Consider the following 57,671-nt stretch of genomic DNA (forward strand, 5'->3'; position numbering starts at 1 on the left):
TACCTTTGAAGAGATGCAGCAGCGGGCAAAAGACAAGGGCTACAATTTTCTCTACCTCTACGACGGCGAAACCCAGGCCATGTCGGCCGCTTATGGGCCTGTTGCCACGCCACATGCTTTTGTGTTCGACCAGGACCGTAAGCTGCAGTATGCGGGTCGCCTCGATGCTTCGGAAAAACCAGGTTCTGCAAATGCCGAAGATCTGCGCCGGGCGCTGGATGCCGTGCTTGCCGGCAGGGCAGTGCCAGAAGCCACCACCAAAACCTTTGGCTGCTCGGTTAAATGGTCGGGCAAGCGCGGGGATAATGTAAAAACAGAAGAAAAGTGGGCTGCCGAAGCAGCAGGCCTGGAGCTGATAGACAAAGATGCCATCCGCAGGCTGGTGACAAGCAAGAGCGAAAACCTGCGCCTGATCAATGTTTGGGCAACCTGGTGCGGGCCCTGCGTTAGTGAATTTCCTGATTTTGTGGACATGAGCCGTATGTATGGTGGCCGGGAATTTGAGCTGATTACCATCAGTGCCGATAAACCAGAGAAAAAAGACAAGGTGCTGAAGTTTTTGAACGATAAAAATGCGGCAGCCTCTACCAACTACCTTTTTTCTGAAGAGGATAAGTATGCACTCATAGAAGCGATTGATCCCGACTGGCAGGGAGCACTTCCCTATACTATTTTACTAAAACCCAATGGTGAAAAAGTTTATGCCAAACAAGGCACCATTGATCCTCATGAAATGAAAAAGGCTATTGTAGAGCAGTTAGGCAGGTATTATTGATCAGCAGATGTGATGGCCTGCTCATCACATAGGGTGGAAAATAAACAGAAAATGGCCGGTAGTGTAACAAAAAGGTTACATTAGCCGGCCGGTTTCTTTTTTAACTGGTTAATCAGAATAAAACAGAAGTGCTATGTCAATATCTACAGATGCAGAACTGCAGGGAATCAGGAGGATTAGTGAAATTGTAGGCACCACCCTTAAGAAAATGCGTGAACATGCAGCTCCTGGCATGAGTACTAAGGAGCTGGATGAGTGGGGTGGTAAATTACTCCGGGAGCTGGGGGCTAAGTCTGCTCCAAAACTTACCTACGGCTTTCCCGGCTGGACCTGTATCAGTGTAAATCATGAAATTGCACATGGCATACCCTCTGCCAAAACCATTCTGAAAGAGGGAGACCTGCTGAACATAGATGTTTCTGCAGAACTGGATGGCTACTGGGCAGATAATGGAGGCTCTTTTGTACTGGGACAGGACCTGCACAGGCATGAGCCCCTGGTGGCGGCATCGAAGCAAATCCTGTTTAAGGCAGTACAGGAAATAAAAGGAGGGGTGAAGATTGCAGACATTGGCGGGCTTATAGAATCAGAAGCTAAAAAAGCCGGCTATAATGTGATTAGGAACCTGGTGGGGCATGGCGTTGGCAGAAGTCTGCACGAATCGCCCAGGGAGATACCCTGCTTCTACGACAAGGCTAACCGCAACAGGTTCAAGACAAACTCTGTGGTGGCTGTTGAAACATTTATTTCTACTGCTGCCAGTTATGCCCATGAGCAGGAAGATGGCTGGACCCTCATCGCCAAAGATGGCAGCTATGTGGCTCAGCACGAGCACACCATTCTCATTACCGATGGGGAGCCTGTTATCCTCACTCAGGCAAACGGTATCTGGAGCAGCCCTGTATAACACAAAGGGCTGTGCCTGTTGTATCCGGATTAAAGCTTGTTAGACATAAGGTATATTGCTATAAAGCCTGCGCTTGCCTGTACAGTGGCTTTCCGCTGCGCCACCCGGGGCTATTTCAGCAAAATAGCTTATCTTAACAAAAAGCTATCCGGATGAAACGCAGGCACTGTACACCCCTCCTGATCTGCTGCATTTTTTGCAGCCTTACCAATGCACAAATCAAAGTAAGCGATAATAACCGCTACCTGACTACCCATGACAAAAAGCCGTTCTTCTGGCTGGGCGATACTGCCTGGGAGTTGTTTCACAGGCTTACACGCGAGGAGGCAGAAGCTTACCTGCGGGTAAGAAAGCAACAGGGTTATAATGTGATACAGGCAGTATCATTGGCCGAAATAAACGGATTGAGGGAGCCCAACCGCTATGGCGATTTGCCCCTGATAGAAGAAGTCCCGGGCAGGCTTGCCGTTACCCCGGGTGCCGACCCGGCAGATGCGGTGCAGTATGATTACTGGGACCACGTGAGCTGGGTAATCAACAAAGCTGCAGAGCTGGGCATGTATGTTGGGCTGCTGCCCACCTGGGGCGATAAAGTGGCCCATTTATGGGGCGAAGGCCCGATTGTATTTACCCCTGATAATGCGGAAATATTTGGTGCTGCACTTGCAAAACGCTATGGCAGCCACTGGAATGTACTTTGGATTGTAGGCGGCGATCGCCCGGTCATGTACAAGTCCGGTAGGCAGGGCGTAGAGAAAGAATATAACGATCTTGCGGTGTGGCGGGCAATGGCCAGGGGAATTGAAGGAGTTGTGGGTAGAGAAGCTTTTATTAGTTACCATCCTTCGGGTGGGCCAAACTCCAGCTCACAGCACATACACACAGAAGAATGGCTTGATATGAATGCTTTCCAGTCTGGCCACGGCGCCCGCGAAACACCTGCCTGGGAGTGGGTAAAGCGGGATCTGGCCCTGCAGCCTCAAAAGCCTACCCTGGATATGGAGCCCTGTTACGAAGATCACCCGGTAAATTTCTGGGATGGCAAATGGACAAAGGAAGAGAGAGGCTATTTTACAGCATACGATGTGCGGGCAAGGGTGTACAGGGGCGTTTTTGCCGGCGCCTGCGGCTTTACCTACGGGCATCACCACGTCTGGCAGTTTGCAGACGAGGAGCGGTACCCCATGATCAGCAAGGCAGATAAAAAGATTCACTGGCGTGATGCCCTGCATGCGCCCGCCGCTGAACAAATGCAGCACCTGAAAAACCTGCTGCTTTCCCGGCCCTACTTCTCAAGGGTAGCCGATAATGGGATTGTGGTTTCGGATAAAGGTAGTAGCTATGTAGACCTGCTCCTGGCCACCCGTGATAAAAAAGGAACCTATGCCATGGTTTACCTGCCACAGAACAAAGCAGTTAGCGTTGATATGGGCAGAATAAGCGGAGGTACAAAAAACATATGGTGGTTTAACCCCAGAACAGGAGAGGCCATCAAACATAAATCAGTATGGAGTAAAAGCATACAGACATTTCTGCCTCCCAAAGAAGGTGAGGACTGGGTTTTGGTTATTGATGATGCCTCACGGCACTATAAAACGCCTGGTAATCCGGGCCTGTCAAACTGAAGCTTTAAGAGTTATGAATAGTATGGTCTGAAGCGGTTTCTTCACCAGGATGATCGGCGGAAATATTTTTTAAATATTTTTCAGCAGCAGGGTAGGGTAGGCCGTGGGGTATGTGTTTTATCTATACAAACGAGAAATACACCCACATTCTTAATCAACCATGAAAACGACAAAAACTGCCCTTGCAATTTTTAGCCTGCTTAGCTTATCTGTGTTTACTGCCTGCGACGATGATTTTATAGGCATCAGGGGTTCGGGACCAACAGTGGAGGAAAGCCGCTCCGTGCAGGATTATAACGAAGTTTCTCTCTCTATTCCCGCACGTGTGTACCTGCAGCAGGGGCCAAAAGAAGAAGTCCGTATCATTGCCCAGGAAAACGTACTGGAGAACATAGAAACCTATGTGCGTAGCGGCAACCTTAAGATCAAATTCGACCGTAACGTTCGCAGGCATGATCCCATTACTATCTATCTCACTACCCCTGAAATTACCAGCCTTTCTGTTAGTGGTTCCGGCGATATTATCGGGGAAAACACTATAGAAACAGAAGCGCTCTCAGTGCATATATCTGGTTCCGGAGAAGCAGAACTTGAGGTGATAACAGATGAACTAAGAACCAGTATTTCGGGATCTGGCAAGGTTTACTATACCGGTGAAGCCGGCTGGCAAAACATTCATATCTCCGGCAGTGGCGATGTGCATGCCTTTGATCTGCTAAGCAACAGTGCAGAAGTGCACGTATCCGGCTCAGGTAACAGCATGCTTTGGGTAACAGATCGCCTGGATGTGCATGTGAGCGGCTCCGGCGATGTAGAGTACAAAGGCAATCCCCAAATTACTTCCAGGATCAGCGGTTCTGGCAAGGTAAGGCCTAAAAACTAAAGAAACTTCTCCGTTTACATATAGATAGTTCAGCATGAGCAGCCCTGGCATAGCCAGGGCTGCTTTTTTATTTAATAGTGCAAGGGTAGCGGCTATCAGTTGGAGTGTGTGAAACTGGTTAAGCAGTCCATGACCTGCATATCAATCATCGCAGCAAAAAATCGCCGGGCATAACTTAAAGCCATGTAATCAGGACCTCTGGTGGCCAGGGGTGTAGGAAGTGTTACAGCTTTTTGTTTATTTAATGACACAAACAAACTGCAATTGTAGCGTATTCTCATCTGCTTCAGTTTTTTTCTGCTGATGACCCTGCCTGTAAAGGCGCAGCAGGCACAGACCTATCGTTCCAATAGCCTTAATTTCTCTGTGCAGGCAAGATGCCTGCTGGTTTCATTGGGGGCAGGAGTAGAGTTTCCTTTCCGGCTGCATTCTTTTGGCTTGCAGGCTGGGTTTAATGCTGTTCCTATCGAGGGAAACATTTACAATGAATTCAACATAGAAAAGATAGCTGCACTTGAATACAAACGTTACTACCCCTGGAAGGGGAGGAGGGACAAGCATTTTTACTATGGCAGTTACCTGATCCTGAAAAATACAGAACATGGTGCTCCGCATGGTGCTGATTGGGAAGGGCAGTGGTATAAAAGCCATTCTGTTAACATAGGCCCAATGTGGGGAGTAAAAAGCTACAGGGGCAGCAGGTTTTACTTCGACTATTTTATGGGCCTGCATGCTGGCTGGCAGTGGGGTAGCCTGCGGTGGGATAACCGGGATCCTGATACCTACCTGCGAGATCCCAGCTATGCAGATGATGCAAAAGTTAGCTGGGGCGGGCCTCCGGGTTGGCCTTTCCTTAGGCTTTCATCCTCTTAAAAAGAAGCTGCCGCCGGAGTGAAAGATGTTGTGCATTATGTGAGGCAGTTCTTTTAGTTATCTTCACTTATAAAACTGAGCTATGATCCTTAAAGAGGGCCTGCTACTGCAGAAACATATTTTTTATGCCGGTGGCGATCATGTCAATGCCAATGGCACCCACAAAGAACCCATTGATCCGCAGCAGGATCTCCATGTTTTTATCGAAGGCTACCCGCAGTTTATGGATCTTAATTCTGCTGCGCATTTCCTTGAGCCCTATTACAATCAGAAAATTTATGGTCATGATGATGATAAGGGCCAGTACCCCGTAAGGCATTGGGAGCTGCTCGCCCAGTAAAATAGAAAGCGATATCGTGCCGGCTCCTACCATAAAAGGAAGTGCAATTTCCGAAGCCATGTCGTGCAAATCACCTTTGGTCTGAATAAATGCTTTCTTACCCCTCACAATAAACATATAGGCCAGCGAGAACAGAATAATGCCCCCGAATATCCTGAAAGACTCAAAAGATATCCGGAATATGCTGGCAAAGATAAAATTACCAAAGAGTACAAAAGCCAGGTAAATGAAAAAAGATATCAGGCTGGCCCTGAACAAAACCGCCAGAAACTCCCTGTCTGTCAGGTCTTTCATGAGTGGTTTCAGGTACAGAAACAGGGCGAATGGGTTTAGCATCACCAAAAAGGCAAGTATTGCAGCAGACATATTCATAGCTATGCAACCAGCCTGTAGCAGCATTGTTGGCAATTTTTATTGCCTTTGATATGCCTTCTCTGGATTTTTTCACCATCAGAAAGAAACCTCTGCCTATGCTGTGGTACCTGTTTTTTTTGTGCCCTTTCCAGGGTACTGGCTGCCAGTTTGGGCCTGCTTTTACCAGCGTATGGCCACCAGATCACAGCTTGGGCATAGACTTTCCAGTACTACAAAGTCCGGCATTGAACCACTGGCTTCTACCCTTAAGGTGAATTTTACCACGCCTTTAGCCGACTGGTTGGCTCCTTTTTCATACAGGGCCTGTGCCGGGTAGTTTTGCTACTGTTCAATGCATGGGGAATGCTGGGTTCAGACAACTTGCTGATTTACAAAACAGAAAGCAGGTATGCAAAAAGTGCGAAGGGTGGGTATTGTTGCTTAATCTTACATATCCTCAATTTCAAATCTGTTAAAGACTATTTTGCCCCTGTAAATAGTTCACATACTTAACCAGCTTATTATGTTTAAGAACCCTTTCTCCTTTGATGGCCGTATTCGCAGAACTGAATATTGCATCAGTTTTATCTTGATGCTGATCTTCCGCTTGCTGATGGAGGTGTTTGCAGAAGCAAACGAGCCGGCAATACTGGTGGTGCTTTTGGTATTGCTGATACCAATGATGTGGTTTACCCTTGCGCAGGGCGCAAAAAGATGTCACGATCTGGGTAAATCTGGCTGGTGGGTAATTGTGCCGTTTTATGGTTTTTGGCTGCTGTTTGCTGATGGTGAGCAAGGTTTAAATGAGTATGGCGCCAGTCCTAAACATGCATCTGATGGCATGAGCGCCAGCTAATCCCTTTTCGTATAGATAGATCAGGATCCGCCGAAGCGGCTTTTCTACTCCGGGAAACAGCAGCTTCGGCGGTATTTTTTAATTGCTCAACTGCTAAATACATCTATAAACTTGCGGCAGAGGGGGAGGCAGATACAGATTTGCCTGAAATTTCTCTTTATCAAGTAAAAAATTGAGCTTACCTTTGACAGTCGCCTTTCAACCTTTAACCAGAGGAAGACTGTTTGATCATTCCAATCCACTTTTCTAACTCATGACTAAAGCCATCATCAGGAGCTTCGAGGAATTCGCTCAATACGAAGGAACAGAGCTTGGTGTAACAGATTACCACGTGATTACACAGGAGCAGATAAACCTCTTTGCCGATGCTACAATAGACCATCAATGGATACACCTGGATGCTGAGCGAGCCAAATCAGAATCGCCTTTTGGTAATACCATTGCGCATGGATATTTAACTGTATCACTCCTGCCTTATTTCTGGAGCCAGGTTGTTTCTGTAGAGAATATCAAAATGCAGGTGAACTACGAAATTGAAAACCTGCGTTTTAACCAGGCCGTGGTGGTGAACAGCGAGGTGAGGCTGCGTGTAAAAGTGTTGTCGGTAAAAAACCTAAGAGGTATCACCAAGGCGCAGCTGGGGGTTACTATGGAAATCAAAGATGTAAAGAAGCCTGCCTATACAGGTGTCATTTCTTTCCTGTACCACTTTAACGATTAAATTCCGATACAATAACTATTGGTTTTTCCCAGGGCACAATCTGCAGTAAGTGATGTGTACGGGAATTTATTTATATGTTATTCTAGCAGGTGTGCTGAATCATATTCGGCGCACTTTTTTATTGGGGCAGCTGGCAGCTGAAAAAGTATCAGGATTATTAAACAAATCAGCTGAGCTTTCAACTGTACCATTTATATACCTTAAACAGATGGTGCAAATAATGGCTTTTCTATACAGGGTATTCTGCCGAACTGGTATTTCTTCGTAGCTTCTTTTTGTTCCAGGTGCTTGTCGATTCGTTTAAATCCTGTCTCTGCTATTTTTCAGTATCCTGAATTTACAGGGTTAAAATATGAGCATTTATATTATAACAATAGATTTATTAATAAAATTAGCATAAATTTTTACCTGTATTCTCACTATTTCAAACGTGTTCTGTGGTTTCAGGTTAAAATAACAGCTGCTGCCCTGTTGCTAATTAAAATATTAAGTCGTTATTTTATATCAACAAACAGATAATCAACAGGCGGTTGATGGTTCCGGAAGAAGATTTGACTTCATGAATTAGTTTTAAAATTGACTGTATTCATTGCGATTATGCTCCTGAAATTATTGGAGGCCTTCAGGGATTTATTTTGGACTTATTGATAAGATATATATGAAGAGGATCCCACCAGTCCTATTTTTTACTGGTGGTTTTTAAAAGAATTTATAAGAGTTTAAGTTGAGAGTTGGTTGGTTTAAAAAGGCCCGATGTTTTGCATCGGGCCTTTTTGGTTTCAGGGGGGAGGAGTGAAGTGCCCACGATCTGATGTTCTGGCAGTTGCTGTATCTGCATAAGTGAACACAGCCCAAAGTGATATCTCTGCACTTGTTACATAACCTTTTTGATGATAGTTGTTTATATAAGCTGAATACCCATTTTATTCATGCAAGGCTGATCATCCATGAAAAAAGATCCATCCTCTCTTCCCTCCAACAGGAGAAGTTTCATCAGAAATGTTTCCCTGCTGCTTGGTACGGCTGGCTTAGGCATTTCTCCGCTTTCTTTATTTTCCTGCCAGTCGGGGAGTGGGGAAGCGGGTGTGCAGGCAAAGCCGGGCAACAGGCAGCAAGGGGCGCCGCAGCGAAAGCTCGGTATTGCCCTGGTAGGTTTAGGCGGTTACAGCAGGGGCCAGCTGGCACCTGCCTTGCAGGAAACAGAAAAATGTTACCTGGCGGGTATTGTAACCGGTACTCCTTCTAAAATAGGTGAGTGGAAAAGTAAATATAAGATACCCGACAAGAATGTATACAACTACGATACCTTCGATCAGATAGCAGATAATAAGGATATCGATATCATATACATTGTGCTGCCCAATGGCCTGCATGCAGAATATACCATCAGGGCGGCACAGGCTGGCAAGCATGTGATCTGTGAAAAACCAATGGCTACCTCAGTAGCGGATTGCCAGCGCATGATAGATGCCTGTAACCAGAATGGGGTAAAGCTCTCGATTGGCTACCGCCTCCATTTTGAGCCCCATAACCAGCGTGTAATGGAACTGGGGCAGCAGGAGGTGTTTGGTCCGGTTAAGCGAATAGAATCTTCCAACAGCTTTGTGATAAGCGGGAGCCCGGATGTGTGGCGGCTCGATAAAGAGCTGGGTGGTGGTGGGCCGCTCATGGATATGGGGGTATATTGCGTACAGGGTGCCTGCTATACCATGGGCAAAGATCCTGTTGCTGTTACGGCAAAGTTTGGAGAAGTTACCAGGCCTAAGTACTTCAGCGAGGTGGAGCAATCCATCAGCTGGCAGATGGAGTTTCCAGGGGGTGCTACTGCCGATTGCAGCAGCAGCTATAACGACAGGGCCAGCAGGCTGTATACAGAAGCCGAAAAAGGTTGGTGGAAGCTGGAGCCCGCCTATGGTTATTCGGGCATATCTGGTGTAACCAGCGAAGGCCCTATGGATTATCCGCAGGTAAACCAGCAGGCCCGCCAGATGGATGGATTTGCAGAATGTATTCTGGAAAATAAGCAAACCCGGGTGCCGGGCGAAATGGGGATGCGCGATGTGAAAATACTGATGGCTATTTACGAGGCTGCCCGTACGGGAGGAAGGGTCAGTATTTAAATGTCAAATCGTGCAGATATACCTGTGCTTTTTAAACGCCATGCCTGCTGGGGTGCCAACTTTTTTTGCAGAAACAGGTTCAGTGGCTGGAACTATCTTTTACCAACAGCAGGATCATTATAATAATCAAACATGAAACCATTACTGTATAGCGGTGCCAGCCTGGCACTGTTGCTGGGCTTTAGTGCCTGCACCTCCCTGATGAACGAACGTGTAGAGAGGGCCTCTGTCGAGGATTCACTGGCTACTTATGGCTTGCAGGTAACGGCAGATACCCTGCCACAGCCATATAAAACAGAATCACACACAAAACGAAGTGAAACAATAGGCTGGCCGGAGGGCAAAACACCCCAGGCACCTGCAGGTTTTACTGTAGCAAAGTTTGCAGAGGGGCTGGAGCATCCGCGAAACATTTATGTAGCACCCAATGGTGATATTTTTGTTGCAGAGTCGGACGACGAGAAAAAGAGCGCCAATCGTATTGCCATTATCCGCGATGCCAACAACGATGGCAGGCCAGAGATGCAAACTACTTTTATGTCTGGCCTGAACCAGCCTTATGGTATGCTGGTACTTGATAACTATTTTTATGTAGCCAATACCGATGGTGTGGTAAGGTACCCATACCAGGAGGGGCAAACGAGCATCAGTGGCAGTGGCGAAAAAATTCTGGATCTGCCGGCAGGCGGCTACAACCACCACTGGACCCGTAACCTGCTTGCCAGTCCGGATGGCTCTAAAATATACATATCCATTGGCTCTGCCAGTAACAATGGTGAGTATGGAATGGAAGAAGAAGTAAGAAGAGCCAACGTACTGGAAATAAACCCTGATGGTAGCGGCGAGCGCGTGTATGCGGCAGGCCTGCGTAACCCGGTGGGTATAGACTGGAAACCAGGCACCCAGGAACTTTGGGCAGCTGTAAATGAACGGGATGAGCTGGGCGACAACCTGGTGCCTGACTATATAACCAGTGTACAGGAGGGAGGCTTCTATGGCTGGCCCTATGCATACTTCGGCCCGCAACCAGATCCCCGCATGAAAGGGCAGGAGCCGGAGCTTGTTAAAAAGACCATTGTTCCGGATGTGGCGCTGGGTGCCCATACCTCCTCCCTGGGTCTGGCTTTTTATGATCAGCAGGCATTCCCTCAAAAATATCACAATGGTGTTTTTGTTGGGCAGCACGGATCCTGGAATCGCTCAGAGCTGAACGGTTACCGGGTGCTTTTTATCCCTTTTGAAAATGGTAAACCTGCTGGCCCGCCAGAGGACTTCCTGACAGGTTTTATTGCCGACCTGGAGAGTGGCGAGGTTTACGGCAGGCCGGTTGACATCGAAATTCTGGCTGACGGAAGCATGCTCTTGTCAGATGATTCCAGCAATACCATCTGGCGTGTAAGCAGTAACAGGTAGCTTTTTAGTCTGAAAAAGTAGTACTGGCAAAACTGCCAGTTTTAGTAAGAATCCTGCATCCTTCTGATGGGTGCAGGATTTTTTTATTTTGATCGCTGCAGGATGTAAATCTTATGATTTTAGTAGCACTTAGTGCTGTAATTGATCTGTTTCTTAGCTGTATCCGGTTTGTACATTATCACTAAAAGCAGTCAATCTCTGTTAGTAGCAGTACATATTCCTCCTGCTTTAGCTGCGCTAATTGCGATGTTTCGTTGCGGGTACTAAAAATGGCCTGTAGGCTACATTATGGTAAACAACTAAAAACATACTGAAATGTTTGGTATAATTTAAGATAAAATACTAAATGTCAGATAGATACAACCTAATGAGAGGCTCTCCGTAAGTATATATAGACGCACATAAATTTTAGTTCAATATTAGTCAATATAAATACATAAGAACATGATTAAATCTACACAAAAAAAATGGATGAGATATTTTGCCAGCACTCTTGCAATATCAGGTATGATGTTATTAGGTGCATGTGGTAGCGATTCAGACACAGCAGACGACACGATGGTATCTGAAACAGCAGTGGTGAATACGAATATAGAGCCGGCTGAAGACAGAACCACAGACCTTGCTACTACGGAGGAAACAATGCAGGAAGATCAGACCCAACGTGAAAATGTATCTGCAACCAGCTCGAACTGGAATAATGGTTCTATGGCCGGATCTTCAGTTAATATCAACAGGCTGCTGAATGAGTACCCTGAAGTGAACCAGGCAATCCGGACTACTCTTTCTGACATGACTACAGAAGAGGACATGGAGTATTCAATGCAGGAAAATATGGTTAACTAAGCATTAGCTAGGTAAATTGCTTTAGTAAAGGCTTCCCTGTGTTTGTTTAAGTAGCAGCCCGGAGAATAAACCATGTAGCAGGGAGGTTAATAAAAGAGAAAGCAACTGCTCCAGGAGTGAATGATATTAAATTCACTCCTGGAGCAGTTGCTTTTTTTGTGCTGCTGAAGGTTTAAGTTACCATGGGAACCAGCTAATGTGTTGAATGTTGTGGTATTTTCGGCCAATGCCCTTTTCCTTTTAACCCTATTCTTTTATGATCTGCTTTATAAAGTATACTTTTTGCATAAGAGGTGAATGTTTGTATTAAGCCTGCTTATACTTTATTCTGACTATATACAAAACAGGTGTTGAAATGTACAGGAATTAGCTGCTGCATCTTACGAATGCGAAGGAAAGCTTTAACTTTGATAAAGAAATTTTCATTCCTGGGAACTGTGTAACAGGGCTGCATTTTAGCTGGTTCTTGTGGAAAACTTCTACAAATGGCATAAAAATTTGATGCTTCCCTACAAATTTTTGAGTAATGGTATAACCTTACCTATCAACATTCGTAAATGGGCTAGTATTGAATCAAAAATTATTTTTTAAACACATAGATTTTTAATATTATGAACAAGCCTGTAATCAGAAATTGGATGAAATACTGGGCAAGCACTTTAGCGTTGTCTGGTATGTTAGTGATGGGTGCTTGTGATAGTGAGCAAAAACAGGGAGATGAAGTAGCTACTAATACAACAGAAACCTCAGGTGTTGAGCCATTGGATCGTGAAGATGTGAACCGTCCGCTAGCCGAAGGTGAATACGATGATGAGGCGTCTGCAACTGTAAATGAGGCTGATGCTGATGCAACTACAGCCACAGCTACTACATCAGATGATGCCACTGTAGGTGCGCAGGATAATGCCACTGTAGGCGCCCAGGATAATGCCAGTCAGGCAGAAACTACTGCTTCTACAACAGCAGGTAGCCAGTGGAGCGGCAATCGTTCAGGCTCATCAATATCTAACATTGATGCACATATTGACAAGTTCTCTGAAGTAAATAATGCTATTGAAGAGTCGCTTGCCAGCTTAACAGCAGAAGAGGGTGGTATGCAGGCCGGTCAGAATGGTTCTGAAGGCATGTATAATACAGGTGCCATGGGCTCAAATCAAGACATGGGTACTTCAGAAACGATGCCTGAAACTGAGCGCGTGTCTAATACTGAAGGATTGAGTTCTTATGATAATATGGAACCAAGCGGAAACGCGGCCACTACTGATGAATCTGCAGATAATATGGCAGATGCGGATATGAGTACTGCCCCGGAATCGGCTATAGTGGTATATGAGGTGTATTCAGTGCCTGCAGATCAGTTAAGCGAAGAAGAAAGATTGCTTATGCAGGATGCCAGAACAAGCCTGGAAGCTACCGGCAATGCTAAATATATTGCTGCCAGCCCTGATGTAAATTACAGCGAGCTGGTAGAGGAAATTGAAGAGGAGATGACGCTTCCACAAGAACTGGAAGATGCTAAAGTGGAAGGTACTGTACTTGTACAGATGGAAGTAAACCAGCAAGGTGAAATAGAAAGTGCAGAGGTAATAGATGGTATTCTGCGTCAGAAGAAAGATGACGGTACCGTTATGACCCTAATGAGACTTACTGACAGAGCCCAAAATGAGGTACAGGAAGAAATAGCAAAAGAAGACCTGATTGAATTTAAGGGTGAAGATAAAGAAAGGCTTGTAGAAGCCCTGAAGCAGGAAAGTCTTCGTGCAGTTAACACTACCTCTGGTAAATGGCAATCATCTGGCCAGGAGGGTGAACAACCATCTACTGTAACGATGATCATGCCTATCCGCTTTGATATAGATGACTAATATTGAATTACTTGTATGGCTAAGCCCAAATGGCTGAAGCCAAAACAAAAAAGCTGCTAGAAATAGCAGCTTTTTTGTTTTTGAAGAATACAGTAATCTATGCATTGCCCTGTAGCCTTTAGGCATTAACCTTTGCCTGATGCAGGTGAATATCACGCTGTGGAAACGGAATGGTAATGCCCTGTGCATCAAAAGCTTTTTTCACCCATTCATTTACATCAAAAAAGAACTGCCAGTAATTTTCCTGCAGTACCTCTGCTCTTACCCTTATGTTCACAGAGCTGTCGGCCAGGGCAAGCACATTAACATAAGGGTTTTCGGTGTTAATAACCCGAGGATCACTAAAGACTACCTCCCTGATGATGCTTTTGGCCAGGTCAATGTTATCGGCATAACTTATACCAAACACCCACTCCACAATACGGGTCTTCTCCCTCGAGTAGTTAATGATCTTATCGTTAGCCAGGTTGCCGTTTGGCAGAATGATTACCTTGAAGTCAAAGGTTCTGAGGTAGGTATGGAAAATCTGAATTTCGGTTACACTGGCAGTAACGCCCTGCGCCTCTATTACATCACCCACCCGGAAAGGCTTAAGAAAGAGGATGAGTACACCACCTGCAAAATTAGACAAGCTTCCCTGCAGGGCTAAACCAATGGCAAGGCCTGCGGCACCTAAAACAGCTACAAATGAGGTGGTTTCTATGCCCACCATGCTGGCAACACTTATGATCACCATAATAACCAGCGCAATTTTAATGATACTGGTTAAAAAGGGAGTGAGAGAAGGATCTACATTACGGGCTGTTAATGCGCGACGAATAAGTTGGGTGAGCTGCCGTACCAGCCACAGACCAATCACCAGCGTAAGTAGAGCCAGTACAAATTTAGGAATATAGAGCCTTGCCAGCTCCCAGAGGTTATCGGCAATAAGAGTTACATTGAAGTTATCCATAAACGATCTTGAGTACGCAGCGCCAAAAATACATAACAGCTTCCAGTTTAAAACTCATCAGCTCCGGTTTAGTACTATGTTAGCTGAATGATGTATAAATATACTGGAAAAATAAAATCCCTGGTAATGTCTTTACCAGGGATCTGTAGTGAATGGCGGCTTAGGCTGTTGCAGGGTGTAAACGCACAAGTCAGAAAGGATAGCCTATGCCTAAAATTAATCTAATAGAATCCTAATTCCATACTCATTCAACCATACCATTACATCAGGTATTCAATTACTATAATGGTACTATTGTATTTAAATGCTGTTTTTGCCTCACATTGTACAGTATTAGTGGTAGCAATAGGATTTTAAAAAAAGAACCCCAAAAAATCCTTCGACAGCTTATATCAGGGTTCTTTGTTTACTTCTTTTGAATCAAACTAGAATTATCAGCAACAAATGGTTTTCAGGTGCGCCTAAGGTTAATGCGTAATAGCATTATTGATGGTTCTAAATGAATTGCAATGTAGGTACTTACTTTTACCCGTACAATGAATCGCATTAAGGTAGTTACCCTTGTACAAACAATGTCTCATTGTATCACGCAAATTTTTATTGACATTCTAATATTGCCCAATTATCACCAACACCTTGACTTGTAGCTTCACCATAAAAGCTACTAAACGGAATAGGATCAAAAATAAAATTCATTACTGGCGAACCAACAGGGTAGTCATAGTAGCTGGTAAAGTCTGGCGGATAAAAATACAGTAGTTTTCTTACAGGAAATCCATTCTCAACCTCAAATGCCATGATAGAATAAGCAATATTTCTAGCTTGGGTTGGGGTGTTATAGGAAACCCAAGTACACCAAGTTCCTAAACGTTTAGTCGGTAGCACTTGAATTTTAACCCGAGGCTGATACCAATTGCCATAAGCACTAGTTGATACCGCTACATATGACTTAGCACTTAAATCAACCTTTCTATCATCACCACAACCGCTTCTATTATAGTAGTAACCTGCTACCATTTCAGTAGAACACGCCACTAATACTCGTTCATTAGCTTGTATTTTAGGCGTTACACTCGCACCAGCATATCTTGATATTATAAGACCCTCTTTTTCTAATCTTTTTGTATTATTATTAATGTCTATCGATTTGATGCTTTTTAAGGTTTGATATTCACTTTTTTTAGCAGATACTATAAAATCTCCTACCACTTTATTCAAATATCCATTCGTTTCATATATACCCTCTCTATTAACAATTGCCTGATATAATGGTATACTGATTAATGGTGTTAAAGCATCGTCTTGTAACGTTAAAACGTCTTGATATTTTTTCAAAAAACTAGTTTTACTTTCTTCAGTGTCTATTGCTTCTAGCTCTATATAAGCTTTATCTAGAATGCTTCGATAAGAAAGGAAAGACATTGATTGTTCCCACTCATCCAACTCTTCCTTGCTCATTGAAGGGATCTTGTTAGTTATTGCTTCAAAATTTTCATGTGAACTGAAACTAGCAACATCTGAAACTGAACTGGTAACATCAATACTTTCGGTATCATCATTGCATGAACCAAGAATAATGAATGCCATAATTAGCAAAATAGGATATTTTTTCATGAGGTTTGAATTATATTTTAATAAGAGTCACAGATTATTGGCAATCCAACACAGCCCAATTATCACCTACCCCTCGACTGGTAGCTTCGCCATGAAAGCTTGTAAAGGGGTAAGCGGAAATATTTCTTTCTCTTGGAACAGTTGCTCCCATCGCCTGATCCCAAATTAGATGCTCTCGTTCATCAGTTGGTGCATAATCAGGTATGTTTCTTGTAATGAGGGTGGGGTTAACACTGTTTGGGTCACTCAATGCCATAACAGTAAAGGCAACATTTTTGTACTTTAGGGGATTCAAATATTTGCTCCAGTTGCACCAAGTTCCACTTCTTATTTCAGGCCATACTTTAATTTCAACCCTCGGCTGTGCTCCTTGTTTGTAAGGATAGGTTGAAATTGTATTTAATAACACATATGATTTTGCGGATATAATAACTTTTCTATCATCCCTACAGTTAGATTGGTTATAGAAATATTCAGCTTGAATATTTGTTGAACATAGCGTATTTGAACGTGTATTTACTTCGCTATCTGGATCTATTCCTATATACTTAATTACTTGTACCCCCTGTGGTAAATTTTCTTTATTGTTGTCATCAATAAATCTTATTTTATTCAACTTCCCATAGTCTTCTTTTTTTACTGAAACAATAAAATCTCCCATTACTTTATTTAAGTGTCCATATGTCTCATATAATCCCTCCCTGTTTACAATAGATTGATATAACCTAATAGAAATCTTAGGCTTAAGATTTCCATCCTCAATGGTTACTACATCTTGATACTTCATTAAGAAAGAATTTCTCTCATCCTCTGTTGAGAGGGAATCCCATTCTAAATTAGCTTGCTTTAATATGCTTCTAAATGATATAAAAGCATGGTTCTTCTCCCAATCATCTAACTCCTCATCAGTCATTTTTGCTATTCTGTCTGGAGAATTTTTAAACTCTTGTTCAGAATAAAATTTAAGAACATTTTGAAGAGGCTGGTCATTTGGAGAAATGTCAATTTGTTCACTACAAGATATTAGGATTAACAATGAAAATAAATTTGTAAATATAACTTTTTTCATTAGGGTATTGGTAAAAGTGTTAAACAGCTTTAGCTATATATATTATTGGCAATCTAAAACAACCCAATTATTGTCAATTCCACGACTTGTACCTTCAGCATGAAATGAAGTAAAGGCATAGGCAGTAGTACGTGCGCGAGCATTAATTTTATCCCCATATTCAATATCTTTCACAATGGTGTATTCGTCTAGAGTTCCGGTATAATCTGGAATTTCAACGAAATATGGTTTCAAAACCTCTACTCCATTTTCTAAGCCCCAACCTGATATAGTAAAAGACACATTTTTATATGCCATTAAAGTACTATAACCATCCCAATTACAAAATGTACCCCTTCTCAACACTGGAACCATTTTAAATTGTGCCCTAGACTGATAAAAATCCCCGGCTGGAGATGCAAAAACATATGACCTTCCATAAAGCATAAGCTTTCTGTCATTACGGCAATTTGTTTGATTATAAAAATACTCTGCGCTTATCTGAGTAGAACATGAACCATTGGTACGTGCAGAAGTATTGTTATCAGAATTGATGTATTTAAAAACTTTTAAACCTTGTTTTTCAAGATTATGTATGTCTTTTTCTCCGTCAATATGTTTGATTGTACATAATTTATTATATAAATCTATTTTACCCGTAACTATATAGTCACCGATTATTTTGTTTATATATCCGTAAGTTTTATATATCCCTTCACGATTTACAATTGATTGATAGATCTTTATGTCAATGTGAGGTGTTAATAATGAATCTTTCAAAGTTAAAACATCTCTATAATTATACAAAAAGCTGTTTAGCTCTTGCGTAGATTTTAAATTATGCCACTCATTATTTGCTTGATTAACTACACTACGATATGAGACAAACGAATTTTCTTTTTCCCAGATGTCTAGTTCTTGGTCAGTCATGGACTGTATTCGCGATAACGTCATTTCTAGATCCTCATTTGAACTAAAGCTTATTGCATTAAGGGAGGCATCTTGAATAAGTGTCTCGGGCTCAATAAGTTCTCTGTTTGGATCATTACATGATGAAAATGTGATGAATGTAACCAGATGAAATAATATTTTGAATCTTTTCATAAATTAACATTTTTAAATTTTATAGTAATCAATTAATTGTAAAATAATACTATACATTATACATCTACTATAATAGTAGTCATATATAAATATTAAGCTTAGAACAAGGATATGTTTAAGAATAAAAAAAAGGCTTTATGATTTGATTTAATATCAAATCACAGTAGTATGCTTTGATAATCAGTTAATCATATAACTAAAAATTGTATAGATTTCCAAGATTGTATCTCTGCATCTTTTGGGCTCTGGCCAAACTTGTATGATAGTTACTGTTGTACAAAATAATCTTCATTTGTAGCTGATGATACTTTTCTATTATATAAAGGCAGATTGTTTTCTGACAAGTCTTCTGTTTCTGGCCCTAAGCTGTTATCAATCCTTCAATGTGTTTAGGGCCTGATTTTACAATCAAATGCTTTTCAGCAGGCAATACTGCAGAAAAAGCTTTCCATTCATCGGTGCAGAAGCGCAGAACTTGCAGCTTGTCAAGCTGTATGTAAAGCAGTTAAACAGTTTCTATGATCTGTCGCCCCACTGCCAAGCCAGTACTTTGTCCGTCTCAGGAGCATAAGCTTATAGGAGCCACTGCTTTTTGGCTTTGCTCTCGACAAACCCGCTAGCTGGCGAGGCAGGGCTGTAGAGTTCATCTCTATGTACCAGATCATAGCTGCTTTGCCAGTGTTTAAAATTAATCTATTGTATTTTTTTTCTCCAGAATCTTCAGTACCGTTTGCCTATGTTCACCTGTGATAAACTGGATATCTAGTAGGTCACGGTTCCTGATCAACATCTTTACTACTTGCTTTCTAACTTCTGAAACTACCGTTGTAGGCAAACTACTGCTGAAACGGCATCTTACAATGGGCACAACGGAAATTCAATTTGTCATTCTTCTTAAGCCCATTTTTGCATCCGTAGTGGAACTGATCCTTTAATTACGGCAGTAAGGGTAGGTGATTAAGAGTGTTAAGTTGCGCATAACTTTCTCTAAACCAAACCTTACTGCTTTTTATTCTCCTATCATACATTTGTAGACCACAGCCAATATGAGATCTACCGCTCATTCAAACCTTGTTGCAAGGGAGAGATAGAAACTGCTTCAGATTTAACAGAGTTATAATTTGTAGGAAATAAACAAATGAGCTGATATTTCTCCTTAGATCACTCCTCCATACTTTAAATTAGAGGTGAAATGCATTTTATATTCCAAAAATACAGAGACTTAAATAAAATTAAAATATTAGAATGTAGATTATAGTAATCTAAACGATTTGTTATTTTGGTAAGTTTTTATTAAAGATTTATCAAAAGTCCTTTAAATTATAATATTTTAATGAATAATAGTAGTTTGATTAACTTATTTTTGTAGAAAATAGATTCTTTTAATAATTTCTTGAAAATTAATCTATTAATAGAAACTGAGCTATTAGAATTTATAAAAGTCTTTTGATGATTGTAAACTTCAGCGGTATTTGGTCAGAAGATACTGTGCCAACAAAACATTTACGTTGTGCGAATGTATGTTGTTTAGAAGTAAGATCAAAGGCAAAAATTTATTTTTTTTAAATAATTTAAGAGCCTGTCTAAGTATTGGAGATGGAGCGTAAAAGAGTATCTGTTGCGGAGTTAGTTAAGAGAGTACCACCTTTGAAAACTAATTCTGATGAAGAAATATGCTTCAGATCTAACAGATACAGAAAACAAGATAATTAAAAAGGCACGATCGGACCAACGAAAGCGGAAGTATGATCTGCTACAGATATGGGATGCTATCTTTTACCTGTTAAAAACAGGCTGTCAATGGCACTATTTGAGTTGTGAATATCCACCCTATAAGACCGTCTATTACTATTTTGACAAGTGGAAAAAGAAAGGTGTGAAAGAGTTGCATGATCATCTGTTGAAAGAACAAAGCATAAACATGTCAAAGAAAGCTCACCTTCAGTAGGCATCATCGATAGTCAGTCGGTAAAACCAGCTGTTGTGCTATGGTCAGGGGCTATGATACAGGCAAAAGATTAAAAGGGGTGAAAAAACAATTGTAGTAGACATCCTGGGCTTTTAATGGCTATAGTAGTGCATACAGCTGGTATCTTGGATAGGGACGGAGCCAGATTAGTGCTGGAAAAGCTCCGTTTCAAATATCCCCGGCTTAAGATTATCTAAACAGAGGGGAGCTATGCAGGTAAGCTTATCACTTATGTGGCAGAAACCTTTAACCTGATCTCATATATCATCAAAAGAAATGAAGAAAAGAACTTTGTAATTCTGCCGAAAAGATGGATCGTGGAGAGAATCTTCGCATGGCTAGACAACTATAGAAGACTCTCCAAAGATTACAAAGCATGATTATGGTACAACTTGTGATGATCAGAACTATGCTTAATAAATTTTGAATTAAATTCTTAGACAGGCTCTAAGTTTTAGTTTTCAAAGCACATTTATTTTAGGCTCTGGTCTAAAATGTATGATAGTTTCTATTGTACAAGATCAGCTTCATTTGTAGCTGATGATTCTTTTATTTCTTTGAGAAGCAGGTAGTCCTTCTGACAAGTCTTCTGTTTCTGGCTCTAAGACTGGTATTAACTCCTTCAATTTACTTGGTGCCTGCTTTTCCTGTTAGGTGTTTTTCAGCAGGCAGTACAGCAGCAAAAGCTTTCCAGTCATCGGTGCAGATTAGCTCAATTTGAAGATCATCTAACTGCTTATAAAGCAATTCCACAGTTTGCCAGCTTCTGTCTCCCCATTGCCAAGCCAGAACTTCATCTGTTTCAGGAGCATAAGCAAACAGAAGCCACTGCTTATTTTCTTTGCTCTCAACAAAGCTGTAGAGTTCATCTATCTGTACCAGATCATAGCTGCTTTGCCAGTGTTCGAAGCTTAGCTGCTGCACCCTTTGCTCCAGTATCTTTACCACTGTTTGTCTATGCACTCCAGTAATGAATGCTATATCTCTGAGCCCACAGTTCCTGATGAGCATCTTCAGTACTTGCTTTCGCTGCTGCTGGCAGCAGCCCTTGTAAGCATAAGCCTGTTGGAATTGCTTTCTACAGTTGGAGCACAGAAAATTCTGCTTGCCATTGGCCTTAAGACCATTTTTCCATACCTTACTACTACGGCAGTAGGGGCAGGTGATTGAGATTGTTATTTCGCACATAACCCTCCCTAAACCAAACCCTACTGCTTTTTATTCACCTCTCATACTTTCTGTACCACTACCACATTTTTGTCTACAGCCTAACTATTGTTAATGTAAAGGTGACAGACAAAAACTTTATTAACTCAATTTAATCAAGAAAACATAGTTAAAGCGTGTAGGACCAGCACCTTTTATCGCGTACTTTAGTATAGTAAAAAAGTATTGATTTTTGAAATTTAATTATCTTAAAGAACATTATCACAAGCACTGCAATATAAGGTTTAAGTTAATATGTCGAATTTCTTAATTTCAATGATTGCCAGATATGCCTGTTTTTTATCTCCTCAAATTTCATAAATTCTTATTAAAAAGGATATCCAATACCAATATTCAAAATAACAGGATCTTGATCCCAAAAGCTTTTACCAAATGGCCTTGAGCCATAATTGCTGTTAAATATCCAACCGGCGGCATAGTCATAGGAGCCATCTTTAAGTTTTTTTACGCTCTGCGGGTTGTATAGCTTCAGGCCAAAATCCAGGCGTATGATAAGGAAAGAAAAGTCTAGCCTGAACCCATAACCTGTGCCAAGGGCTATTTGTCGGTAAAACTCGTTTATTTTGAACTGGCTATCAGGTATTGCATCTATTTTTCGAAGGCGCCATACATTGCCTGCATCTAAAAATAATGCACCATTTAAAAAGCCAAAAATATTATGCCTATATTCAATACTTGCTTCAAGCAGCACCTCTCCGGGCTGTTCTATTATATTTGTAAAAGTGCTATCAACCTGCTGGTTGAAGTCAGGTATGTAATTGCCCGGACCTAATCGACGGGGTCTAAAGGCTCTTATACTGTTGCTGCCGCCAGTAAAAAAAAACTTCTCGTAGGGTAGGGTTGCTTGAACCTTGTTGCCTTTTGAATCCGTACTTTCTTTAGGGTAGGGTATAGCCAGGCCCGCATTAACACGCCATGCTATCGACGTATTTATGCTGGTAGGAATAAACTTGCGATAGTCATTACTGAATTTAAGGTACCTGTAGGTAGCTAAACCGCTTCCTTCTTCATTACCAGCTTCTTTTAAGAACCCAAAATTTATTAAGTTTTGTATGGTTCCTCCACTTTCAATATATGGCCGTATATACCGCGACTCCTGGGTGTAAGTGCCGTAGTTGTTCTTATTGAATACTACGAAGGCATACATGCTGGTGACAAAGGAGTTATTAAAGGAATAGATGTATGGGTTACCCTGGTCGCGCCATTCTAAAAGCTGCTGGTAGAATTCGTTATCTTCCGGATTAGGCGGATTAAAGCTGGAGCGGATAATATTAATATCCATGGGTACAAAGGTGTACAGGCGGTTGTAGCTGTTTTCTCTGCGCTGCCTTTCTGTTTGCCAGGTGTAGTTCAGAGAGGTGTTAAAAGTATTCCGTCTGAAAACCTGACGATCGGTAAAGTTGGCACCTATCAGCAAACGAGTTTTTGGGTTGTAGTGGCCAAACCTGTTGCGCTGGCTGCTGCCGAGCGGGAACAGGAATTGCGGAAAGATCAGGGACAGGTTGCCACCAAACTGCGTACTGCTGAAAGCCTGCTGGGGATTTGTTGGTTCTGGAATTCCCTCTACTCCTGCCCGGGCATTGAACTCCAGGTTCTCCAGTCCGCCAAATACGTTCCGCATGGTCCAGGTAGTGGTGTAAAAGGGACCTGGAATGCCTACGCTGTAGGTAAAGCCTAATTCCTGGCTCATCTGGAAGCGCTTAAGCGGATTGGCATAGATATAACTGATAAACCTGCCGCCGCTGGTATCGTAATTAATATTAATAAATTTGAAATTATCGAGATTGGCCAGCTGCTTCTGGGTTTCCAGCGTTCTGGCCTTGCTGTAAAGGCTGTCGGGACGTATAAATACCCTGTTGTCTAAAACCTTTTTAGAGTACTTTTCTTCAAAAAATCGATAAGTGATTCCATTCACCTCACGTGTTTCTCTTCCGGCAAGATCGCCACGCATGGTAGCATCGGTTACAAATACCACAGAGTCTACGGTAAACTGCTTATGATACCCCCGTTCTGCTGGCCTTAAGATTTCTGTGACTACAGAAACACCGTGGTTTTCCAGTGTTGAGTCAACGTTAAACTCCACATACTGCTGGCTGAACTCATAATAACCGTTATCCCGCAATAAATCGCTGATACGAGTACGTTCTGCGGCAAGGTTTGATTGCTGGTAGCGTTCCCCAACACTAAGGTAGCTTTCATCACTTGTGCTTTCCAGCAGCTCCCGTATTCTCCTGTCGCTGATCTGGGTCCAGATGGTGTCTATGGTATAGCCGGTATTTTCCTCAACAAGGTAGGTAACAGTTACTTTTCTGCCACTGGTATCTGCCGTGTATGCAGTTTCTGCGTTGAAAAACCCGTTGTTGTGCAGGTACTGATTCATCTGTTCGGCGCTTTCGCTTGCAAGGGAGCTGTCGTATACGGCAACAGGTTCGCCTATGCGCATTAAAAAGTTGCCTTCATCCAGCACGCGGTTAAGCTTCTCAAGCCTGGCTTCTTTTTTCGTTTGCAGCCTTTGTACACGGCTATCTCTGCCCTCCTCCTGTGCTTCGGCTATCTTTTGGTTATATTCCTGTTCTGCCTCTTCGCGCTTGCGCCTGATTTTATCAGGATTATAAAAACTTTCTCCCAGGTAATAAATGCTCACATAAGGAGCCCAGGGGATAAGCGGGGTACGCACATTGGCTTCCTGCCGGAAAAAGTCGTTCAGTTCTTCCGCACTGATTTTATCATTTCCCTTGATCTGCTGGTTGTACAGCAAATACTCATTCTCCTCGAGGTGTTTGATACCCAGACAGCCTTGCAGCAACAGCACTGCAAAGAAAAAAACTGATGTGGGAGCAAAAGCCCGGAAGAAACAATATTTTCGTATCATGATCTCAAAAAAGCTAAGCAGCCTGGTTCGCTCTCTTCACCAAAAAAAGTACAGAAAAAAAGAAAACCTGTTTTTGGTAGAGGGCGCAAAAAGTGTGCTGGAAGTTATACAATCTGTCTATAGCATAAAAACGCTGGTAGCTACCCCAATGTTTCTGCAGGAGCACCAGTCTTTGTTAAAGCACCAGCCAATTGATGTTGTAGAAGCTAGTGCTGCTGAAATAACAGCCCTGGGTACTCTGCAGACCAACGATGCAGCACTGGCTGTGGTAAACATGCTGCAGGAGGAACCGCTGCAGGCAGAGGCGGGAGAGTGGGCCCTGGTGCTGGATGATGTAGGCGATCCCGGGAATTTAGGTACAATCATTCGCATAGCAGACTGGTATGGCATACAAAAATTAATCTGCTCCGAAACTACGGTAGATTTTTACAATCCCAAAGTTATAGCAGCCTCAAAAGGGTCTTTTACACGCGTTCATGCGTATTACACCAATCTTTTGGGTTTTCTTGAGCAGGAGGCCAGGCCTGTGTATGGGGCCGACCTGCAAGGCCAGTCCGTGCATACCTTTGCTTTTCCGGAGGCAGGCTACCTGCTCATGGGCAGCGAATCTCATGGCATATCCGATGAGCTGGCTGCCAGGTTAACGGCCCGTATTACCATTCCGGCCTGGGGCGGTGCGGAATCCCTGAATGTTGCTGTTGCCACTGCCATTCTGTGTGATAACCTGCGCAGAAGCAGTCGCTAGCCAGCAGCCTGGTAAGCTGCCATATAATTTAACTTCTGCCAAAGAAAGCTGCAGCTCCTGCTCTTCCTTATGCAGACACCTGCTTTTCTACCGGGGAGGCACTGCCTAAAAAACGGTCAATGAGCCTGTGTGCCGGATATAGCAGGGGTGTTAACAGCACGGCTACTATAAATTTATAGATGTAGTTGAGCAGCGATACACTGATGATCTGCTCCATGGGCCAGTTGCCGAACAGGTAAAAGGCAATATAAATTACCACAAAGCTGTCGATCAGTTGTGAAACTACTGTGGAGCCGGTGGCCCGTAGCCATAAATAGCGCGACTGGGTGAGCTTTCTAAGCTTTTGGAACACCCAGGCATCTACAAGCTGCCCGATCAGAAAAGCCGTGATAGAACCCACAATAATGCCCAGGCCCTGCTGAAAGATGAGGGAGTAAGCATAATTCATGTTAAACGGCCTGCCTTCCGGATCAAGGCTGTTTACCTCCTGCCAAAAAGGGGCAGGCTCCAGCTGTGTGACCAGCCATATAACGGCAAAGGCATATATAATAAGGGTGGCTGTGATGTAGCTGATGCGCTTTACACCCTGTTTGCCAAAATATTCATTGATAAGGTCGGTAGTAATGAAAACCACCGGCCAGATGATAACCCCGGCCGTAAGGTTAAAATCCATGATGTAACCCGGCAGCAGGGGCAGCTGTGCAGGCTCTAAACCCAGCGTAGCCTCAAGCGAAAATATTTTTACTCCCAAAAGCTCTGCCAGCAGTGCATTGGTGAGGAAAAGTGCTGAAAGGATGATGTAGAGCTGATGGCGTCTTAAAAGCCCATTGCCCTTAAGTGGAAGATCAGGCGTTTTCATTCCTCGCCAATATCGATGGTTTCTCCTTCTACTGCAAGACGAGTGTTGTAAAACTCTTGCCGGGCTTCAACCAGCAGGGGGGTAAGGTCTTTGTAACGAACGGAATAATGGCCCAGCAGCAACATGTTTACATTTGCTTCTTTGGCAATCTGCGCGGCCTGCAGGGCTGTGGAATGATAGGTTGCAGTGGCACGCTCCGCAAACTCCTGGGTAAAAGTAGATTCATGGTAGAGCACATCCACATTTTTTATCAGCGGAATAATGGCTGGCTCGTAACGGGTATCGGAGCAATAAGCGTAGGAGCGTGAACGGCGAGGCGGCAGGGTGTAATCGATGCAGCGGTATTTTAGCTCGCCTTCAGGAGTATAAATATCATTGCCCTGTTTAAGCTGGTTAATATCGTCGCCGGTCATATCTTCCTGCAGCCTGGCTTTGTTAAAGCGGCGCGATTTAGGCTTTTCGCTGAACACAAAGCCTGTGCAGGCTATGCGGTGCACAAGTGGTACGGTACGCACACTTAAAAGCCTGCTTTCAAAAATAACACCAGTGGCATTGGCCTGCAGTGCAGTGAAATAAACCTTATAGCTAAGCACCGTGCCGCTGTGCTTTAGCTGTATGGTAATAATCTCATCCAGGCCTGCAGGGCCAAAAACATGCAGATCATGTTCGCGGCCCTGCAGGTGCATGGTGAGTAAAAGGCCCATCAGCCCCAGGTAATGGTCGCCGTGCAGATGGCTTATAAAAATACAGCTGATTTTGTGGAAGCGGATCCGGTAGCGGATGAGTTGCATCTGTGTGCCTTCTCCACAATCAATCAAGTAGTACTCATTTTCTGCAATCAGCAGTTGGGCGGTCTGGTTCCTGTTATGGGCAGGTGTGGCAGAGTTAGACCCCAGTATTTTTACCTGAAAGGCCAATTAATTCAGATTTTCGCCGCTGTTAAGGTCGTTTTCAATTTCATTCATGAAAACGGCATCAATGGCCTCCTCGCGGGATGGCAGAATGTTAAGCACATTATCCAGTTGCGATATTTTGATCAGCTTCTGTACGTGTTCTGTAGGAGAAGCAATTACAAATATGCCGCCGTCTTCAGTAAGGATTCGGTTACCCACCAAGAGAGAGCTAAGGCCGCTGGAGTCGATGTATTTCACTTCTGAAACATCCAGTACTATATTTTTTACGCCCTCTGCATGCAGGGTAATCAGTTCAGATTTTAATTTGGGAGCCAAAGTGGTGTCTAGTTTTTCTTCATGCAAAGTAACCAGGCTGTATCGCTCCTGCTTGTCAATAGAATATTTCATTCTCCAAAAAAGTTTAGCGCAAATTTAGTAAAAACAACTATATATGGCGGATTATGTTTTTCCGGACTGCATCTTCCAGAGAGGCCTCCAGCGAAGCTGTTTCCGTGGGTTTAGTAAATGGTAAACCGGTTATCTTTTCATAAAGTTCGAGGTATCGGGCAGATATATGCTGCACAATTTCATCAGTCATGGGGGGAATCTGCTGCCCGTCTTTTCCCTGAAAGCCTTCAGTGATCAACCACTGGCGAACAAATTCTTTACTTAGTTGCCGCTGGGGCTCTTTTTTCTGCTGACGTTCTTCATACCCATCGCGGTAAAAATAGCGGCTGCTGTCGGGAGTGTGCACCTCATCGATCAGTAAGATTTTTCCTTCTTCCGTTCTGCCAAACTCATATTTGGTGTCTACCAGGATCAGGCCCTTTTCGGCAGCCATTTCGGTGCCCCGGGCATAAAGGGCAAGGGCATAAGCCTCAAGCTGCCTGTACTCGGCTTCGGGTACCAGGCCACGGCCTATAATTTCCTCGCGGCTTATGTCTTCATCATGCCCCTCATGTGCTTTGGTGGTAGGGGTTATGATGGGCTGGGGTAATTTATCGCTCTCCTGCAGCCCTTCCGGTAGTGCAACACCACACAAGCTGCGATGCCCATCGCGGTACTGGCGCCAGGCATGGCCGGAGAGATAACCACGTACCACCATTTCTACCGGATAAGCCTGGCAACGGCGGCCTATGCTTAGCATAGGGTGAGGGGTGCTTTCAAGCCAGTTAGGCACCAGGTCGGCAGTACCACGCAAAAAATAAGCAGCAATACTGTTCAGCACAGCACCCTTGTGCGGAATAGGGCGGGGCAATACTACATCAAAGGCAGAGATACGGTCGGTGGTAACCACTGCCATAAGATCGTTAAAGAAATATACATCGCGTACTTTTCCGCGGTAAAAGCCCGTTTGGCCCGGGAAGCTAAATCCAGTTTCTTTGAGTGCCTGCATATGAGCAAAGGTATTTATTAATGTGCTAATGTGGAAGTGTGTTTTTTATATTTGGGTATGGGCTTAATGCTTTAGGCTTAAGTATGGCTAAAAAACAAGTGCTGTTGGCAGTACATGTAATTGAAACTCCGGCAGAAAAAGATTTCTTTAAAAAAATAAGTTAAACATTCACTCAACCACAACTAAGCTGATGGAACAACAATGGTATAGCATAGAAAATGAACAGGGGCTCGATTCGCCCTCCCTGCTGATTTATAGAAAGCGAGTACAGCGTAACATAGACCTGATGATTAAGATGGCAGGTAATCCCGATCGCCTGATGGTGCATGTAAAAACCAATAAGATGCCGGGAATTGTAAAAATGCTGCTGACCTCAGGGATAAGCCGCTTTAAGTGTTCCACCATTGCCGAGGCAGAAATGGTATGCAGGGCAGGGGGAGAGTACCTGGTGCTGGCCCATCAGCTGGTGGGGCCAAAGGTAGGGCGGCTCATCCGGCTGCGCCAGCAGTACCCCAATGTGTTTATGGCCTCCCTGCTCGATAACCGGCACAGTGCAGAGGAGCATCAGCAGCTATTTGCCGAAGCAGGTCTGGTGGCAGAGGTGCTGCTGGATGTTAACAATGGCATGAACCGCTCAGGCCACCCGCTCAACGAAGAGATCCTGCCACTCTACCAGTACCTGCACCAGCAGCCTAACCTGCGCTGCCATGGCCTCCATGTATACGATGGCCACTGGCGCGACAGCGATTTCAGCACCCGGAAAAGCAATATCGATGCTGGTTTTGCAGGCGTAGAAAAGCTGACAGAGGCCATAAGCAACAGCGGCTTGCCTAAGCCTATGGTGGTGGCTGGTGGCACGCCGGCCTTTACCTCGCACCTGCTGCGCGACGATGCTTACTGCAGTCCCGGCACCTGTGTGTTATGGGACTGGGGCTATGGCGAAAAGCTGCAGGAGCAGGCTTTTGAGTTTGCTGCACTGGTATTCACCCGCATCATTTCCAAACCTGAAAGAGGAATTATCACCATAGACCTTGGCCATAAAGCCATTGCTGCGGAAAACCCTATAGACAAGCGGGTGCGGTTCCTGAACCTGAAAGACTATGAACTGCTAAGCCAGAGCGAAGAGCATGGCGTATTGAAAGTTGGCAACTGGGATGCCCTGCGGGTAGGAGATGTGCTTTATGGGGTGCCCTACCATGTTTGCCCTACCGTAAACCTGTACCAGGAAGCCAGTATCATAGAAAAGGGCAGGGCAGTGGATAGCTGGGAGGTGCTGGGCGGAAAAAGGAAAATCAGTGTTTAGTGCTGCTGTTGGCCTAATTTCCGCAAAGTTGAACTTACTAGGAGAGATCTGTCAGCACCCCCGGATTTAGTTCCGGGAGGTTCTGACCTCAAAATTGAAGGTGCCGTAAATTTCTTTTACATTATTGGGCTTTTCCTCTGTTGCAGCCAGTAAGCGGTACCTGCATTTTACCCTGAAATGGGCAGCAAGATCGGTACTGCGCACATAAGTGATGGCGACCACTTCATTATATGACTTTTCTGAAAGGCCTGGTTTGCTGATCAGGTAGTTGCTGCTTTCTGCTGTAACAGGCAGCCTTAGCGAGAACTGAAAAGCTTCTTTGTTTTCTCCATATGCTTCTATGGCATATTTTTTCAGATTCCCTGCTTTTACCATAGAAGAGCTGTCCATGGGAAAAGTAAAAATAAAGGTTTCGAACAGCGAGGGAGATGTAATAACCTGAGTATATAAAATATTATGGTACCCTAAGTGGATGCCCATTTCATGGTTTGTCAGGTCTACCCTTTTTTCCCAGTCCGGCGTTTTGAAAGCAAAATGCAGGCCGTTGCTCACTTTACCATCAGGATCAACAGCACTCTTTTCACAGGCGCCAAACAGCAGGGCAGGCAGTAGCAGGATAAGGGCAAGCCGGGTATAATATTTTAGAGTCATCACAAAGCTATTGTAACAGTGCAATTTTGAGTTTTTGCACCGATTTAACAATGCAATAGGTTGTGATATATTACCTGCTAAAAAAGAACGCCTCTGCGAGTGCCTTTGCTATTACTGCATTGGCGCTCGCAGAGGCGCTTATATTTTTGAAATCAGATCTCTAAAGCTTTTGCTCCTTTACCAGCTCGCCATTCAGGTACTCGGCCTTTTTGAGGAGCTTGCCTTTTTCGTCAAAGAAAGTCCACTTCCCGATTTTCAGATCGCCCTTTAGCTGCCCTTCGGTAAGAAGCTGGCCCTTCTCATTCCATTCTTTATAGGTTCCAAAGCGTTTGCCACTTTTGTAGGTGTACAGCGCCTTTTGCTGACCATTGGCATGGTACTCTTTTTCTTCGCCTGTGGGTACGCCGTTCAGGTAGCTTAGGGTGCTTTTAATTTTACCATCGGGGTAGTAGGTGTTTACCGTGCCGTTTAACTTACCGGCCACATATACTTCTTCTTTTTCAAGCCTGCCCTGCTCATCATAGTACTGCCAGGTTCCTTCGGGCTGTTCTGCCAGGTACATCTTCTTTGCTTTTGGCTTGCCACCTGGCCAGAATACTTCCTCCTGGTTGCGGCCCTCTTTGCTTACCAACAGCTTGCTCTCAAGTACACTATCGGGGTAAAAGGTGTAATTGGTGCCTGCCTTTTTGCCTTTGTCGTACTGGAAAATATGCTTGATCTGCCCATTCTCGTACCAGGCTTTGTTAGGGCCATGCAACAGCCCCTGCAGGTACTGGCCCTCTACCAGCTGCACGCCCGCAGAGGAAAATTGTTTGAAACTGCCAATCTTCTTTCCGCCTTCGTTAGAGGTTTCGGTATCCAGCTGGCCATTGGGGTAATAGGTACGAAAATAGCCATTCTGCTGCCCGTTCCGGTAAACGGCTTCTGATTTGAGCGTGCCATCAGCATAATAGCTTTTTGAAAGTCCGTTTTGCTGGCCCTTTTTATACTGGATTTCCTGCTTAAGGGTGCCATCTTCATAATACTCCAGAACGGTTCCATCCGGGCTGCCATTCCTGAATTCGGTTTTACTGTGCACTTTTCCATTCGGGTAATACTGCACCAGCTCACCATCCAGGGTGTCATTTTTATAGAAAGCACGTTGTATTACGGCACCCTTAGGGTCATAGATCAGCACTTCACCATTGCGGAGCCCGTCTTTGAAGGGAATGGCACGTTGCAGCTGGCCCTCAGGGTAGTACTGCTCGAAAACGCCTATTTTTTTACCCTCTTTAAAATCTCCCCTGGTAGCCAGGGCTCCATCGGCATGAAAGGCTTTGTAAGGGCCATGTATGCGGCTGCTATCTCCATTCTGGATAAAATATACAGCTTTTACTACGGTTCTGGCAGAATCGTGGTAAGTGGTGATGCGTTGTTGTGCATCTGCCGTGGAGCAGAAAGCGGCAGTTAAGGAGCCTATCAGCAGTAGCAGGTATTGCTTCATGTATTCTTCAGGAGTTCAGCCTTTATAACGCCGGAAGTTACAAAATTGTGCCCCACAGCTCCAGTCTGGCAGAGAAAATACACAGGCAGCTAGATTATGGCCTTTTACTGCAAAGAATCTGGCCGGCTGCTGAGGTTATATTACAACTTAATTCGCTGAATACCTTCCCGCTGATGGGTGCAGAGGTAAAGATTGTTCTTCGTGTCGTGAATGAGTACATCGTAGACCATGGGGATGGTGCCAACGCCATCTACGGTCACCAGGCCTTTTTTGCCGTTACGGCTCACCAGCAGGTATCCGTTTTGCAGATCCTGTACGGCATCGTACTTAGGGCTGATGATGCGGTTACCCTGTGCATCGGCCAGGCCAATAAGGTTTCCCTGCTTTAGCAGAAAACGGCCGTTGGTCAGGCGGGTGATGTTGTCGTACTCCAGTGGAAGGATCAGCTGCCCTTTTTTGTCGATAATGCCCTGGCGGGAGGAGAGCTGCACAATAGCATTTCCATTTTCATACGGCAGCACCATATCGTAAAGAGGCTGCACCCGCAGGCGTTCGATTTTATCTACATAGCCCCACTTACCGCGTATGGAAACGGCGGCCATGCCATCGGAAAAAAAGCTTACAGTATCGTAGCGGTTAGCAATTCTTAGTTTGCCGTTGGTATCTACAAAGCCCTGCTGGCGACCAATATGGGCACCAATGAAGCCTTCGTTCATGCTGTACAGCTGCTCCCAGGTTGTTGGGCCTGCTGCAATATAATGCTTGCCATCGGCACTAAGAATGCCTCTTTTGCCCTCCTGTGTGGCAATAAAGGCAAGGCCCTCCTGCAGATCCGAGATCCAGTCATACACAGGAAAACTAAGCCTGTTGCCATCCAGGTCAATAAGTCCCCAGCGATGGTCAGCAGTGATTTCGGCAATACCGCCAACAATGGGCTTCAGCACCTCTGCCGTTTCAAAGAGCACCTCGCCTTTTTCATTCAGCAACTGGTAACTGGCTTTGTTGCGGGCCAAAAATCGGCTGGGGCTTAGAATGGTAATGTTTTCTGTTGTGGGGCGTATTTGCCAGAGCCCTTCTTTGTTAATAACACCTTCCTGGCCACTGAAGCGTACCCGTGCCAGTTCGCCGGTAAAAGCAAAGGTGGTATCGTAGCGGCAGATCAGGGTTTCTGCACCCCTGTTATCTATGTATCCCCAGCGGTTATCTTTTTTTGCAGGAAACGGACCTTCAGCCACCGGTACGATCCGCTGGTAGGTATGGCGGCTAAGCTTCTTTCCCTGCAGGTTAAAGAGGTGCCAGTACCAGTTTGCCGTAAGCCGCATGCCAGCCACCACTGTTTCCTGTGCCACCGCCAGCGAGTCCCACTCTGCCGGCAGCACATAATCTCCTTTCAGGTTTATCAAACCATAGTGCACACCTTCCTTTACGCGGGCCACGCCATTTTTGAACGGATCAATGTTCATAGGGCGGTAGGGCACCAGTATGCTGCCGCTGGCATCGGCAAGAGCAGTCATGGTAGTAGAGCGGCCTATAGAATCGTAAAAGCGGGTGGTAATTGCCCAGCGATCTTCGCCCAGTGGCCTGATGCTGTCGTAGAGCAGGGTGTTGAGCTGCTTGTTGTTTCCGTCGGTAATGGTCCACTTTCTAACAGGCACCACATCAACAGACTGGTCGTTGTGAATAATAATATCCTGGTACTTAGGTTCCAGCCTGATGCGGCCCTCCCTGTCTACAATACCGGCTTTACCCTGCTGGTAAAAGCGGGCAAGGTTGCCACGGAATGCCGTTATCTCATCGAACTGGAAAGCAGTTTTTGAGGTGCCTTCATCATCGAACAGGGCAACTTTTTTCTCGGCATTTGTTACCGCATAGCGGTTGGAGGCCAGTGGTCGGAGTTCTGCATAGCGGATCGGGATCAGCTCTTTACCTTTGGCATTGATAAGGCCCGCCTGCTTTTGCTTGCCATTAGTGCGCAGGTATGCAATAAAATATTCGCTGTGGGGGGTGTACTGAAGGCTGTCGTAGCGTGCAGGGAGTACCTGCCTGCCCTTTTCGTTTACCAGTCCAAATTTATTGCCATCCTTCTGAATAAGAAATGGCGAGGTAGCCTGCATGGCCATGGAGCTTAGGGCTCCGGGGAAGCAGGCTACAATAAAGAGCAATAGGGTAAAAAGGCCAGATATCCTGGCTAAGAAACAATTTTTGGGCATACTACCGTAGCTGTATTTAAGCAGTGTGGTTGGGAGAAAGCGTACTAATGTACAAGCGTACCGGTAGCCGGTAAAGTTCAGGACTGATGTGCTTCTGTTTGTTCCTCCAGGTTAAAGAGGTCGTTTAGCACATCAATGAGTGTTTCAGCTTCTCCACGTTTACAGGCAGCCTTTAACTGAAGCACCGGCAGCTTAATGATTTTCTGCATCATGCTTTTGGTGATTTTATCTACCAGCTGGGCTTCCTGGCTGCTGCTGCTTTTGAGGTAACGGGTAATTTCTTCCTGCCGTATTTGTTCAAGTGCATTTTTTAACTTCTGGATGGTGGGAGACACCATCATGTCGCGGGTCCAGTCGTTAAATTCTGCAATAGCTTCTTCTATAAGGGCTTCTACCTGCGGAATAGCAGCAATGCGGCGCTCCAGTGCAGCAGAAGCCAGGTTTTGAATGTTGTCTACATTATAAAGCAGCACACCTGGAAGTTCGTCTACTGCAGGTTCTATGCTGCGCGGAACCGAAAGATCGATATAAATCTGATAGGCGAGCCGTTCACCGCTTTCCAGCGAAGCGCGGGTAATAAAAGGCAAGGGCATGGCTACAGAAGAAATAACAACATTGGCATCACGAATAGCCGTATTTACCTCTTCAAAAGGAATTACCCTGGCGCCACATTCGGCGGCAAGCGCCTCTGCTTTGCCAATTGTTCTGTTGCTCACCATCAGGTGCTGGTTTGGCCGCTTGCTCAGGTGGCGGCATACATCGGCACCAATTTCACCCAAACCAACCAGCAGTACATGCGGTTCCAGCAGGTTAGCAGTAAGCTCCTCTACCAGTTCGGCAGCTGCATAAGATACAGAAGCTGCACCATCGCGGTAGGCAGTTTGCTGCACTACTTTTTTGTTGGTGAAGAAAATAGCGTGTAACAGACGGTGCAGATAAGGGCCGGCCATATCGGCATCGGCAGTCCACTGGTAGGCACACTTAATTTGGTGGCTGATCTGTAAATCTCCGATCACCTGCGACTCAAGCCCCATAGATACCCTAAACAGGTGGCGTACTGCAGCCTCTGTTTCGGTAATGCTGTTAAAGTAATGCCGAATGGCTTCGGTTTTTAAAATACCTTTTTGTACCCCAATCAAGCCTACCAGCTCCTGGCTGTAGTCCTGCTCGGCAGCATAATATATTTCGGTACGGTTGCAGGTAGATACCACCAGCGCTTCTGATATATCAAGCACCTCGCGTAACTGCAGCAACAACGCACGACAATTATCTTCGGAAAGAGAAACAAGTTCCCGTATCTCTACGGGAGCCTTCTTATGAGAAAGACTTAATACTTTAAATCCTGTTTGCATCATCTTCAGTTTCAAGGGCAAAATTACAGCAGAAATGATTCAAATTAAATGACAATGATCAGGATATTGCTATTTAGAATCATTATAAACAACTGCGTCTGTCGGCTAAATTTTAACAAAAATAAGGTTTCAGAAGGTTCGGCGCAGTGCTGATTACATGAATATATTATCCTTAAATACTTGAAAATGTTTAACAGAACTGCTGCAACTCCCCGCTTTGGGGTAAAAGCGGCAGCGATTTAGCAGTTAATTACACCTGCCGGCAAAACAAGAATAGACAAGTTCGTTTTGATATGTGGCAATTTAGGCTTTATTTTCGGCCTTTCTGCAGACTTGTTCTGGCAAGCTATGGTCTTGTTCAGGCAAGACTCCCAATAAATTTCTTTAAATTTTGCGATTAAAATTACCTGCATGAGCAATAACACTGAATCATGGGGATCCCGGGTTGGTCTTATTCTGGCAATGGCCGGAAATGCCGTAGGCCTGGGTAACTTCCTGCGATTTCCTGTACAGGCAGTACAGAATGGCGGTGGCGCCTTTATCATTCCCTACATTATTTGTTTTCTGTTGATGGGTATTCCGCTGCTCTGGATCGAGTGGACCATGGGCCGTTATGGCGGCCGCTTTGGCAATCACTCCACGCCCTTCATTCTGGATAATATGACCCGCCTGCGGTTCTGGAAGTACTTTGGTGTATTTGGTATCTTCACCAACATAGCGGTAGCTGCCTATTACTGCTATATAGAGTCCTGGACCCTTTCTTATGTTTACCACTCCCTGATCCAGACCTTTTCCGGCATGAGCCAGGGGCAGGTAGCCCAGTTCTTTGGCGATTACGTAACCATTGGCGTTAGCACCACCGGCATTCCCTACGAGGCGGTAGTGTTTTACGTTTTGTGTTTACTGCTTAATACCTGGATCTTATCGCGCGGCCTTAGCGGTGGTGTGGAAGTGGTTGCCAAGTTTGGGGTGCCTATGCTCATCATCTTTGGTGCTTTCCTGGCGGTAAGAGGTATCACCCTGGGCAGCAGCGGTGCACCAGAGGGCTGCGAGGACTGCAACTCCTTTTTAGGCCTTAACTTCCTGTGGGAGCCGCAGTTTACTTCACTTGCCGATCCTAAAGTATGGCTGGCCGCTGCCGGACAAATATTCTTTACCCTTTCGGTGGGCATGGGTACCATACAGTGCTATGCCTCTTATGTTAGACCTAAAGACGATATTGCCCTCAATGCCATGAGTGCAGGCTGGATGAACGGCTTTGTTGAGGTAGTACTTGGTGCCTCCATTGTAATTCCAATTGCAGTAGGTTACCTGGGCCTCGATTGGGTACGTGAAAATGCGGGTTTCTCCATGGCTTTCCAGACAATGCCTTACCTCTTCGATCAGTGGGGTACACTGCTGGCTACCCTGGCCGGCCTGTTCTGGTTTGGCCTGCTTTTCTTTGCCGGAATCACCTCTTCACTGGCCATGGGTACACCCTGGATGGGCTTTATGGAAGATGAGTTCCAGTGGGGACGTAACAAATCGGCCTGGTCGTTTGGTGCCCTGGTACTGTTAATGGGCCTGCCAACTGTATTCTTCTTTAATAAAGGTGTTTTTGATGAGTATGATTACTGGGCAGGAACCGTTTCACTGGTAATTTTTGCCCTGGCAGAAAGCATTATTTTCAGCTGGCGCTTTGGTATCGATAAGGCCTGGGCAGAGCTTAACAGCGGAGCCGATATCCGGATCCCTACTTTCTTTAAGCCTATCATTAAATATGTTACACCTTTTATTATTCTGATCGTGTTCCTGGGAGCACTGGTAACGCCTAAAGATAACAACTGGTCTGCAGCCCTGGCAGGTAACTGGGAGCTGGATGCCAGCAGTATTATTGGCAGAATTCAGAATGTTGGGGTGCAGGTTAACCGCAGCTACTTTGCCGATAGGTTTGAGTCTGAAGTAGAGGGTGAAGTAGCAAACGTACGCAGCCCCGAAGCAGATAAAACAGTAGTGGACATTGTAAGGCGCGAGCAGTTTTACCGAGATGAAACAGGTCAGGCCCTGCCGCTGTCCATCACCGAAAGCCGCCTGGGCGATGTAAGTACCTTCGATTCGCTGATGGTAGTGAAAACCTATACTTTTGATGAAGGCGAGCAGCTGATCGTAGAGGAAGGTGCTGCAGTAACGGCCGGAACACCCATTGCAGAGGGCGATTTTATCAATAATATTTTTTATATTGATATGTCGCGGATCTTACTGGTGCTACTATTCGTATTTTTAAGTATACTGGTACATAAAGCAACAAGCCAGCGAAGATTAAGCGGGAGGATATAAACTATGACAACAAGTGCATTAATAACCATGGTGCTGGTACAGGTATCCGTTACGGTAATTACCGGCTACTTTTTTATGAAAGTGTTAAGGGCGCCACAGCGGCCAGAGCCCGATAGTTACGAAGACAATGATTAAATCATAGAGCAAAAGGCGGTTTATCCGCCTTTTGCTGTTTAAGAGCTTTTTAATGTATGTGGCAACGCTGGTTGCGGTACATCCGTAATTTTTTTGGCTTTACCCGGGGCGAGGCAAGGGGTTTTACAGTGCTGGCAATTATACTGCTGCTGGTGTATGCAGGCTGGTTTGTGTACAGAATGCTGCCGGCAGCACCTTACAGTCCTGTAGCAGACCAGCAACAGCTCGACAGCCTGCTAACAGCACTTGAGGCTACCGATACCCTTGCAGTTTACCCCAGGCCGTCATTTGCTGCCCGGGAAGAGGAGCAACCAGCCCCCGAGCTTTTCCCCTTCAACCCCAATACACTTCCATACGATTCGCTGCTGCGGCTGGGTTTTCCGCCGGCACTGGCCCGCCGTTTAGATAACTACAGATCTAAAGGGGGCAGGTTCAGGAAAAAAGAAGACCTCCTGAAAATATATGGCCTACCCTCTGAACTGTACCAAACCCTGGAGCCATGGATACTGCTTCCAGACCAGCCGGCACCGCCGGCTACACGCCCTACCGTTGCCGAAAGAAATACTGCAGACAGCAGGGATGCAGAAAGAGACAGACAAACGGGGGCCGCAGAGCCTGGCAAAGAAGCTCCAGCAAAAGCCAGTACTGCAAGGTTTGACCTGAACAGGGCAGATTCCATGCAGCTACTGTCTGTAAGAGGTATTGGCCCCGTATTGAGTGGCAGAATACTCAAATTCAGGAATGCACTGGGCGGCTTTGTGCAGGCAGAGCAGGTACGGGAGGTGTGGGGGCTGCCGCCGGAAGCGGCAGATGCATTACTTGAGCGCGCTTATTTGCCTGCCGATGCAGCACCACGCTACCTGGATATCAATACGGCCGATGCATCCCGGCTGGCGCAGCATCCTTATATAAACCACAAGCAGGCAGCGTGGATTGTAGCATACCGCTCACAGCATGGGCCATTCCGGCAGGCAGAAGATCTGCTCAACATTCATACACTGGACGAAAGCTTTGTAAATAAACTTAGACCTTACCTGCGGTTTTAAGGGCCCTACCCCTGCAGCTGCTTGGGAAAAGCTTCTGCCTGTGGTAATTTTGCTATATTACAGTTTCTGCAGCCTGTAACAGACCGCTCAATGCGGCCTGCAACCGGCCCTCAACCTGAAGATATGCAACAGCTGCTAAAGTTATACCTGCGCCGTCTCACCAACTTAACCGGCAGCAACCGTTCCATATTGCTGCGACGCCTTATTGCCGGCCAGTTTCTGGATCTCTGGGATCTTAACTTCCTGTATCCCAACCAGTCGGCCTTTGTGGTGGTGGAAAAGCTGCTGTCTGGTAAAGATTCTATAGTTTCTCCCGTTGCCGATCCGCGCGATGATGCCGTAAATACCGCCAGCCGCCGCCTCAGGCAGCTGCAGCGCACCACTAAATTTATAGCCGAAGAGCGGGGTGCGCAGGATCTCTATGTAGGCTGGCCGTTTGTAACAGGCAGCTTTGCCGATGGTACTGCTGTTCGTTGCCCGCTTCTTTTTTTTCCGGTAGACATCCGGGAAGAAGATCAGCAGTGGAAGCTGGTGTTGCGCACCGATGTGAATGTTAGCCTCAATAAAAGCTTTTTACTGGCCTACGCCCACTACAACGGTATTAAAATACCCGAAAAACTGTTTGATAAGAACTTCAGCGACTGGGAGGCAGACAGCAGGCTGTTCAGAACTAAACTTTATAAGTTATTCAAGGAGCCGCCTGTAGCCCTGCAGTTTACGGAGGCTTTTTTCTCTGATCAGCTCCAGCCATTCGAAAACCTCTCTGCAGCAGCCCTGCAGGAAAGCGTAAAGCCGGGAGAACTGCAGTTGCTGCCGCAGGCAGTGCTGGGCATTTTCCCGCAGGCAGGCTCTTACATAGTGCCCGATTACAACTTCCTGATAGACCAGCAGCCTTTTGGCAGCCTGGAGGAGCTTATGCAGCAGCGCATGCTCACCGAGCTGCCCGATCCGGCGCAGGAGCCCTACCCCCTGGTGGCCCTGGGCAGACAGGTGCGGGAAGAAAGCCTTAATACACCCTTTGAGCTGGATGCCAGCCAGGAAACAGCCATCAGGGCTGTAAAGGCAGGAGCCTCGCTTGTGGTGGAGGGGCCTCCCGGTACCGGCAAATCACAGCTCATTGCCAACCTTATTTCAGATTTTATAGCCAAGGGCAAACGCGTGTTGCTGGTATCGCAGAAAAAAGCAGCGCTCGATGTGGTGTACAACCGCCTCGACAGCCGGCAGGTGGCAGATTTTGTAGCCCTGGTGCACGATTTCAGGTGGGACAGGAAAAAGATCTATGAGCAGCTGGCCCGGCAGGTCGACAGGGTGGGGGAGTACCGCAATGCCAATTATGGGCTGGACTCCATTCAGATGGAGCGCCACTTCCAGCAGGTAAGCAGGCGCTCCGAGCAGCTAAAGGAAGAACTGGCCGCATTCAAGGAAGCCCTCTTCGATGAGACCGAATGTGGCATTTCAATCAAGGAGCTCTACCTGACCACCGAGCGGGAAGAGGCACCATTGGAGCTAAAGCAGGAGTTTCGCAATTACCCTTTCAGGGAGGGGGCTGCCGATGGTTTTGTGCGCCTCCTGCAAAATTACCTCCATCTCTCGGCTATGTTCCGTAAAGGAAACCATCCATGGCAGGAACGTAAGTCGTTTGCCAGCCTGGGGCCTGCAGACCAGCAGCAGATGCTGGCATACATTAAGCAGGTGCAGGAGTTCAGGGAGAAACTTTCGGAGCAGATCAGCCAGCACCTGCAGCACGATATTACCTACGAAACGGCAGAATATCTCCTGCTGCGTGAGCCCGAGATCCTGGAGTTGCTACAGCAGCTGGAAGACCCTGAGGTTTACAGCAATGTGCAGCACCTGCTGGGCTTTAGGCGTAACAGCATAGATGGCGAGCAGCTCCATGAGATTGAAAGAAGCCTGATGCTGTGCTTTGAGGGCGATGGCCCGGAGCTTAGCCTAACGGTAGAAAAGCTAGGCTACTTCCAGGATGTGCTCCACAGCAGAAGGGAAGCGCAGCGAAGCGTGTTTAAGTTTGTGCAGTGGAAATACTTCTCCAGGGAACATTCAGAGGTAGAACAGGTAATGGTAGCCAACCGCCTTAGCAATGGCAGCAAAGATGTGGGTGTGCTGATGCAAAAGGTAGATAACCGCCTGAACCTGGAGCATAACCTATCACGCCTGAGAGCGATAAGCTGGCTGCAGGATATTCCCAACAGCTACCAGAAACTCGATTTTCAAAAATGGTTCGGCCTGCAGCATAAGTCACTGAAGGCACTCCAGCAGCTATATGCCGTTCGTAACTTCGATCATTATTTTAACCTCAGGCGGCTAAGCTACGAGCAGCTAAAGCAGTCTGTTGAAGAACTGCTTGACCTGCTGGCGCAGATAAAAGCACGACGGGAGCAATGGCAGCAATATCTTACGCCTGCTCAGATAGATAAACTGCTTGGCTCCGAAAGCAAGGCCCGGCAGATGACAGCGAGCCTGGAGGAAGATTTTGACCTGATTTCCGAGTTTGACCGACTGCGGGAATCTCTGCTGGCACCAGAGTTGCAGCTCATGGAGAAAATAATACAGGAAGCGCCGGCCGGTACAAAGGACGAGCAGCTAAGCAGTTACTTTCTCAATAGCCTGCGCCTGGCGTGGATCAACCACATCGAAGCTAAATACCCGCAACTGCGGAGCGCCTCTACCGGGCAGCTGCAGAAGCTGGAGGAAGAGCTGCGTGCCTGCCTGGAAGAAAAGGCAGCACTAAGCCAGCAGATACTGCATATGCGGGTGCGGGAGCAAACCTACCAGTCGCTTGAGTTTAACCGGCTTAACAACCAGGTTACTTACCGCGACCTGCGGCACCAGGTTGGGAAAAAGCGCAAGATATGGCCCATCAGGAAGCTGCTGGAGCAGCATGGCGACGAAGCCTTCAAACTCCTGCCCTGCTGGATGGCATCGCCGGAGGCAGTATCTGCCGTATTTCCGATGATGCCCCTTTTCGACCTGGTGATTTTCGATGAAGCCTCGCAGTGTTTTGTGGAAAAAGGGTTGCCTGCTATTTTCAGGGGACGGCAGGTGCTCATCAGCGGCGATAGCCAGCAGCTGCAGCCCAATGATTTGTACCAGATCAGGTGGGAGGATGCCGATGAAGAAGAGAGTCCGGATGCAGAAGTAGAGTCGCTGCTGGACCTGGCACACCGCTACCTGCCCGAGGTGCACCTGCAGGGGCATTACCGCAGTCGTGCCCCGGAGCTTATTTATTTCTCAAACAAGCACTTCTACAGCCACCGGCTCGAGATGGTGCCCGACCGCCGCCGTGTAAACGAACAGCAACCTGCCATCCGTTACATTAAAACTACGGGTGTTTGGGAAAACCAGCAGAACCAGCAGGAAGCAGACGCTGTGGTAGCCCTGGTGCTGGAACTGCTAGCCGCTGAAAAGGAAAAAGAAATGCAGGCAGGAGCGGATGGGGTACCCTGGTATGAGCCAAAGTCTATTGGCGTTGTTACCTTCAATGCCCGCCAGCAGCAGCTCATCCAGGATAAGCTGGAGGAGCGTGCCCGTGCCAAAGCCGTGCTGCTGCCCGAACAGCTCTTTGTCAAAAATATAGAAAACGTTCAGGGCGATGAGCGCGATATTATTGTGTTTTCTGTAGGCTATGCCCCCGATGCCAGGGGTAAAATGCTTATGCAGTTTGGCAGCCTTAGCCAGGCACATGGCGAAAACAGGCTGAACGTAGCCATTACGCGTGCCCGGGATATGATTTATGTGGTGAGCAGTATATTGCCCGATGAGCTGGAGGTGAGCGAAGCCAAGAACGAGGGGCCAAAGCTATTCAAAGCCTATCTGAACTATGCCTACCGGGTTTCGGAAGCTGGCTTTTGGCCACAGCCGCGACAGTTGCCTAAAAAAGGGCTGCAATGGTTGCTCAAGGAGCGTATCATGCAAAACCTCGATCATCCCGAGTACAGCGTAGGGGAGCGGCAGCCCTTTGCAGATCTTACGGCCCTGCATCACCATAAATATGCCGGTTTGCTGTTAACAGATGATCTGCATTACTATCATGCCCTTACCATGAAGGAGAGCCATGTATACCAATACCAGCAGCTGGATAATAACCACTGGCCCTGGCAGCGCTTCTACAGCCGCGACTTTTGGGTTAACAGGCAGAAGTTCCTGGAAAGGGTGCACAGGTTTTTAAATCATCTTGATGTTTAGTGCAAAGATCATAGCAATACTGCTAAGCCTGCGGGCGCTGCTGATCCCCTGCTGCCCGCCGCAGCAGGAGCTTTCTAAAAGGTACCATGCCCGTGCCTACACCCGCATGCCTGCAGCACTGGCCGAAAGCTCCGGCCTGGAGCATGCCGGTGGGGGCAGCTTCTGGACCATGCGCGATAGTGGTGGCCCTGCGGCACTCTATCGCATCGGTGCCGATGGCCAGCTGCTGGATACCCTTTCCCTGCCCCTGCGCAACATCGACTGGGAAGACCTGGCCCGGGACACTGAGGGTAACCTGTACATAGGCGATTTTGGTAATAACCAGAACCGGCGTCGTAACCTGATGATATACAGGTTGTCTGCTACCGGTGGCAAGGTAGATACCATACAGTTCCATTGGGAGGATCAGCAAAACTTTCCGCCTCCTAAAGAGGCGCTGAACTATGACTGTGAAGCTTTTTTCTGGCATGCCGGCAAACTACATCTGTTTACCAAATCGCGGGGCGATGGCTACGTGAGGCACTATTCAGTACCAGATCAGCCAGGCACCTATGCAGCAGAACTGCTGGAATCAACTTTTGTAAAAGACCTGGTAACAGCTGCAGACATCAGTCCTGATGGCAGCACCATTGCCTTGCTTACCTATGGCAAGGTCTATCTTTTTGCAGTAAAGGCGCCGGATGCCCATCTTCAGCAAGCGCTCGGCTGTATCAGAATACCCGGAGCAGGGCAAAGTGAAGCAATTCTCTTCATAAATAATACATCAATCCTGGTGGGTAACGAAACCCGTAAACTCATCTTTCTACAGCTGGGTAATTAGTCTACATGTAAGAATCCCACGCTTTATCTTCTGGCTAATAGTTGGGCATTTCATAAATTAGGCCAATTGTTATACAGGATAATACATGAGGCTTCTTATACTTATATTCATACTTTTTACCAGCCTGTCTGCCTTTGGGCAGCCAAATGCTGGTACAGGAGGAACAGTTGCCTCTTTAGCCAACGACAGTGTTGATGTACTCAATGATCTGGCCGGTAATTTACTGGATAAAGATCCTGCCCGGGCTTTTGCCTTAGGCAACCAGGCACTCCTGGCTGCTGAACAAAATAACTTTAAGCAGGGCAGGGCAGATGCCATGACGATTCTTGGAAATTATTACCAGGACCAGGCTAATCTTCTCACGGCATTAGACTATTTCAAGACAGCCCATAAGCTCTACACCGAAATGGGCGATACCCTGTCTATGGCTATGAGCCTGCGTAATATTGGCGGATTATTCAGGATGCGCTCCCTCTACCCGGAAGCGGAGTTATACTACCAGGAAGCCCTGAACATAGGCAAAGAAAAAGGCTACACCTCCATTATTGCCAACAGCCTGAGAGATCTGGGGAGCATTGCCTACCTGTTAAAGCAGTACGACAAAGCCCTCGACTATTTTAACCAAAGCCTGACCTATGTAGATAAAGAAGCAGACAGGGCCAATTATGCTGCCGTTCTGAATAACCTCGGGGTGATTCATAAGGCAGTAAAAAACTATCGGCTTTCGCTGCGCTTTCTTTTAGAGGCATACGACATTTACCATAAAGATAATAATGTACGGGACCTCAGTGCGGTGCTGATGAACATAGGGCAGGTGCAGCAGCAGTTGGGCAACTTCGATGAGGCTGAACGTTATTTTAAAAACTCACTCAGGGCTGCACAGAAAGTGCATAACATACAGCGCCTTCTGGAGGCTCATAATTACCTGGCAAAGTTTTATGCCGCGGTAGATAATTACTACCTGGCGTATCATCATAAAGATCAGTACACCGCCTATAAGGATACTTTATTCCGGCAGGAGGCAAATCTTCAAATGGCCGAAATGGCCAAAAAGCTGGAGATTGAACGTAAAGAACGGGCCTTTGCCAAACTGATCCAGGACAAGGAAATGCAGATCCTGAACAATGAAAATGAAATCACCAGGTTTGAACTGTACCGGAAAAACAACATGATCCTGGTTTCTTTCCTTTTGGTTATTCTGGCGGGAGGGGGTGTTTATGTGCTGTATAAAGGATTTAGGGATAAGCAGGCGCAAAACCACAGGCTCGAAGAACGCAACCAGGAAGTAAGCCTGAAAAACATACAGTTGCAGGAGGTGAACCTAAAGCTGAAATCATCTGAAAACCAGCTAAAGCAGCTCAATGATACCAAAGATAAGTTCTTCGGTATCCTGGCTCATGACCTGCGCAGCCCTTTGGTGACCCTCAGGGGGTTTGTACAAATCCTGCACCAGGAACATGTAAATTTTAGCCAGGAAGAGATGAACCGCTTAACCGGCAGAATAGAACACTCTCTGCGGGGCATCACCATGCTGCTTGATAACCTGCTGCAGTGGTCTACTGCCCAGAACGGTACCATTGAATTTTCGCCAGCAGAGCAAAAACTGCAAAGAATAGTAGAAGATAATGTACTGCTGCTGGAAACAACTGCCCAGGTAAAAGACATAAAGCTGGTAAAAGCAGCTGTACCGGAGCGCGTGTTTGCCGATAAGCAAATGCTGCACCTGGTAATACGCAACCTCCTGGGCAATGCCATTAAGTTTACGCCAAGGGGAGGTACTGTTACCATCAGTGCCTTTGAAACCGACGCCCACACCTGCCTTATGGTAAAAGACACAGGCATTGGCATTGCACCCGAAAAGCTTCAGGATATCATGAAAGACAACACCCTGCGCACCAGCAGGGGCACAGAAAATGAAAAAGGGAGCGGCCTAGGGCTCTGGCTTTGCCGGGAGTTTGTAGAGCGCCACAGCGGAACAATAGAAATTGAATCAGCAGAAGGCCATGGAACCACTTTCACCATCAAACTTCCCACAGCACCAATCAAAAAGCCAGCGCTGGTTCCGGTTGCTTAGACACAATTAACCAATGCTTTAGCCTGGTAATTTGCAGATTTTCAGCAAATGCAGTGAATCAACCTTGAAGCTGTGACTAAAAGCATGGTATTAAGTAGTTTAGAAAGGCACCAGCTTTGGGTGATCTGTACAGATGATAAACCACTATAAATAAAGTAGCCCCGGATATGCTCCCAGGGCTACTGTATCTATCATCTCCCTCTAAAAAAAGGGGTACTATGTTTCTTTTTACTGCCCCTGGGCCTGTGCACCGGCTTTTTCTACCCGGATGCCAACGGACATGATATAAGGCAGGTGGTTGCCCTGCATCACGCGTCTGTCGGTTTCGCGCATCTGGTGCTGGATCTTAACATCGTAAACACCGGCATGGGGAAACCTGAAATCGCGGTACACCGGGATCTGGTGATCAAAAATATCACCCAGGCCTTCGCCATAGGGTTTTCCGGTTTGCCGGTCAAAGAGCTCTATGTTGTTCAGGTCTGTTGCAATGGTTCTACCGGTAGTATCTGCAATTTCTATCTGCAGGTACAGGTTCTGGGCAGGATAGGACAGGGCATTCCGCACATTGTAGTAGATGTTATAAGGAATATCAGCATTTTCGATGGGCACCTGCAGGTGCACCACCGAATCTTTATGCCAGGCATATTCCTCTATATCAACATTGCGTTCATACACCCTTTGCTCATCGCAGGCATTGAGAACGAGCAAAAGCGAAAGGCCGGCAAAAGCCGCCTTAAGATTGTTTACCATCTTCTTTCTTGCTCTTTGGTTTTTTGCGGCGTTTCTTTTTGGTTTTGGCAGCTTTGTTCTGGAAACGCTGGTCCATCAGTGCCAGGTCCTGGTTGAGTACTTTTGGCCCCTCGTCCAGGTCAGGTAGTTTATCTTCTAAAAGGGTGGCAGGCTTTATGCCTTTGGTGTTCAGCTCAAGAATGTGCTGCACACGGGCTGCTTCAACAGGGTGCCACTGGTCTTCGTTAGAATAGCCAAACCACATCATTTTCCGGAAAATATCGGTTTTTTGCAGGTAGGCTTCTCCTTTTTCCGTAACCAGGGGCTGGTTTACGGCAGGAATATCCTCCAGGGCTTCCATATAGGTCTCCAGCTCGTAATTGAGGCAGCACTTCAGGCGTCCGCACTGGCCACTTAGTTTGCTCGGGTTCAGCGACAGGTTCTGGTAGCGGGCGGCCGTGGTGCTTACGCTTTTAAAATCTGTTAGCCAGGTAGAGCAGCAAAGTTCGCGACCGCAGGAGCCAATGCCCCCAAGCCTGCCGGCTTCCTGCCGCAGTGAGATCTGGCGCATTTCTACCCTTAGCCTGAACTCGGAGGCAAGCACCTTGATCAGCTGCCGGAAATCCACCCGGTCATCAGCCGAATAAAAGAAGGTAGCTTTGGTGCCATCGGCCTGGTACTCGATATCGGTGAGCTTCATCTGGAGATTCAGCTCCCTGATGATCTCGCGGGTGCGGAACATGATAGGCATCTCCTTATTCTGGAGCTCCTCGTACTTTTCAAGGTCTTTGGGGGTTGCAATGCGGTAAATGGCGCGTATGTTGTCGTCGTTCTTTACCTTCTTCTTTTGCATTTGCAGGCGCACCAGCTCGCCCTGCAGCGATACATGGCCAATGTGGTGCCCGTTTGGCACATCTACCACTACCGGATCGCCGGTGGTGAGCTCTATGCCGTTAATATTGCGAAAGAATTCCTTGCGTCCGTTCTTGAAACGTACCTCTGCGATATCAAATTTATCTACAACCGGCATGTCCATATTGGAGAGCCAGTCAAACACATTCATTTTATTACAACCACCAGTGCTGCAGGCGCCGTTGTTATTACAACCCGATACGCTGCTTCCATCACTGCTTGTGGTTTTACATGATATACATCCCATATTATTCTTCCCTACATAAAGATTCTTCTGCTACTTAGCAGAAAAGTAGAACAAGCATTCTGCCGATATTAAGCAAAATTGGCGTATTAAACCAGTACATCCTGCCCTATATCACGGCGATAATAGCTTTTTTCCCAGCTGATGGCTGCTACCTGGCTGTAAACATTGTCCAGTGCTTCCTTCAGCGTGGGGCCCTGTCCGGTAACTGCCAGCACACGGCCTCCATTGCTTACAACCTTACCCTCCCGCTCCTTAGTTCCGGCGTGAAAAACATGTGCGCTGGCTGATGCTTCAGCTCTGGCATTACCAGCAGGCAAACCCTTTATTTCACTACCTTTTTCATAGGCCTCGGGATAGCCGCCAGCGGCCATTACTACCGTAGCGGTTGCAAAAGAGGCTGTTTTGAGTGCTACCTCATTAAGCCTGCCTTCGGCTGTGGCCATAAAGAGCTCCACCAGGTCGGTTTCTACACGCGGCAGTACTGCCTCAGTTTCCGGATCGCCCATGCGTACATTGTATTCAATTACATAAGGCTCGCCTTTCACTTTCATCAGTCCTATGAACAGGAAGCCCTGGAAGGGGATCCTATCCTGCTGCAGCCCGGCAATGGTGCGTTTTACCACCCGTTCCTCCACCATTTCCATAAAATCGCGGTCGGCAATGCTAACCGGCGATACAGCACCCATACCACCCGTATTAGGACCGGTATCACCTTCGCCTATGCGTTTATAGTCTTTGGCTTCAGGCAGAATCACATAGTGTTCGCCATCGGTTAACACAAAAACAGAAAGTTCGGTGCCCTGCAGAAACTGCTCTACCAAAACTTTTTGGCTGGCCTCACCAAACTTTTCTTCCACCAGCATTTCTTTCAGCATTTCTTCTGCATCGGAAATTGTCTGGCAAATCACTACGCCCTTGCCTGCGGCCAGTCCGTCGGCCTTCAGCACTACGGGCAGGGTCATGTCCTGCAGGTAATCGAGCCCTTCCTGCAGCGATTGTTTATCAAAAGTGCGGGCATCTGCGGTAGGGATGCGGTGGCGCAGCATAAAGGTTTTCGAAAAATCCTTGCTGCCCTCCAGCTGTGCGCCCACTTTACCGGGGCCAATAAGGGCTATATCTTTTAACTGGTCGTCCTGTTCAAAGAAATCGCGAATGCCGGCAACCAGGGGGGCTTCGGGGCCTACCACCACCAGCTCTATATTATGCTCCAGCACTGCTTTTTTAATGCTTTCGAAATCTTCCACGCCTATCGGCAGGTTAGTGGCCAGCTGGGCGGTACCGGCATTTCCGGGTGCTACAAAAAGTTTGGAGCAGCGGGGGCTCTGGCTCATTTTCCAGGCCATGGCATGCTCTCGACCGCCGGATCCAATCACTAGTATATTCATATCTGAATAAGTCGCAGGTTAAAAGATTGCGAAATTTATAATAAAACAGGCTCTCTTGAAAGGGAGAGCCTGATTAAGGTATAATTATGTGGGAATTAGCAGAAGCTCACCCAACCCTCCTCTAAGGGAGAAGGGTTAGGGATGAGGTTAGTGGCTGCGTGGTAACAATGGCTACTAAGTTGAACAGCCGCTAGTTCGCGTTCTCGGAGAGGAACTTCACGCGCATGAGGCGGAGCTCTTCTTCTGTATAATCGTTGCTGCCGAGTTCTTCCAGGGCAAGCCTTAAACTATCGGATTCTGCATTCATGAAATAATCGTACACCTCATCCTGGCGTTCCTCATCGATATAATCATCGAGGTAGTAGTCCAGGTTAAGCTTGGTGCCAGAGTAGCAGATGTGCTCAATTTCAGAGAGCAGCTCATCCATGCTTAGGTTCTGTGCCTCTGCAATTTCCTTCAGGTCTATTTTACGGTCTATCTGCTGAATTACGAAAATCTTTGTTTTTGAGCGTGTACCCGAGGTTTTCACCACCATATCGGTAGCAGGCTCAATTTCGTTGTCTTCAACGTATTTTTTGATGGCCTCAATAAATGGCTTGCCAAATTTGCTCACCTTGCCCATACCAACACCCTGGATCTGGCTCAGGGCATCTGTGGTGGTAGGGTAAACGGTAGCCATTTCTTCCAGCGACGGGTCCTGGAATATCACATAGGGAGGCAGGTTCTTTTGCTTGGCCAGCTTTTTACGCAGGTCCTTCAGCAGGCTGAACAGGGCCTCGTCGTAGGCACGCTGTGCGACCGGTGCCTCTTTTTCATTTTCCTCCTCTACCTCGTCGGTGCTGTAGTTATGGTCCCTGGTAAAGGTTACAGGTACAGGGTTGATGAGGTACTCGGCACCTTTAGGGGTGATCTTCAGGATGCCAATGTTTTCTATATCCTTTTCCAGGAACTCGTACAGGAGTGCCTGGCGGATCACAGATTTCCAGAAATCAAGCGGCTGGCTGCTGCCTTTTGCCCACACTGGCAGCTGGTTATGGTTATAACTAAGTACGTACTGGTTTTCCGTGCCATGGATCACATCTGCCAGGTGCTGCAGGGCAAAGCGCTGCTCCGTCTGGTCTACCGCCTGCAGCACCAGTTGTAGGTGCTCTCTGGCCTCATATTTTTCGCGTGGGTTCAGGCAGTTGTCGCAAAAGCCGCAGTCTTTACCGAAAGATTCGCCAAAGTAGTGCAGCAGCTGCCTGCGCCGGCATACGGTAGATTCTGCATAAAAGGACATCTCCTGCAGCAGAATTTTGGCATTGTCGCGTTCGGTAACAGGCTTGTCCTTGTTGAACTTCTCCAGCTTCAGGATATCGTTATAGCTGTAGAACATCAGGCAGTGGCCGTCGAGCCCGTCGCGGCCGCCACGGCCGGTTTCCTGGTAGTAGCCCTCCAGCGATTTAGGGGTATCGTAGTGCACCACAAAACGAACATCGGGTTTATCGATGCCCATGCCAAAGGCAATGGTTGCTACAATAATGTCAGTTTCTTCGTTCAGGAAGTCATCCTGGTTTTTGATGCGCACGGCAGGCTCAAGCCCGGCATGGTAGGGGGCGGCTTTAAAACCGTTCACCCGCAGCAGCTCGGCAATTTCCTCTACCTTTTTGCGGCTCAGGCAGTATACAATGCCCGATTTGCCTTTGTGCCCGCTTACAAACTTCACCAACTGTTTTTTGGTGTGTTTTTTAGGCCGCACCTCGTAGTAGAGGTTTTTGCGGTTGAAGGAAGACATGAACACATCGGCATCGCCCATTTCCAGGTTCTTCTGGATATCCTGCTGCACCTTAGGGGTGGCAGTGGCGGTGAGCGCAATTACGGGCAGGTTGCCCAGCTTGCTGATGATGGTGCGAATGCGCCGGTACTCCGGGCGGAAATCATGCCCCCATTCCGAAATACAGTGTGCCTCGTCAATCGCTACAAAGGAAATATCTGCCTTTGTAAGAAATTCTATGTTTTCGTCTTTGGTAAGAGATTCCGGCGCTACATACAAAAGCTTGGTTTTGCCGGCAAGGGTTTCTCTTTTTACCTTATTAATTTCTGCCTTGCTTAAGGTAGAGTTCAGGAAGTGCGCCTGTACACCATAGGCATTCAGCTGGTCAACCTGGTTTTTCATCAGGGCAATCAGGGGTGAAATGACTATGGCTGTTCCTTTCTGTACAAGTGCGGGCAGCTGGTAGCACAGTGATTTACCAGCCCCGGTGGGCATGATCACAAAGGTGTTGCGGCCATCCATCACATTCTGTATGATAGCCTCCTGATTTCCTCTGAACTGATCGTATCCGAATACTTCCTTTAACCTTTCTTTCAAGACATCCTTTTGGTCCACTAACATCGTACGCTACTCTTCTAAGGTTAAGCCACGTTTTTTTCTATATTTGCAATTTAAAAGAAAAATGCATCCGCTTTGCTAAAAGCTAAGAATTTAACGCAGATTGCACAAAAAGTATTGCAGCAGGAATCTGCTGCACTCCAGCAGATTAGCAACTACATCGATAGCAGCTTTGAAGCCTGTGTAAATGCTATCCTGGAACTCAGGGGCAGGGTAGTAATTACGGGCATTGGAAAAAGTGCCATAGTGGCGAATAAAATCGTTGCCACCCTTAATTCTACCGGTACACCAGCCCTGTTTATGCATGCGGCCGATGCCATTCATGGCGACCTGGGCATGGTGCAGAAAGACGACCTGGTGATCTGCCTTTCCAAAAGTGGCAACACCCCGGAAATTAAAGTGCTGGTGCCGCTCCTGAAAAGAACAGGTGCTCTCATGGCAGCCATGGTATGCAATACCAACTCTTACCTTGCCAGACAGGCCGATTTTGTGCTGAATGCCACCATTGAGCAGGAAGCGTGCCCCAATAACCTGGCGCCCACCACCAGCACCACCGTTCAGATGGCGCTGGGCGATGCCCTTGCAGTATGCCTGGTAGAAGCGCGTGGTTTTACCAGCCAGGACTTTGCCCGACTGCACCCCGGCGGTGCCCTGGGTAAGCAGCTGTACCTGAAGGTAAGTGATATTTACAAGGAAAATGAACTGCCCCTGGTGTTTGAGGAAGACAGCCTCAAGGACACCATTGTGGAGATCTCAGGCAAGCGTTTAGGTGCAGCAGCAGTAGTATCTGCAGACCGTCAGCTGAAAGGTATCATAACTGATGGCGACTTGCGCAGAATGTTACAAAAATATGACGATCTTAGGGGCCTGAAAGCCATAGACCTTATGTCTGCGGGGCCCAAAACTGTATTTCCATCCGATTATGCTGTTAAAGCACTGCAACTAATGCAGGAAAACAATATTAGCCAGCTGGTGGTAGTAACCGAAGATGAAGCCCGGGAAGTGGTTGGCTTTGTACACATTCATAATCTTATCAAAGAAGGCATTATTTAATATGAACCCCAACTATTACGTAGTGATCATGGCAGGCGGCATTGGCAGCCGTTTCTGGCCCTACAGCCGCAACAACCAGCCTAAGCAGTTCCTGGATGTGCTAAACACAGGCCAGTCGCTGCTGCAAATGACTGCCAACCGCTTCCGGGATATCTGCCCGGTAGAAAATATCTACATTGTAACCAACACCACCTATGTGCCCCTGGTAAAGGCGCAGCTGCCGGAACTTGCCGACGATCAGATCCTGGCAGAGCCTGTGCGCAGAAATACTGCCCCCTGTGTGGCCTATGCTGCCTATAAAATAAAGCAGAAAAATCCCAGGGCAGCCATGGTGGTGGCCCCTTCCGATCATGCTATTTTTCATGAGACAGAGTTTATCCAGACAGTAGAAAAATCGCTGCAGGAAGCAGAAAAAGGAGATAAGCTTATTACGCTGGGTATTCGCCCCAATCGCCCCGAAACCGGCTACGGCTACATCCAGTACATCAAGGAGCCGGGAGCAACTTTCAAAAAGGTGAAAACCTTTACTGAAAAGCCGCAGCTGGAGCTGGCAAAAACTTTCCTTGACAGCGGCGATTTTGTGTGGAACGCGGGTATCTTCATCTGGAGCGCAAGTGCTATTGTAGAGGCTTTTGAAAAGCACCTGCCTGAGCTGGCAGAAATTTTCGATGATTGCCCCGATTGCTACTACAGCCCTAAGGAAGACGAATTTATACGCTCGGCCTACTCACAGAGCAAGAACATCTCCATCGACTACGGTATTATGGAGAAAGCAGAAAATGTATATGTGGTGCTGGCTGATTTTGGATGGTCTGACCTGGGCTCCTGGGCTTCGCTGCACGAAATCCGCAACAAGGATGAAAATAACAATGCCGTTGATGCCAATGCCATTCTCTTTGAGGCAAATGACTGTATGATCAAGTCAGACCAGGATCACCTGGTGGTGGTACAGGGCCTGCAGGGTTACCTGGTTGCGCAGTGCGACGATGTGATCCTGATCTGCAAAAAAGACGATGAAGCCCGCTTCCGTGAATACGTGAACGAGGTAAAGACCCAGAAGGGTGAGAAGTTTTTGTAAAGAGGAGCGGTGTAGGGCAGTCGGACCCCGGACTGAAGTCCGGGGCTAATTAAAAGAGCTACTCTTTTGCTAACTTAGCCTGTTAACCGCGGAATGCCACGAATTCATTTAGCCCCGGACTTCAGTCCGGGGTTTATTTTTGCCCCCTTTGCCGTACCACCTCATACAGGCAAATAGCTGTGGCCACCGATACATTCAGGGAGCCTACCTGGCCCAGCATGGGTACCAGGGCGCGGGTGTCGGCCAGCTTTAGGTATTCTCCGGAGATGCCGTCTTCTTCAGAGCCCATCAGCAGGGCAACAGGGCCGCTAAGGTCACTTTCCGCAATAGGAGCATCTGCCTTTTCGGTGCAGGCAACAATCTGAAGGCCACTGTCTTTCAAAAAGCGTAAGGTATCTTTTAGGTTGAGCTCACGGCAAACGGGCAGGAAGTTTAAGGCGCCGGCAGAGGTTTTCATGGCATCTGCATTGATGCGGGCACTGCCACGGCTTGGAATAACAATGGCATCGGCACCCAGGCATTCTGCGGTGCGGGCAATGGCACCAAAATTACGCACATCGGTTACCCTGTCGAGTACCACCACCAGCGGCATTCTGCCCAGCTCAAAAGTATGGGCAAGCACCTCCTGTATGGGCGCATAGCGAATAGGAGAGAGGAAGCAAACAACCCCCTGGTGGTTTTTACGGGTAATGCGGTTTAGCTTTTCTACCGGTACCTTCTGGTAGGTGATCTCATTTGCAGCAGCCTCGGCCTTCAGCTCCCTGATCAGGTCGTTGTTAAGGTCGCGCTGTACGAGCAGGTTTTCAATTTCCCGCCCGGCGCGTATGGCCTCCAGTACGGCACGTGTGCCAAAAATAAGATCCTGGTCGTTTACTAATTCTGTGCTTAAGGCAAATTTTGGCCTCTTCTCCATCTGCTTACGGTTTGAAAGTGCGTGCGCGCATAATCCCTGTTCCTTACCAACTGGTAGTATTTAGGGTCGAAAGGATTGACGGCGCGCACAAAGGTAAAGTTTATTTCGGGAATATCGCCCCTGGATCTGTACTGCCATTGTTCGCCATCGGGCCGCTGGGTTACCACATCCGGCGGACCATACAGTACGTAGATCATGCCCATATCGGTTTTCCAGCCCTCCTTAAAGGTGGTAAACAGGCGGTTGGCCTGCGTTACACGGCGGTAATAGCTGCGGATAATCTTGCGTGCCCTGTCCTCTGATTGTGTCATGCGCAGCCAGAAGCGGTCAAGTGCCTGCTTGCTGAAATTTTCACGCTCCAGCTCTGTCCACTCCTCGTTAGTGCTCAGGTAGCGGATGGGTCCGGCAAAGGCAGGAATGGTGCGCGTTTTTGGGAAATACCTGTCCTCGGCACGGATGCCCTTGCCCTTCAGGGTAAGGGTATCGGCCTGTATAAAATAAAATCCTTCTGTTCGTGGCGCTACCTGCTGGCCTGCAGCAATTCTCCGGCGGTTGCTTATCTCCATTTTGTTGCTGCCCGCATTGGGTGAGGTAGTCATGGGGGTGGAGGCTGGCGAGAAATTCAGGTCGTATACAAACATGAACAGGCTGTCGGCCGCCCCGGCACCCGGAAACTGCGGGGCAAAGCTTTCATTTACCAGGGCATAAGGTACCACCAGGGGATTTTCCTGCTGCTGCAGGTAAAAGGCAGGAGCACCAAAGTGCAGCAGTGCCGGTATGTTCAGGGTATACCAGAAGCTGCGCAGGCTATCGGTACTTTGCTGATGCTGCAGTTCAAGCACCAGCCATTCTGCACCGCGGGTGGTATCGATGGTATGCTGAAAGCGGTGGGTGGCCTCGCCCTTGTTCACCGAGCTGAACAGGGGCTCCCTGTGTAAGGAAACAGGATTCTGAAGGCTGTCGCGGTAATGGACATAACCGCTAAGCGCAGTGGTTTTAGCAGGCTGGCTTAGCTGTAGCTGCAGCATCAGCACCGGCAGTTGTCCGGCAGGCTGGTAAAGATCCCAACTGAGCTGCAGGGGCGCGTCAGGCTGGTACTTCCAGCTAAGGTTGGTGGTTGTAAGGTCCTGTGCAAATACGCCTGTGCTGCAGAACAACAGCATTAAAAACAATTGCAGGTAATACCTATGTTTCATATTAAAAAGAGGGGCTGGTATTTGTGCCAGCCGCAGAAGCTTTGTTTACTGATCAAAAATTATCCCGTACCTTTAGCGCACACATGCACGGCGCAAGGTATAAAGCTTATACATGCGCTTAAGCTTTTTCAAAATAAGAAAAAAGGATTAACCTTTATTGCACTCATGGCTCTTTTTAAGACAGAAGTTACTTCAGAAACCATTCAGTCGGATAACCCAATACATCAACGTTTGTTAAAGCCCTATTTGTATGTAGCAGATAAGATAGCGGGTGTTATGGCAGAAATAGGCTGTGGCGACGGCAGGGGAATTGAGCTGCTGGCACCCAAAAGCAGCCGCTACGTAGCCCTCGACAAAAGCACCGCCATTGCCCAGAAGCGGGTAAAGGCTTTGAAGAACGTAGCGTTTATCGAAACCCACATACCTCCCATTCCGCTGGCAGATAATACCTTTGATGTAGTGCTGTGCTTCCAAGTGATTGAGCACATTGTGGACGATACCACCTTCCTGGAAGAGCTGCACCGCATTTTAAAGCCCGGCGGTAAGCTTTACCTCACCACTCCCAATATTGACCTTACCCTTACCCGTAACCCCTGGCACATCCGCGAGTACAAGGCAGCGGAGCTCACAGAACTGGCCGCCAGTATTTTCGGAGAAGTGGAAATGCTGGGCATCACCGGTAATGAAAAGGTGATGACTTATTATGAACAGAACAAGCAGTCGGTGGCCCGCATCACCCGCTGGGATGTGCTGGACCTGCAGCACCGCCTGCCCTCCGGCATCCTCAAAGTACCCTACGAGATTATGAACCGCCTGAACCGTAACAGGCTAAGCAAGCAAAACCAGGGCCTGGTGCAGCAGCTAAGCCACGAAGATTACCTCATCAGCCAGAATCCGGCTACGAGTCTGGATTTGTTTTTGGTGGGGACGAAATAGGGGCTGTTCCAGTTCAAGCAGTTAATATGCATGGGCTATTAGCTTTAGCTTTCACCCCGGGTTGAAACCCGGGGCTAAATGAACAGAATAATGGCTTAGATCATTATATGTTGTGTTCTGTATCAGGATTATTTGTTATGTCACACAGCTTCTGCCAAATATTTATACATGCAGTTTGGACTGTGAAAAATCGGGAGCCATTGCTGCGCAAAGAGGTAAGGGTGGAACTCTACAGCCATATCACTAAAAGGTTTAAGGAGGAAGGCATATATCTGATCAGTTTAGGAGGAGTAGAAGATCATGTGCATTGTCTGTTTCAACTGCCAAGAGATAGAACTGCTGCAGAAATCATGAAGTTGATCAAAGCAGATTCTTCTAAATGGTAGAACACTAAGGGTGTAATTGAAGGTGCTTTCAGTTGGCAAAACGGATACAGTGCTTTTTCGGTAAGCCCACAGCGTGCGAACTATGTTAAACAGTATATTCTGAACCAGGAACAGCACCATCGAAAAGTTTCTTATAGTGAAGAAATGAAAAAATTTGACTTTCCTGGTAATTAATCCATGCTCACCTGGTGAAATAGTATTTTTAAGTTTTTGTGTAGAATAGAAAGTATTTGAAATTACCTGGGGTGGGATTCAATCAGCCACGGGTCTCTCCAGCCTGGGTCTCTCCAGCCCGGGTCTCTCCAGCCCGGATCTCAACTCACGAACAAAAGCTCTGATGATGCACCCCGGGTTGAAACCCGGGGCTAAGTAAGGGTGCCTTTGCACAACCTTCGCTAAAATGATAAAAGCTTGCTGCTTATAATTAGCCCCGGGTTTCAACCCGGGGTACCTGTAAACCTATTTCATTATACCATCATAAAAAAAGCAGCCCCGAAAAACTTCCGGGGCTGCTATTTTTCTGCTTTCAACTATACTTACCTCGCTCTTTGCAGCGACTGGTAGTGTTTGCCTAACAGCTCCTGGTAGCGCTGGGCTTCGGCTTCTCTGCCGGCA

Annotated in this window: 48 protein-coding genes (2 of these 48 cut by a window edge); 26 read left to right on the forward strand and 22 right to left on the reverse strand. The window is 46.7% G+C overall.

Annotated features, from left to right (window positions below; translation table 11 throughout):
• The 5 genes from KWJ01_RS16980 to KWJ01_RS17000 all read left to right on the forward strand — a co-directional run.
• Positions 1–775 carry the 3' portion of a redoxin domain-containing protein gene (locus tag KWJ01_RS16980; protein ID WP_224998033.1) on the forward strand. 416 nt of this gene lie to the left of the window's left edge, so the window shows 775 of its 1,191 coding nt (coding positions 417–1,191); its start codon lies beyond the left edge, outside the window; it ends in the stop codon at positions 773–775.
• 133 nt (positions 776–908) lie between these two features.
• Positions 909–1,682 carry a type I methionyl aminopeptidase gene (map, locus tag KWJ01_RS16985; protein WP_224998035.1) on the forward strand — a complete coding sequence of 258 codons (774 nt, stop codon included), beginning with the start codon at positions 909–911 and terminating at the stop codon, positions 1,680–1,682.
• A 152-nt stretch (positions 1,683–1,834) separates the two neighbouring features.
• Positions 1,835–3,307 (forward strand): glycoside hydrolase family 140 protein, encoded by a 1,473-nt coding sequence (locus KWJ01_RS16990; RefSeq protein ID WP_224998036.1) that lies wholly within the window; start codon positions 1,835–1,837, stop codon positions 3,305–3,307.
• Between the two features lie 160 nt (positions 3,308–3,467).
• Positions 3,468–4,190 carry a head GIN domain-containing protein gene (locus KWJ01_RS16995; RefSeq protein ID WP_224998037.1) on the forward strand — a complete coding sequence of 241 codons (723 nt, stop codon included), beginning with the start codon at positions 3,468–3,470 and terminating at the stop codon, positions 4,188–4,190.
• 303 nt (positions 4,191–4,493) lie between these two features.
• A complete protein-coding gene (locus KWJ01_RS17000; protein ID WP_224998038.1) occupies positions 4,494–5,063 on the forward strand; it encodes a hypothetical protein in 570 nt (189 codons plus the stop codon).
• Positions 5,064–5,166: 103 nt separating this feature from the next.
• Here the strand turns inward: KWJ01_RS17000 and KWJ01_RS17005 are convergent, their stop codons facing one another.
• Positions 5,167–5,775, reverse strand: a complete 609-nt coding sequence (locus tag KWJ01_RS17005) for a MarC family protein (protein WP_224998039.1) — start codon at positions 5,773–5,775, stop codon at positions 5,167–5,169.
• A gap of 172 nt (positions 5,776–5,947) precedes the next feature.
• Here KWJ01_RS17005 and KWJ01_RS17010 point away from each other — a divergent pair, with 172 nt between their 5' ends.
• The 7 genes from KWJ01_RS17010 (at position 5,948) to KWJ01_RS17040 (ending at position 13,578) form a co-directional block, all read left to right on the forward strand.
• On the forward strand, positions 5,948–6,094 hold the full coding sequence (locus tag KWJ01_RS17010; protein ID WP_224998040.1) for a hypothetical protein: 147 nt from the start codon (positions 5,948–5,950) through the stop codon (positions 6,092–6,094).
• Positions 6,095–6,280: 186 nt separating this feature from the next.
• Positions 6,281–6,613, forward strand: a complete 333-nt coding sequence (locus KWJ01_RS17015) for a DUF805 domain-containing protein (protein WP_224998041.1) — start codon at positions 6,281–6,283, stop codon at positions 6,611–6,613.
• Positions 6,614–6,866: 253 nt separating this feature from the next.
• A complete protein-coding gene (locus tag KWJ01_RS17020) occupies positions 6,867–7,334 on the forward strand; it encodes a MaoC family dehydratase (protein WP_224998042.1) in 468 nt (155 codons plus the stop codon).
• A 947-nt stretch (positions 7,335–8,281) separates the two neighbouring features.
• Complete coding sequence (locus tag KWJ01_RS17025) at positions 8,282–9,454, forward strand: Gfo/Idh/MocA family protein (RefSeq protein WP_224998043.1); 1,173 nt, start codon at positions 8,282–8,284, stop codon at positions 9,452–9,454.
• Positions 9,455–9,586: 132 nt separating this feature from the next.
• A complete protein-coding gene (locus tag KWJ01_RS17030) occupies positions 9,587–10,867 on the forward strand; it encodes a sorbosone dehydrogenase family protein (RefSeq protein WP_224998044.1) in 1,281 nt (426 codons plus the stop codon).
• 507 nt (positions 10,868–11,374) lie between these two features.
• Complete coding sequence (locus tag KWJ01_RS17035; RefSeq protein WP_224998045.1) at positions 11,375–11,713, forward strand: hypothetical protein; 339 nt, start codon at positions 11,375–11,377, stop codon at positions 11,711–11,713.
• Between the two features lie 611 nt (positions 11,714–12,324).
• The gene (locus KWJ01_RS17040; RefSeq protein WP_224998047.1) at positions 12,325–13,578 is read left to right on the forward strand and encodes an energy transducer TonB; all 1,254 of its coding nucleotides are present in this window, start codon (positions 12,325–12,327) and stop codon (positions 13,576–13,578) included.
• A gap of 118 nt (positions 13,579–13,696) precedes the next feature.
• Here KWJ01_RS17040 and KWJ01_RS17045 read toward each other — a convergent pair whose 3' ends face one another.
• From KWJ01_RS17045 to KWJ01_RS17060, 4 genes are all read right to left on the reverse strand, one after another.
• Positions 13,697–14,530: a mechanosensitive ion channel family protein gene (locus tag KWJ01_RS17045; RefSeq protein WP_224998048.1), complete on the reverse strand. Its 834-nt coding sequence runs from the start codon at positions 14,528–14,530 to the stop codon at positions 13,697–13,699.
• Between the two features lie 597 nt (positions 14,531–15,127).
• Complete coding sequence (locus KWJ01_RS17050; protein ID WP_224998049.1) at positions 15,128–16,144, reverse strand: hypothetical protein; 1,017 nt, start codon at positions 16,142–16,144, stop codon at positions 15,128–15,130.
• 34 nt (positions 16,145–16,178) lie between these two features.
• Positions 16,179–17,213 carry a hypothetical protein gene (locus tag KWJ01_RS17055; protein ID WP_224998050.1) on the reverse strand — a complete coding sequence of 345 codons (1,035 nt, stop codon included), beginning with the start codon at positions 17,211–17,213 and terminating at the stop codon, positions 16,179–16,181.
• A 42-nt stretch (positions 17,214–17,255) separates the two neighbouring features.
• Positions 17,256–18,122, reverse strand: a complete 867-nt coding sequence (locus KWJ01_RS17060; protein ID WP_224998051.1) for a hypothetical protein — start codon at positions 18,120–18,122, stop codon at positions 17,256–17,258.
• A 1,837-nt stretch (positions 18,123–19,959) separates the two neighbouring features.
• Here KWJ01_RS17060 and KWJ01_RS28370 point away from each other — a divergent pair.
• Both KWJ01_RS28370 and KWJ01_RS28375 read left to right on the forward strand, forming a co-directional pair.
• The gene (locus KWJ01_RS28370; RefSeq protein ID WP_224998052.1) at positions 19,960–20,244 is read left to right on the forward strand and encodes a transposase; all 285 of its coding nucleotides are present in this window, start codon (positions 19,960–19,962) and stop codon (positions 20,242–20,244) included.
• A gap of 254 nt (positions 20,245–20,498) precedes the next feature.
• Positions 20,499–20,645 (forward strand): transposase, encoded by a 147-nt coding sequence (locus KWJ01_RS28375; protein WP_370634729.1) that lies wholly within the window; start codon positions 20,499–20,501, stop codon positions 20,643–20,645.
• Positions 20,646–20,892: 247 nt separating this feature from the next.
• Here KWJ01_RS28375 and KWJ01_RS17070 read toward each other — a convergent pair whose 3' ends face one another.
• Positions 20,893–21,453, reverse strand: coding sequence for an IS1 family transposase (locus KWJ01_RS17070; RefSeq protein WP_224998053.1), 561 nt, complete (start codon positions 21,451–21,453; stop codon positions 20,893–20,895).
• 346 nt (positions 21,454–21,799) lie between these two features.
• On the reverse strand, positions 21,800–24,364 hold the full coding sequence (locus KWJ01_RS17075) for an outer membrane protein assembly factor (RefSeq protein WP_224998054.1): 2,565 nt from the start codon (positions 24,362–24,364) through the stop codon (positions 21,800–21,802).
• Here KWJ01_RS17075 and KWJ01_RS17080 point away from each other — a divergent pair.
• Complete coding sequence (locus tag KWJ01_RS17080) at positions 24,363–25,109, forward strand: RNA methyltransferase (RefSeq protein WP_224998055.1); 747 nt, start codon at positions 24,363–24,365, stop codon at positions 25,107–25,109. The genes KWJ01_RS17075 and KWJ01_RS17080 overlap by 2 nt on opposite strands.
• A gap of 67 nt (positions 25,110–25,176) precedes the next feature.
• Here the strand turns inward: KWJ01_RS17080 and KWJ01_RS17085 are convergent, their stop codons facing one another.
• From KWJ01_RS17085 to KWJ01_RS17100, 4 genes are read right to left on the reverse strand one after another with little or no spacing between them, the layout of a single operon-like run.
• Positions 25,177–25,968: a queuosine precursor transporter gene (locus tag KWJ01_RS17085; protein ID WP_224998057.1), complete on the reverse strand. Its 792-nt coding sequence runs from the start codon at positions 25,966–25,968 to the stop codon at positions 25,177–25,179.
• Positions 25,965–26,885, reverse strand: a complete 921-nt coding sequence (locus KWJ01_RS17090; RefSeq protein WP_224998059.1) for a ribonuclease Z — start codon at positions 26,883–26,885, stop codon at positions 25,965–25,967. The genes KWJ01_RS17085 and KWJ01_RS17090 overlap by 4 nt, the downstream gene beginning before the upstream one ends.
• A complete protein-coding gene (locus tag KWJ01_RS17095) occupies positions 26,886–27,269 on the reverse strand; it encodes an STAS domain-containing protein (RefSeq protein ID WP_061986848.1) in 384 nt (127 codons plus the stop codon).
• Between the two features lie 37 nt (positions 27,270–27,306).
• Complete coding sequence (locus KWJ01_RS17100; RefSeq protein WP_224998060.1) at positions 27,307–28,257, reverse strand: phosphoribosylaminoimidazolesuccinocarboxamide synthase; 951 nt, start codon at positions 28,255–28,257, stop codon at positions 27,307–27,309.
• Positions 28,258–28,447: 190 nt separating this feature from the next.
• On the opposite strand from KWJ01_RS17100, the gene KWJ01_RS17105 reads away from it, so the two are divergent.
• Positions 28,448–29,560: a D-TA family PLP-dependent enzyme gene (locus tag KWJ01_RS17105; protein WP_224998061.1), complete on the forward strand. Its 1,113-nt coding sequence runs from the start codon at positions 28,448–28,450 to the stop codon at positions 29,558–29,560.
• A gap of 66 nt (positions 29,561–29,626) precedes the next feature.
• Here KWJ01_RS17105 and KWJ01_RS17110 read toward each other — a convergent pair whose 3' ends face one another.
• The 4 genes from KWJ01_RS17110 to hemA form a co-directional block, all read right to left on the reverse strand.
• Positions 29,627–30,211 carry a hypothetical protein gene (locus KWJ01_RS17110; protein ID WP_224998062.1) on the reverse strand — a complete coding sequence of 195 codons (585 nt, stop codon included), beginning with the start codon at positions 30,209–30,211 and terminating at the stop codon, positions 29,627–29,629.
• A 160-nt stretch (positions 30,212–30,371) separates the two neighbouring features.
• Entirely contained in the window at positions 30,372–31,694 is a 1,323-nt protein-coding gene (locus tag KWJ01_RS17115; RefSeq protein ID WP_224998063.1) for a toxin-antitoxin system YwqK family antitoxin, read from the reverse strand.
• A 140-nt stretch (positions 31,695–31,834) separates the two neighbouring features.
• On the reverse strand, positions 31,835–33,904 hold the full coding sequence (locus KWJ01_RS17120; protein ID WP_224998064.1) for a WG repeat-containing protein: 2,070 nt from the start codon (positions 33,902–33,904) through the stop codon (positions 31,835–31,837).
• A 77-nt stretch (positions 33,905–33,981) separates the two neighbouring features.
• A complete protein-coding gene (gene hemA / locus KWJ01_RS17125; protein ID WP_224998340.1) occupies positions 33,982–35,256 on the reverse strand; it encodes a glutamyl-tRNA reductase in 1,275 nt (424 codons plus the stop codon).
• 411 nt (positions 35,257–35,667) lie between these two features.
• Between hemA and KWJ01_RS17130 the strand changes: the two genes are divergently transcribed.
• The 6 genes from KWJ01_RS17130 to KWJ01_RS17150 all read left to right on the forward strand — a co-directional run bounded on the left by KWJ01_RS17130 (position 35,668) and on the right by KWJ01_RS17150 (position 45,850).
• On the forward strand, positions 35,668–37,572 hold the full coding sequence (locus KWJ01_RS17130; RefSeq protein ID WP_224998065.1) for a sodium-dependent transporter: 1,905 nt from the start codon (positions 35,668–35,670) through the stop codon (positions 37,570–37,572).
• Between the two features lie 3 nt (positions 37,573–37,575).
• Positions 37,576–37,707 (forward strand): hypothetical protein, encoded by a 132-nt coding sequence (locus KWJ01_RS28070; RefSeq protein WP_255651132.1) that lies wholly within the window; start codon positions 37,576–37,578, stop codon positions 37,705–37,707.
• A gap of 56 nt (positions 37,708–37,763) precedes the next feature.
• Entirely contained in the window at positions 37,764–38,753 is a 990-nt protein-coding gene (locus KWJ01_RS17135; protein ID WP_224998067.1) for a helix-hairpin-helix domain-containing protein, read from the forward strand.
• A 123-nt stretch (positions 38,754–38,876) separates the two neighbouring features.
• Positions 38,877–42,956, forward strand: a complete 4,080-nt coding sequence (locus KWJ01_RS17140; protein WP_224998070.1) for an AAA domain-containing protein — start codon at positions 38,877–38,879, stop codon at positions 42,954–42,956.
• Positions 42,949–43,776 (forward strand): hypothetical protein, encoded by an 828-nt coding sequence (locus KWJ01_RS17145; RefSeq protein ID WP_224998342.1) that lies wholly within the window; start codon positions 42,949–42,951, stop codon positions 43,774–43,776. The genes KWJ01_RS17140 and KWJ01_RS17145 overlap by 8 nt, the downstream gene beginning before the upstream one ends.
• Positions 43,777–43,861: 85 nt before the next feature.
• On the forward strand, positions 43,862–45,850 hold the full coding sequence (locus KWJ01_RS17150; RefSeq protein ID WP_224998072.1) for a tetratricopeptide repeat-containing sensor histidine kinase: 1,989 nt from the start codon (positions 43,862–43,864) through the stop codon (positions 45,848–45,850).
• A gap of 228 nt (positions 45,851–46,078) precedes the next feature.
• Here the strand turns inward: KWJ01_RS17150 and KWJ01_RS17155 are convergent, their stop codons facing one another.
• The 4 genes from KWJ01_RS17155 to recQ form a co-directional block, all read right to left on the reverse strand.
• The gene (locus tag KWJ01_RS17155) at positions 46,079–46,600 is read right to left on the reverse strand and encodes a gliding motility lipoprotein GldH (RefSeq protein ID WP_224998074.1); all 522 of its coding nucleotides are present in this window, start codon (positions 46,598–46,600) and stop codon (positions 46,079–46,081) included.
• On the reverse strand, positions 46,584–47,642 hold the full coding sequence (locus KWJ01_RS17160; protein ID WP_224998076.1) for a regulatory iron-sulfur-containing complex subunit RicT: 1,059 nt from the start codon (positions 47,640–47,642) through the stop codon (positions 46,584–46,586). The genes KWJ01_RS17155 and KWJ01_RS17160 overlap by 17 nt, the downstream gene beginning before the upstream one ends.
• A 182-nt stretch (positions 47,643–47,824) precedes the next feature.
• Positions 47,825–49,123, reverse strand: a complete 1,299-nt coding sequence (gene purD / locus KWJ01_RS17165; RefSeq protein WP_224998078.1) for a phosphoribosylamine--glycine ligase — start codon at positions 49,121–49,123, stop codon at positions 47,825–47,827.
• A gap of 190 nt (positions 49,124–49,313) precedes the next feature.
• Positions 49,314–51,497: a DNA helicase RecQ gene (gene recQ / locus KWJ01_RS17170; protein ID WP_224998079.1), complete on the reverse strand. Its 2,184-nt coding sequence runs from the start codon at positions 51,495–51,497 to the stop codon at positions 49,314–49,316.
• A gap of 72 nt (positions 51,498–51,569) precedes the next feature.
• Between recQ and KWJ01_RS17175 the strand changes: the two genes are divergently transcribed.
• Both KWJ01_RS17175 and KWJ01_RS17180 read left to right on the forward strand, forming a co-directional pair.
• Entirely contained in the window at positions 51,570–52,547 is a 978-nt protein-coding gene (locus tag KWJ01_RS17175) for an SIS domain-containing protein (RefSeq protein WP_224998081.1), read from the forward strand.
• A gap of 1 nt (position 52,548) precedes the next feature.
• Complete coding sequence (locus KWJ01_RS17180) at positions 52,549–53,625, forward strand: mannose-1-phosphate guanylyltransferase (protein WP_224998083.1); 1,077 nt, start codon at positions 52,549–52,551, stop codon at positions 53,623–53,625.
• 133 nt (positions 53,626–53,758) lie between these two features.
• Here the strand turns inward: KWJ01_RS17180 and rlmB are convergent, their stop codons facing one another.
• Positions 53,759–54,538, reverse strand: a complete 780-nt coding sequence (gene rlmB / locus KWJ01_RS17185) for a 23S rRNA (guanosine(2251)-2'-O)-methyltransferase RlmB (protein ID WP_224998085.1) — start codon at positions 54,536–54,538, stop codon at positions 53,759–53,761.
• Entirely contained in the window at positions 54,511–55,734 is a 1,224-nt protein-coding gene (locus KWJ01_RS17190) for a GWxTD domain-containing protein (protein WP_224998086.1), read from the reverse strand. Before KWJ01_RS17190 ends, rlmB begins: the two co-directional genes overlap by 28 nt.
• A gap of 165 nt (positions 55,735–55,899) precedes the next feature.
• Between KWJ01_RS17190 and KWJ01_RS17195 the strand changes: the two genes are divergently transcribed.
• The gene (locus tag KWJ01_RS17195; RefSeq protein WP_224998088.1) at positions 55,900–56,670 is read left to right on the forward strand and encodes a class I SAM-dependent methyltransferase; all 771 of its coding nucleotides are present in this window, start codon (positions 55,900–55,902) and stop codon (positions 56,668–56,670) included.
• Between the two features lie 137 nt (positions 56,671–56,807).
• Entirely contained in the window at positions 56,808–57,056 is a 249-nt protein-coding gene (locus KWJ01_RS17200) for a transposase (RefSeq protein WP_224998344.1), read from the forward strand.
• A 536-nt stretch (positions 57,057–57,592) separates the two neighbouring features.
• Here KWJ01_RS17200 and KWJ01_RS17210 read toward each other — a convergent pair.
• Positions 57,593–57,671: the end of a DUF2723 domain-containing protein gene (locus tag KWJ01_RS17210; protein WP_224998089.1), read on the reverse strand. The gene runs 2,891 nt beyond the window's last position; the window shows 79 of its 2,970 coding nt (coding positions 2,892–2,970); the start codon falls outside the window, past its right edge — the gene reads right to left on this strand; its stop codon occupies positions 57,593–57,595.

The sequence above is a fragment of the Cesiribacter sp. SM1 genome (genome assembly GCF_020178975.1).
Taxonomy (GTDB): domain Bacteria; phylum Bacteroidota; class Bacteroidia; order Cytophagales; family Cyclobacteriaceae; genus Cesiribacter.

Coding starts and splice junctions, on each gene's coding strand:
- KWJ01_RS17195 (WP_224998088.1), top strand. CDS start 55,900: ATGGCTCTTTTTAAGACAGAAGTTACTTCAGAAACCATTCAGTCGGAT.
- KWJ01_RS17180 (WP_224998083.1), top strand. CDS start 52,549: ATGAACCCCAACTATTACGTAGTGATCATGGCAGGCGGCATTGGCAGC.
- KWJ01_RS17190 (WP_224998086.1), bottom strand. CDS start 55,734: ATGAAACATAGGTATTACCTGCAATTGTTTTTAATGCTGTTGTTCTGC.
- KWJ01_RS17080 (WP_224998055.1), top strand. CDS start 24,363: ATGATCTCAAAAAAGCTAAGCAGCCTGGTTCGCTCTCTTCACCAAAAA.
- KWJ01_RS17075 (WP_224998054.1), bottom strand. CDS start 24,364: ATGATACGAAAATATTGTTTCTTCCGGGCTTTTGCTCCCACATCAGTT.
- KWJ01_RS17150 (WP_224998072.1), top strand. CDS start 43,862: ATGAGGCTTCTTATACTTATATTCATACTTTTTACCAGCCTGTCTGCC.
- KWJ01_RS17200 (WP_224998344.1), top strand. CDS start 56,808: ATGTCACACAGCTTCTGCCAAATATTTATACATGCAGTTTGGACTGTG.
- KWJ01_RS17010 (WP_224998040.1), top strand. CDS start 5,948: ATGGCCACCAGATCACAGCTTGGGCATAGACTTTCCAGTACTACAAAG.
- KWJ01_RS17085 (WP_224998057.1), bottom strand. CDS start 25,968: ATGAAAACGCCTGATCTTCCACTTAAGGGCAATGGGCTTTTAAGACGC.
- KWJ01_RS17140 (WP_224998070.1), top strand. CDS start 38,877: ATGCAACAGCTGCTAAAGTTATACCTGCGCCGTCTCACCAACTTAACC.
- KWJ01_RS17160 (WP_224998076.1), bottom strand. CDS start 47,642: ATGAATGTGTTTGACTGGCTCTCCAATATGGACATGCCGGTTGTAGAT.
- map (WP_224998035.1), top strand. CDS start 909: ATGTCAATATCTACAGATGCAGAACTGCAGGGAATCAGGAGGATTAGT.
- KWJ01_RS17105 (WP_224998061.1), top strand. CDS start 28,448: ATGGAACAACAATGGTATAGCATAGAAAATGAACAGGGGCTCGATTCG.
- KWJ01_RS17005 (WP_224998039.1), bottom strand. CDS start 5,775: ATGAATATGTCTGCTGCAATACTTGCCTTTTTGGTGATGCTAAACCCA.
- KWJ01_RS17030 (WP_224998044.1), top strand. CDS start 9,587: ATGAAACCATTACTGTATAGCGGTGCCAGCCTGGCACTGTTGCTGGGC.
- purD (WP_224998078.1), bottom strand. CDS start 49,123: ATGAATATACTAGTGATTGGATCCGGCGGTCGAGAGCATGCCATGGCC.
- KWJ01_RS17055 (WP_224998050.1), bottom strand. CDS start 17,213: ATGAAAAAAGTTATATTTACAAATTTATTTTCATTGTTAATCCTAATA.
- recQ (WP_224998079.1), bottom strand. CDS start 51,497: ATGTTAGTGGACCAAAAGGATGTCTTGAAAGAAAGGTTAAAGGAAGTA.
- hemA (WP_224998340.1), bottom strand. CDS start 35,256: ATGCAAACAGGATTTAAAGTATTAAGTCTTTCTCATAAGAAGGCTCCC.
- KWJ01_RS16990 (WP_224998036.1), top strand. CDS start 1,835: ATGAAACGCAGGCACTGTACACCCCTCCTGATCTGCTGCATTTTTTGC.
- KWJ01_RS17095 (WP_061986848.1), bottom strand. CDS start 27,269: ATGAAATATTCTATTGACAAGCAGGAGCGATACAGCCTGGTTACTTTG.
- KWJ01_RS17130 (WP_224998065.1), top strand. CDS start 35,668: ATGAGCAATAACACTGAATCATGGGGATCCCGGGTTGGTCTTATTCTG.
- KWJ01_RS17000 (WP_224998038.1), top strand. CDS start 4,494: ATGACCCTGCCTGTAAAGGCGCAGCAGGCACAGACCTATCGTTCCAAT.
- KWJ01_RS17135 (WP_224998067.1), top strand. CDS start 37,764: ATGTGGCAACGCTGGTTGCGGTACATCCGTAATTTTTTTGGCTTTACC.
- KWJ01_RS17115 (WP_224998063.1), bottom strand. CDS start 31,694: ATGAAGCAATACCTGCTACTGCTGATAGGCTCCTTAACTGCCGCTTTC.
- rlmB (WP_224998085.1), bottom strand. CDS start 54,538: ATGGAGAAGAGGCCAAAATTTGCCTTAAGCACAGAATTAGTAAACGAC.
- KWJ01_RS17100 (WP_224998060.1), bottom strand. CDS start 28,257: ATGCAGGCACTCAAAGAAACTGGATTTAGCTTCCCGGGCCAAACGGGC.
- KWJ01_RS17045 (WP_224998048.1), bottom strand. CDS start 14,530: ATGGATAACTTCAATGTAACTCTTATTGCCGATAACCTCTGGGAGCTG.
- KWJ01_RS17025 (WP_224998043.1), top strand. CDS start 8,282: ATGAAAAAAGATCCATCCTCTCTTCCCTCCAACAGGAGAAGTTTCATC.
- KWJ01_RS17015 (WP_224998041.1), top strand. CDS start 6,281: ATGTTTAAGAACCCTTTCTCCTTTGATGGCCGTATTCGCAGAACTGAA.
- KWJ01_RS17060 (WP_224998051.1), bottom strand. CDS start 18,122: ATGACTGACCAAGAACTAGACATCTGGGAAAAAGAAAATTCGTTTGTC.
- KWJ01_RS17120 (WP_224998064.1), bottom strand. CDS start 33,904: ATGCCCAAAAATTGTTTCTTAGCCAGGATATCTGGCCTTTTTACCCTA.
- KWJ01_RS17050 (WP_224998049.1), bottom strand. CDS start 16,144: ATGAAAAAATATCCTATTTTGCTAATTATGGCATTCATTATTCTTGGT.
- KWJ01_RS28370 (WP_224998052.1), top strand. CDS start 19,960: ATGAAGAAATATGCTTCAGATCTAACAGATACAGAAAACAAGATAATT.
- KWJ01_RS17110 (WP_224998062.1), bottom strand. CDS start 30,211: ATGACTCTAAAATATTATACCCGGCTTGCCCTTATCCTGCTACTGCCT.
- KWJ01_RS17145 (WP_224998342.1), top strand. CDS start 42,949: ATGTTTAGTGCAAAGATCATAGCAATACTGCTAAGCCTGCGGGCGCTG.
- KWJ01_RS17070 (WP_224998053.1), bottom strand. CDS start 21,453: ATGTGCGAAATAACAATCTCAATCACCTGCCCCTACTGCCGTAGTAGT.
- KWJ01_RS17020 (WP_224998042.1), top strand. CDS start 6,867: ATGACTAAAGCCATCATCAGGAGCTTCGAGGAATTCGCTCAATACGAA.
- KWJ01_RS17155 (WP_224998074.1), bottom strand. CDS start 46,600: ATGGTAAACAATCTTAAGGCGGCTTTTGCCGGCCTTTCGCTTTTGCTC.
- KWJ01_RS16995 (WP_224998037.1), top strand. CDS start 3,468: ATGAAAACGACAAAAACTGCCCTTGCAATTTTTAGCCTGCTTAGCTTA.
- KWJ01_RS17040 (WP_224998047.1), top strand. CDS start 12,325: ATGAACAAGCCTGTAATCAGAAATTGGATGAAATACTGGGCAAGCACT.
- KWJ01_RS28070 (WP_255651132.1), top strand. CDS start 37,576: ATGACAACAAGTGCATTAATAACCATGGTGCTGGTACAGGTATCCGTT.
- KWJ01_RS17035 (WP_224998045.1), top strand. CDS start 11,375: ATGATGTTATTAGGTGCATGTGGTAGCGATTCAGACACAGCAGACGAC.